Annotated in this window: 52 protein-coding genes (1 of these 52 only partly in view); 37 read left to right on the top strand and 15 right to left on the bottom strand. The window is 66.7% G+C overall.

Annotated features, from left to right (window positions below; translation table 11 throughout):
* The 7 genes from atpA to G6N77_RS20280 all read left to right on the top strand — a co-directional run.
* Positions 1-1,073 carry the 3' portion of a F0F1 ATP synthase subunit alpha gene (gene atpA / locus G6N77_RS04575; RefSeq protein WP_165180843.1) on the top strand. Its footprint begins 565 nt before the window's first position, so only the last 1,073 of its 1,638 coding nucleotides appear in the window; its start codon lies beyond the left edge, outside the window; its stop codon occupies positions 1,071-1,073.
* Positions 1,074-1,144: 71 nt separating this feature from the next.
* Positions 1,145-2,038 (top strand): F0F1 ATP synthase subunit gamma, encoded by an 894-nt coding sequence (locus tag G6N77_RS04570; RefSeq protein ID WP_165180842.1) that lies wholly within the window; start codon positions 1,145-1,147, stop codon positions 2,036-2,038.
* 94 nt (positions 2,039-2,132) lie between these two features.
* On the top strand, positions 2,133-3,587 hold the full coding sequence (gene atpD / locus G6N77_RS04565; RefSeq protein WP_165180841.1) for a F0F1 ATP synthase subunit beta: 1,455 nt from the start codon (positions 2,133-2,135) through the stop codon (positions 3,585-3,587).
* A gap of 2 nt (positions 3,588-3,589) precedes the next feature.
* Positions 3,590-3,880, top strand: coding sequence for a F0F1 ATP synthase subunit epsilon (locus G6N77_RS04560; RefSeq protein ID WP_165180840.1), 291 nt, complete (start codon positions 3,590-3,592; stop codon positions 3,878-3,880).
* Positions 3,881-3,890: 10 nt separating this feature from the next.
* Positions 3,891-4,322, top strand: coding sequence for a DUF2550 domain-containing protein (locus G6N77_RS04555; RefSeq protein WP_165180839.1), 432 nt, complete (start codon positions 3,891-3,893; stop codon positions 4,320-4,322).
* A 106-nt stretch (positions 4,323-4,428) separates the two neighbouring features.
* Positions 4,429-5,808 carry an alpha/beta hydrolase gene (locus G6N77_RS04550; RefSeq protein ID WP_165180838.1) on the top strand — a complete coding sequence of 460 codons (1,380 nt, stop codon included), beginning with the start codon at positions 4,429-4,431 and terminating at the stop codon, positions 5,806-5,808.
* On the top strand, positions 5,805-8,372 hold the full coding sequence (locus G6N77_RS20280; RefSeq protein ID WP_165180837.1) for a DUF2156 domain-containing protein: 2,568 nt from the start codon (positions 5,805-5,807) through the stop codon (positions 8,370-8,372). Before G6N77_RS04550 ends, G6N77_RS20280 begins: the two co-directional genes overlap by 4 nt.
* A gap of 92 nt (positions 8,373-8,464) precedes the next feature.
* Here G6N77_RS20280 and G6N77_RS04540 read toward each other — a convergent pair whose 3' ends face one another.
* The 3 genes from G6N77_RS04540 to nucS all read right to left on the bottom strand — a co-directional run bounded on the left by G6N77_RS04540 (position 8,465) and on the right by nucS (position 10,760).
* Positions 8,465-8,668 carry a cold-shock protein gene (locus G6N77_RS04540; RefSeq protein ID WP_165180836.1) on the bottom strand — a complete coding sequence of 68 codons (204 nt, stop codon included), beginning with the start codon at positions 8,666-8,668 and terminating at the stop codon, positions 8,465-8,467.
* Between the two features lie 116 nt (positions 8,669-8,784).
* Entirely contained in the window at positions 8,785-10,029 is a 1,245-nt protein-coding gene (locus G6N77_RS04535; protein WP_165180835.1) for an N-acetylglucosamine-6-phosphate deacetylase, read from the bottom strand.
* Positions 10,030-10,064: 35 nt separating this feature from the next.
* Positions 10,065-10,760, bottom strand: coding sequence for an endonuclease NucS (gene nucS / locus G6N77_RS04530; protein WP_165180834.1), 696 nt, complete (start codon positions 10,758-10,760; stop codon positions 10,065-10,067).
* Between the two features lie 74 nt (positions 10,761-10,834).
* Here nucS and G6N77_RS04525 point away from each other — a divergent pair, with 74 nt between their 5' ends.
* Entirely contained in the window at positions 10,835-11,191 is a 357-nt protein-coding gene (locus G6N77_RS04525; protein WP_165180833.1) for an ATP/GTP-binding protein, read from the top strand.
* 10 nt (positions 11,192-11,201) lie between these two features.
* Positions 11,202-11,993, top strand: coding sequence for an alpha/beta hydrolase (locus G6N77_RS04520; protein ID WP_165180832.1), 792 nt, complete (start codon positions 11,202-11,204; stop codon positions 11,991-11,993).
* A 15-nt stretch (positions 11,994-12,008) separates the two neighbouring features.
* Here the strand turns inward: G6N77_RS04520 and G6N77_RS04515 are convergent, their stop codons facing one another.
* The gene (locus G6N77_RS04515; RefSeq protein WP_370875205.1) at positions 12,009-13,394 is read right to left on the bottom strand and encodes an AI-2E family transporter; all 1,386 of its coding nucleotides are present in this window, start codon (positions 13,392-13,394) and stop codon (positions 12,009-12,011) included.
* A gap of 253 nt (positions 13,395-13,647) precedes the next feature.
* On the opposite strand from G6N77_RS04515, the gene G6N77_RS04510 reads away from it, so the two are divergent.
* The 7 genes from G6N77_RS04510 (at position 13,648) to G6N77_RS04480 (ending at position 22,568) form a co-directional block, all read left to right on the top strand.
* The gene (locus tag G6N77_RS04510; protein ID WP_165180831.1) at positions 13,648-15,921 is read left to right on the top strand and encodes a hypothetical protein; all 2,274 of its coding nucleotides are present in this window, start codon (positions 13,648-13,650) and stop codon (positions 15,919-15,921) included.
* Positions 15,922-16,001: 80 nt separating this feature from the next.
* A complete protein-coding gene (locus tag G6N77_RS04505) occupies positions 16,002-16,937 on the top strand; it encodes a tetratricopeptide repeat protein (RefSeq protein ID WP_165180830.1) in 936 nt (311 codons plus the stop codon).
* Positions 16,938-17,032: 95 nt separating this feature from the next.
* The gene (locus G6N77_RS04500) at positions 17,033-17,836 is read left to right on the top strand and encodes an ABC transporter ATP-binding protein (RefSeq protein ID WP_165180829.1); all 804 of its coding nucleotides are present in this window, start codon (positions 17,033-17,035) and stop codon (positions 17,834-17,836) included.
* A complete protein-coding gene (locus G6N77_RS04495; RefSeq protein WP_165180828.1) occupies positions 17,818-19,401 on the top strand; it encodes a transporter in 1,584 nt (527 codons plus the stop codon). Before G6N77_RS04500 ends, G6N77_RS04495 begins: the two co-directional genes overlap by 19 nt.
* A gap of 92 nt (positions 19,402-19,493) precedes the next feature.
* Positions 19,494-20,276, top strand: a complete 783-nt coding sequence (gene nagB / locus G6N77_RS04490; RefSeq protein WP_165180827.1) for a glucosamine-6-phosphate deaminase — start codon at positions 19,494-19,496, stop codon at positions 20,274-20,276.
* 88 nt (positions 20,277-20,364) lie between these two features.
* Positions 20,365-20,697: a DUF3039 domain-containing protein gene (locus G6N77_RS04485; protein WP_165180826.1), complete on the top strand. Its 333-nt coding sequence runs from the start codon at positions 20,365-20,367 to the stop codon at positions 20,695-20,697.
* A 95-nt stretch (positions 20,698-20,792) separates the two neighbouring features.
* Positions 20,793-22,568, top strand: coding sequence for a DEAD/DEAH box helicase (locus G6N77_RS04480; protein ID WP_165180825.1), 1,776 nt, complete (start codon positions 20,793-20,795; stop codon positions 22,566-22,568).
* A gap of 140 nt (positions 22,569-22,708) precedes the next feature.
* Here G6N77_RS04480 and G6N77_RS04475 read toward each other — a convergent pair whose 3' ends face one another.
* The 3 genes from G6N77_RS04475 to G6N77_RS04465 form a co-directional block, all read right to left on the bottom strand.
* A complete protein-coding gene (locus G6N77_RS04475; RefSeq protein WP_165180824.1) occupies positions 22,709-23,002 on the bottom strand; it encodes a GIY-YIG nuclease family protein in 294 nt (97 codons plus the stop codon).
* Between the two features lie 224 nt (positions 23,003-23,226).
* Complete coding sequence (locus G6N77_RS04470; protein ID WP_165180823.1) at positions 23,227-23,847, bottom strand: isochorismatase family protein; 621 nt, start codon at positions 23,845-23,847, stop codon at positions 23,227-23,229.
* Positions 23,848-23,896: 49 nt separating this feature from the next.
* A complete protein-coding gene (locus G6N77_RS04465; RefSeq protein ID WP_165180822.1) occupies positions 23,897-25,240 on the bottom strand; it encodes a nicotinate phosphoribosyltransferase in 1,344 nt (447 codons plus the stop codon).
* Between the two features lie 37 nt (positions 25,241-25,277).
* Here G6N77_RS04465 and clpS point away from each other — a divergent pair, with 37 nt between their 5' ends.
* The 8 genes from clpS (at position 25,278) to G6N77_RS04425 (ending at position 31,861) form a co-directional block, all read left to right on the top strand.
* Entirely contained in the window at positions 25,278-25,583 is a 306-nt protein-coding gene (gene clpS, locus G6N77_RS04460) for an ATP-dependent Clp protease adapter ClpS (protein WP_165180821.1), read from the top strand.
* The gene (locus G6N77_RS04455) at positions 25,576-26,142 is read left to right on the top strand and encodes a DUF2017 domain-containing protein (protein ID WP_165180820.1); all 567 of its coding nucleotides are present in this window, start codon (positions 25,576-25,578) and stop codon (positions 26,140-26,142) included. Before clpS ends, G6N77_RS04455 begins: the two co-directional genes overlap by 8 nt.
* Positions 26,143-26,236: 94 nt before the next feature.
* Positions 26,237-27,247 (top strand): glutamate racemase, encoded by a 1,011-nt coding sequence (gene murI / locus G6N77_RS04450; RefSeq protein ID WP_165180819.1) that lies wholly within the window; start codon positions 26,237-26,239, stop codon positions 27,245-27,247.
* The gene (locus tag G6N77_RS04445; protein ID WP_165180818.1) at positions 27,244-28,041 is read left to right on the top strand and encodes an MBL fold metallo-hydrolase; all 798 of its coding nucleotides are present in this window, start codon (positions 27,244-27,246) and stop codon (positions 28,039-28,041) included. The genes murI and G6N77_RS04445 overlap by 4 nt, the downstream gene beginning before the upstream one ends.
* 152 nt (positions 28,042-28,193) lie before the next feature.
* Positions 28,194-28,733 carry a hypothetical protein gene (locus G6N77_RS04440; protein WP_165180817.1) on the top strand — a complete coding sequence of 180 codons (540 nt, stop codon included), beginning with the start codon at positions 28,194-28,196 and terminating at the stop codon, positions 28,731-28,733.
* Positions 28,734-28,796: 63 nt separating this feature from the next.
* Positions 28,797-29,543: a ribonuclease PH gene (rph, locus tag G6N77_RS04435; protein ID WP_165180816.1), complete on the top strand. Its 747-nt coding sequence runs from the start codon at positions 28,797-28,799 to the stop codon at positions 29,541-29,543.
* A complete protein-coding gene (gene rdgB / locus G6N77_RS04430) occupies positions 29,543-30,166 on the top strand; it encodes an RdgB/HAM1 family non-canonical purine NTP pyrophosphatase (RefSeq protein ID WP_165180815.1) in 624 nt (207 codons plus the stop codon). The genes rph and rdgB overlap by 1 nt, the downstream gene beginning before the upstream one ends.
* A gap of 141 nt (positions 30,167-30,307) precedes the next feature.
* Entirely contained in the window at positions 30,308-31,861 is a 1,554-nt protein-coding gene (locus G6N77_RS04425) for an NCS1 family nucleobase:cation symporter-1 (protein ID WP_165180814.1), read from the top strand.
* Between the two features lie 69 nt (positions 31,862-31,930).
* Here G6N77_RS04425 and G6N77_RS04420 read toward each other — a convergent pair whose 3' ends face one another.
* Positions 31,931-32,626, bottom strand: coding sequence for a VTT domain-containing protein (locus G6N77_RS04420; RefSeq protein ID WP_370875257.1), 696 nt, complete (start codon positions 32,624-32,626; stop codon positions 31,931-31,933).
* 88 nt (positions 32,627-32,714) lie between these two features.
* On the opposite strand from G6N77_RS04420, the gene G6N77_RS04415 reads away from it, so the two are divergent.
* Together G6N77_RS04415 and G6N77_RS04410 are read left to right on the top strand one after the other, a co-directional pair.
* Positions 32,715-33,710 (top strand): 3'-5' exonuclease, encoded by a 996-nt coding sequence (locus G6N77_RS04415; RefSeq protein WP_165180813.1) that lies wholly within the window; start codon positions 32,715-32,717, stop codon positions 33,708-33,710.
* A 127-nt stretch (positions 33,711-33,837) separates the two neighbouring features.
* Positions 33,838-34,383, top strand: a complete 546-nt coding sequence (locus tag G6N77_RS04410) for a DUF4395 domain-containing protein (RefSeq protein ID WP_165180812.1) — start codon at positions 33,838-33,840, stop codon at positions 34,381-34,383.
* A gap of 24 nt (positions 34,384-34,407) precedes the next feature.
* Here G6N77_RS04410 and G6N77_RS04405 read toward each other — a convergent pair whose 3' ends face one another.
* Positions 34,408-35,505 (bottom strand): ADP-ribosylglycohydrolase family protein, encoded by a 1,098-nt coding sequence (locus G6N77_RS04405; RefSeq protein ID WP_370875256.1) that lies wholly within the window; start codon positions 35,503-35,505, stop codon positions 34,408-34,410.
* A gap of 200 nt (positions 35,506-35,705) precedes the next feature.
* Between G6N77_RS04405 and G6N77_RS04400 the strand changes: the two genes are divergently transcribed.
* From G6N77_RS04400 to G6N77_RS04380, 5 genes are all read left to right on the top strand, one after another.
* Positions 35,706-36,650, top strand: coding sequence for an aquaporin (locus G6N77_RS04400; protein ID WP_165180810.1), 945 nt, complete (start codon positions 35,706-35,708; stop codon positions 36,648-36,650).
* Positions 36,651-36,768: 118 nt separating this feature from the next.
* A complete protein-coding gene (locus G6N77_RS04395) occupies positions 36,769-37,599 on the top strand; it encodes a hypothetical protein (protein ID WP_165180809.1) in 831 nt (276 codons plus the stop codon).
* A gap of 57 nt (positions 37,600-37,656) precedes the next feature.
* Positions 37,657-38,826 carry an exonuclease SbcCD subunit D gene (locus tag G6N77_RS04390; RefSeq protein ID WP_165180808.1) on the top strand — a complete coding sequence of 390 codons (1,170 nt, stop codon included), beginning with the start codon at positions 37,657-37,659 and terminating at the stop codon, positions 38,824-38,826.
* Positions 38,823-41,927 carry an AAA family ATPase gene (locus G6N77_RS04385; RefSeq protein WP_165180807.1) on the top strand — a complete coding sequence of 1,035 codons (3,105 nt, stop codon included), beginning with the start codon at positions 38,823-38,825 and terminating at the stop codon, positions 41,925-41,927. Before G6N77_RS04390 ends, G6N77_RS04385 begins: the two co-directional genes overlap by 4 nt.
* Positions 41,928-42,039: 112 nt before the next feature.
* On the top strand, positions 42,040-43,344 hold the full coding sequence (locus tag G6N77_RS04380; RefSeq protein ID WP_165180806.1) for an MFS transporter: 1,305 nt from the start codon (positions 42,040-42,042) through the stop codon (positions 43,342-43,344).
* Here G6N77_RS04380 and G6N77_RS04375 read toward each other — a convergent pair.
* The 4 genes from G6N77_RS04375 to G6N77_RS04360 form a co-directional block, all read right to left on the bottom strand.
* A complete protein-coding gene (locus G6N77_RS04375) occupies positions 43,341-43,955 on the bottom strand; it encodes a phosphoribosylanthranilate isomerase (RefSeq protein WP_165180805.1) in 615 nt (204 codons plus the stop codon). The two genes, G6N77_RS04380 and G6N77_RS04375, sit on opposite strands and share 4 nt — an antisense overlap.
* A gap of 58 nt (positions 43,956-44,013) precedes the next feature.
* Positions 44,014-44,811, bottom strand: coding sequence for a phosphoribosyltransferase (locus G6N77_RS04370; RefSeq protein WP_165180804.1), 798 nt, complete (start codon positions 44,809-44,811; stop codon positions 44,014-44,016).
* 9 nt (positions 44,812-44,820) lie between these two features.
* On the bottom strand, positions 44,821-45,639 hold the full coding sequence (locus G6N77_RS04365; RefSeq protein ID WP_165180803.1) for an alpha/beta fold hydrolase: 819 nt from the start codon (positions 45,637-45,639) through the stop codon (positions 44,821-44,823).
* Between the two features lie 150 nt (positions 45,640-45,789).
* Positions 45,790-47,181 (bottom strand): amino acid permease, encoded by a 1,392-nt coding sequence (locus G6N77_RS04360; protein ID WP_165180802.1) that lies wholly within the window; start codon positions 47,179-47,181, stop codon positions 45,790-45,792.
* A gap of 276 nt (positions 47,182-47,457) precedes the next feature.
* Here G6N77_RS04360 and G6N77_RS04355 point away from each other — a divergent pair, with 276 nt between their 5' ends.
* From G6N77_RS04355 to G6N77_RS04335, 5 genes are all read left to right on the top strand, one after another.
* Positions 47,458-48,171: an NUDIX hydrolase gene (locus G6N77_RS04355; RefSeq protein ID WP_165180801.1), complete on the top strand. Its 714-nt coding sequence runs from the start codon at positions 47,458-47,460 to the stop codon at positions 48,169-48,171.
* A gap of 115 nt (positions 48,172-48,286) precedes the next feature.
* Positions 48,287-49,666: a quinolinate synthase NadA gene (gene nadA / locus G6N77_RS04350; RefSeq protein WP_165180800.1), complete on the top strand. Its 1,380-nt coding sequence runs from the start codon at positions 48,287-48,289 to the stop codon at positions 49,664-49,666.
* Positions 49,663-51,396: an L-aspartate oxidase gene (nadB, locus tag G6N77_RS04345; RefSeq protein WP_165180799.1), complete on the top strand. Its 1,734-nt coding sequence runs from the start codon at positions 49,663-49,665 to the stop codon at positions 51,394-51,396. Before nadA ends, nadB begins: the two co-directional genes overlap by 4 nt.
* The gene (gene nadC / locus G6N77_RS04340; RefSeq protein ID WP_165180798.1) at positions 51,393-52,319 is read left to right on the top strand and encodes a carboxylating nicotinate-nucleotide diphosphorylase; all 927 of its coding nucleotides are present in this window, start codon (positions 51,393-51,395) and stop codon (positions 52,317-52,319) included. The genes nadB and nadC overlap by 4 nt, the downstream gene beginning before the upstream one ends.
* A gap of 2 nt (positions 52,320-52,321) precedes the next feature.
* A complete protein-coding gene (locus G6N77_RS04335; protein ID WP_165180797.1) occupies positions 52,322-53,605 on the top strand; it encodes a cysteine desulfurase family protein in 1,284 nt (427 codons plus the stop codon).
* Here G6N77_RS04335 and G6N77_RS04330 read toward each other — a convergent pair.
* Positions 53,602-54,114: a GtrA family protein gene (locus tag G6N77_RS04330; protein ID WP_165180796.1), complete on the bottom strand. Its 513-nt coding sequence runs from the start codon at positions 54,112-54,114 to the stop codon at positions 53,602-53,604. The genes G6N77_RS04335 and G6N77_RS04330 overlap by 4 nt on opposite strands.
* A 95-nt stretch (positions 54,115-54,209) precedes the next feature.
* Positions 54,210-55,043: a fumarylacetoacetate hydrolase family protein gene (locus G6N77_RS04325; RefSeq protein WP_165180795.1), complete on the bottom strand. Its 834-nt coding sequence runs from the start codon at positions 55,041-55,043 to the stop codon at positions 54,210-54,212.
* Between the two features lie 129 nt (positions 55,044-55,172).
* Here G6N77_RS04325 and G6N77_RS04320 point away from each other — a divergent pair, with 129 nt between their 5' ends.
* A complete protein-coding gene (locus G6N77_RS04320; RefSeq protein WP_240901681.1) occupies positions 55,173-56,672 on the top strand; it encodes a M20/M25/M40 family metallo-hydrolase in 1,500 nt (499 codons plus the stop codon).
* The last annotated feature ends 238 nt before the right edge of the window (positions 56,673-56,910 follow it).

Raw genomic sequence — 56,910 nt, 5'->3', positions numbered from 1 at the left:
ACCAGAAGGCCAACTGGGCCTCCAAGGACGAGACCAAGCAGGTCCGCTGCGTCTACGTCGCCATCGGCCAGAAGGCGTCCACCATCGCCGCCGTCCGCCAGACCCTGGAAGACCACGGCGCGCTGGAGTACACCACCATCGTGGCGTCCCCGGCCTCCGACCCCGCAGGCTTCAAGTACCTGGCACCGTACGCCGGTTCCGCCATTGGCCAGCACTGGATGTACCAGGGCAAGCACGTCCTGGTGGTCTTCGACGACCTGTCCAAGCAGGCCGAGGCCTACCGTGCAGTGTCCCTGCTGCTGCGCCGCCCGCCGGGCCGCGAGGCATACCCGGGCGACGTGTTCTACCTGCACTCCCGCCTGCTGGAGCGTTGTGCCAAGCTCTCCGATGAGCTCGGTGCCGGCTCGATGACCGGCCTGCCGATTATCGAAACGAAGGCAAACGACGTTTCCGCCTACATTCCGACGAACGTGATCTCCATTACCGATGGCCAGATCTTCCTCCAGTCGGACCTCTTCAACGCCAACCAGCGTCCCGCTGTCGACGTCGGCGTTTCCGTCTCCCGTGTCGGCGGTGCCGCGCAGGTGAAGTCGATGAAGAAGGTTTCCGGTACGTTGAAGCTGGAATTGGCCCAGTACCGCGACATGCAGGCGTTTGCCATGTTTGCCTCGGACCTGGACGCCGCTTCCAAGCAGCAGCTGACCCGCGGTGCCCGCCTCATGGAACTCCTCAAGCAGGGCCAGTACGCACCGTTCCCGGTGGAAGACCAGGTTGTCTCCATCTGGGCCGGCACCAACGGCTACCTTGATGATGTCCCGGTCCAGGATGTCTCGCGCTTTGAGAAGGAATTCCTGGAACACCTGCGCCACGGCACGTCCATCCTGACCACTCTCGCCCAGACCAACGTCATGGCCGATGAAACCGTTGATGCGCTCAAGACCGCCATCACGGGCTTCAAGGCAGGCTTCTTCGGTGTCGGCGGCAGCAAGCTGGTGGATGCCGGGCACGAAGAGCATGACGCCCTGGCCGGCTCTGACGTCGACCAAGAGAAGATCGTCAAGCAGAAGCGCTGACCTGCGTCGGTTGGTCCTGCCGGGCACGCCCCGGCAGGACCGGCCACCGTCGAATTTAGGAAAGGAAAAGTATGGGAGCCCAGATCCGGGTCTACCGCCAGAAGATCGCATCGACCACCTCGATGCGCAAAATCTTCAAGGCGATGGAACTGATCGCCACCTCGCGCATCGGTAAGGCGCGCACCCGTGTGGCGGCATCCTTGCCCTACTCGAACGCCATTACCCGTGCCGTTTCTGCTGTGGCATCGCAGAGTGTCATCGACCACCCGTTGGTGACAACACCGGAGCAGGTCCGCCGGGCCGCCGTGGTCATTGTTGCCTCCGACCGAGGCCTTGCGGGTTCCTATTCCGCCAGTGTCCTCAAGCAGGCCGAGCAGCTTGCCGAGCTCCTGGGCTCGGAAGGCAAGGAAGTTTCCTACTTCCTGGTCGGCCGCAAGGCACAGGCGTACTTCGACTTCCGTGACCGCAGCTATGCGCGAGTCTGGACCGGTGGCACGGATGCCCCCGAGTTTGGCACCGCCAAGGACATTGCCAAGGCAGTCCTTGAAGCATTCGCCACGGAATACGAAAAGGGCGGCGTGGATGAAATCCACATCGTGTCCACACGCTTCCAGTCGATGGTCGTGCAGGTTCCGCAGGTTGTCCGCCTTCTGCCGCTTGAAGTGGTGGAGGAGCAGGCAACAAGTGAGTCTGACCTTCTTCCGTTGTACGAATTCGAGCCCGAGCCGGCGCAGGTGCTGGACACGCTGCTGCCGCGGTACATCGAATCCCGCATTTTCAACGCGCTCCTCCAGGCTGCCGCAAGTGAACTTGCAGCACGCCAGCGGGCCATGAAGTCCGCAGGCGACAACGCTTCGGACTTGATCAAGAAGTACACACGACTGCGCAATACGGCCCGTCAGGCCGAAATCACCCAGGAACTGTCCGAGATTGTGGCAGGTGCAGACGCGCTGAGCGCGTCCTAGCCCACGCCACGTTCCGGTGCCGGCCCCCCGCCGGCACGGTTCCTGATCCCCGTTAGACTTATCACCACGCCATCTACTGATTGAAGTGAGAGAGATGACTGCCACTACTACAGAGCAGGTAGCCGCCAAGGCTGGCGCCGTTGGACGCATTGCCCGCGTCATTGGCCCCGTCGTTGACGTCGAATTCCCCGCGGGATCCATCCCCGGCATCTACAACGCACTCGAAGCCGAGCTCACGCTCGCCGGCGAGACGCGCACCATCACGTTCGAGACCGCGTTGCACCTCGGTGACAACCTGGTTCGCGCCATCTCCCTGCAGGCCACTGACGGACTTGTCCGCGGCACGTCTGTGACGGACACCGGCGCCCCGATCTCGGTCCCCGTTGGCGACGGCGTCAAGGGCCACATCTTCAACGTCCTGGGCAAGCCCCTGGACATTGCGGAGTCGGAACTGACCACCACCGAGCGCTGGCCCATCCACCGCAAGGCCCCCGCCTTTGCCACCCTCGAGGGCTCCACGCAGATGCTCGAGACCGGCATCAAGGTCATCGACCTCCTGACCCCCTACATCCAGGGTGGAAAGATCGGCCTGTTCGGCGGCGCCGGCGTTGGCAAGACCGTGCTGATCCAGGAAATGATCACCCGTGTTGCCCGCAACTTCGGTGGCACCTCGGTGTTCGCCGGCGTTGGCGAGCGCACCCGTGAGGGCAACGACCTCTGGGTTGAAATGGAAGAGGCCGGTGTTCTCAAGGACACCGCACTGGTATTTGGCCAGATGGATGAGCCGCCGGGAACGCGCCTTCGCGTGGCGCTCTCCGCGCTGACCATGGCGGAATACTTCCGCGATGTGCAGAACCAGGACGTGCTGCTCTTCATCGACAACATCTTCCGCTTCACGCAGGCCGGTTCGGAAGTTTCCACGCTGCTGGGCCGCATGCCCTCCGCCGTGGGCTACCAGCCCAACCTTGCCGACGAAATGGGCCTCCTGCAGGAGCGCATCACTTCGACCAAGGGCCACTCGATCACGTCCATGCAGGCCATTTATGTCCCTGCTGACGACTACACCGACCCGGCCCCGGCAACGACGTTCGCCCACCTGGACGCCACCACCGAGCTCTCCCGTGAGATTGCTTCACGTGGCCTGTACCCGGCCGTTGATCCGCTGACGTCCACCTCGCGCATCCTTGATCCGCAGTACATCGGCCAGGCGCACTACGACACCGCAGTGCGCGTGAAGCAGATCCTGCAGAAGAACAAGGAACTCCAGGACATCATCGCCATCCTTGGTGTCGACGAGCTCTCCGAAGAGGACAAGATCGTTGTGGCCCGTGCCCGCCGCATCCAGCAGTTCCTCTCGCAGAACACCTACACCGCCAAGCAGTTCACCGGCGTCGAGGGTTCCACGGTTTCCATCAAGGACACCATCGAAGGCTTCACGGCGATCTGCGACGGCGACGTCGACCACATCGCCGAGCAGGCGTTCTTCAATGTCGGTGACATGACCGACGTCGAACGCCAGTGGGCCAAGATCCAGGAATCGACCAAGTAACCATGGCGGAACTGGAAGTTGAAATCGTAGCGGCGGACCACCACGTGTGGGCCGGTGCGGCGAAGATGGTCAAGGCGCGCACCTCCGACGGCGAGATCGGCATCCTCCCGGGACACTCGCCCCTGTTGGCGATCCTGGCCGAGGGCGAACTGGCCATTGAGCCCGTCAACGGCAGCCGCATGGCAGTCACCGTGGACGGCGGCTTCTTCTCGGTTGACAAGGACCGGGTGGTCATCGTTGCCGACAATGCGCAGTTGCAAGACGGCGCAGCGTCAAACGCAGGGACCCGCTAGCTAGCAATTGATGAACGAACCCGGCATCCCGTTCATCGTCCTGGCAGCCTTATTCCTGCTGGTCGTCATTGCACTGTGCCTGCTCGGGGTGCGCCGCTTTCAACTGCGGCGTGCCCTGGGCACGGTGGACGCCTCCATTTGCTCGGCATCACACCGCTGGCAGATGGGGGTTTGCCGTTATCAGGAGTCGGAGCTTGAATGGTTCCGGCTTCTTTCGTTAAGCCCCCTCCCGCACCTTCGGATGACGCGCAGCTCCATTGTCCTGGTGGGACGCCGCCAACCCACCGAGGCGGAAGTAACCAGGGTGCCGCCCGATGTGGTGATTGTGACCTTGGAATACCATGGCGAGCAGGTGCTGCTCGCCATGAAGTTTGGCGCCTATGCGGGGCTTTCCTCCTGGCTGGAAGCCGGACCCGTGGTGGGGATTGGGACGTGGCGCTAACGGCCTGCACATAACATTCTTTCAGTTTCCTCTCAGCGGCCATGGATAAAATTGCGTTGTTGCCCGTCGAAAACCGCGGGATTTGTTGATAAGGGCAAGTGATGACGTGTTGAAGTGGATTTACGCACAGAGCCTGGCGACCGGCGTTATTCCCGCAGTTGCCTTGGGTCTGGGTGTACTTGCCCTCGCGTTCCTGCTGATCCGCCGCTCGCGGCGCTGGTGGCTGTTCTGCGCCATCACTGGCGTGTTGAGCGCGGCTGCAGCCACGGCCCTGGGCTGGGCGGTCATTTATGCCTGGTACTGGTGGCCTGAGGACCTGCCGGCCACTGTCATCATCTGTGTGGGCTTCGCGTTGTGGGGCCTGGTGCTTGGGCTTGCCACGGCGCTTCTCGGGTTGCAAAGGCTGATTCGGGGGAATGGTGGAGCGCGCCTTGGCCAGCACGACGGCGGCGCACCCCGTGGGTCCACGGCCTCCACGCCACGCCGCCTGGTCGCCGTTGCGGCGACGCTGGCGATCGTGTTTGCCAGCGCGGTCGAGATCAATGCGTACTTTGGCGAGTTTCCAACCGTTGGAAGCCTGGTTCATGGTTCGCCTGCGTTGGCCACGGGCATTCCGCACTTCCTGCAAAAGAAGGACATAGTCCGCTATCGCACGGAACCAGCCGCGGAGTCATGGATCCCGCCCAAGGCCATGGTGACCGCTGGCCAGTTTCGTTCTGTGGCCATTCCCGGCAAGGTGTCCGGTTTTCACGCGCGCAACGGGATCGTCTACCTCCCCCCGGCCTACTTTACGAAGAACCCGCCCGTTCTCCCCGTCGTCGTGCTGGTGACCGGACAGCCGGGATCGCCGGGGGACTGGCTGCAGGCCGGCCATCTGGGCCAGGCGCTCGACAGCTTCGCCCGCGCCCACAAGGGGTTGGCGCCCGTGGTGGTCATACCCGATCCCAACGGGGCGCAGGAAGCCAACACGATGTGCATGAATTCGGCGCTCGGCAAGGTGGACACCTACATGTCGGTGGACGTGCCCAATTGGATCACGTCCACGCTGAACGTTGACACCAACCACAAGCATTGGGCCATTGCAGGCTTTTCCTATGGCGGCACCTGTGCCATGCAGATGGTGACGCGCCACCCCTTCGTTTACCCCACCTTCGCCGCCATCTCATCCGAGTTGGAACCTGCCCTGACAGCGAACAGGGCTGTCACCGTTGAGCGGGCCTTCCACGGCAACACGGCAGCATTCAACGCGGTGGTGCCCATGACCTTGTTGTCCGAGCGCAGCTACCCCGAAATCCACGGCTGGCTGGCCACCGGTGCCCAGGACGCCCGCTACACCAATTACGCCGTCGCGCTGGAAAGGGCGGGTGCCAGGGCGGGGATGAAGCTGGAACGCACCACCTTCCCCGGCGGGCACTCCTGGATCATGGTCACCGAGGCCATGCCTTCCGCATTGTCCTATCTGGGCACCCAGTTGGGCCTGCAGTGATCGCAGCGTTGGCGGGCTGGGTCCGGCGCACCCCCTTCGCGCTGGCAATGCTTGCAGGTTCAATTGTGGTCCTTGTGGCGTCGGAGACCGTGTGGCGCCACCAAATGGCAGCGGAAATTGCCTGGACCGGCTACCAGGCCGGTGACGTGTGGCACGGGGACTGGTGGACCGTCGCCACCACGGCCTTCCTTGCCGTGCACCCCGTTGCACTGCTGTTGTCCGCCGTCATACTGGTCGGCGTGCTGGGCCTGGCCGAAATCACACTGGGGACCTGGCGTACCGTAGTCATCTTCTGGGCAACCCAACTGGCCGCCGTCGTGCTCTTTACCCTGGTGGTGGAGGTGGGTGCGGCGCTCGACCTTGAATGGCTCGCCGACATGCGCCCGGCGACCCTCCTGGGACCCTACGCCGCCAGCGTGGGCGCCCTGATGGCAGCCAGCCGGATGATCAGCCTGCTGTGGCGGCGGCGGGTCAGGGCGCTGACCCTTGGGGCCGCGCTCATGCTGCTCCTCTATGTGGGCCACGCCCAGAACCTGTTCATGCTGCTGGGCGCCCTGGTGGGCCTGGTGATTGGCATGGCCGTGCTTCCGGCAAGGCACCCGATGCCGGTGGCACGCTCCACCAGCCGAGAGGTCCGCACCAACCTTGCCATCGTGGTGGCGGTCTTCGCCCTGGGCCCGCTTTTTTCCGCCCTGGCACACGTCCCTGTGGGGCCGCTGTCCAAGCTGCAGAACATCATCGTCAACCCGGTGCCGTCGGCCCTGCAGCTTGAAGGCAGCTGTAGCAGTGCCATCAAGGCCTGCAGCGACATCATGCACAGTGCCGGGATCCTCGGACCCGGAGGGCACCTCCTGGCGCTGGTGCCCATGCTGTTGCTGCTGGCGTGTGCGGAAGGCCTGCGCCGCGGAAACCGGATGGCGCTGTGGGTGGCCGTCTACCTGCACCTGGTCATTGGCGTCATGAGCGCCATCTACCTCCAGCTCTTTGCCGGCTTCGGCATGCCGCTGCTTCGCGGGCGCCGGGTGCTGAGCATCTCCTCCACTCTGTGGGAAGTGCTGCCCGTGGTGCTGGTGCCCTTCCTGATCGCGGCGCTGCTGCTCATTTTCCGGCGTCACTTCCACATCGACCCCAGCCCGGTCCTGCGCCGACGGACATTTGTGGTGATGCCGCTGCTGCTTGGCGGCTTCGTGGTGCTGTACGCCGCCGTGTGGTTCGTGGAGGGCAACGCATCCGGCCCGTATGGCTTCGTAGGGCTTCTGGCCGGGCTGCCTCGCATCCTGCTGCCGTATCCTTTCCCCTTTGGCTATGGTGCTTCCGTGTACCCCCATGGCCTGTTTTCAACGTTGCTGTTCAGCATGGGCGGCGCCGTGTTTTGGCTGGTGAGCGTGCTCAGTGTGTTTGGCCTGTTCCTGAGCCGCCGGGCCCGCGGCGCCGTCTCGGCGGACAGGGCTGCGGCCGCGGAGCTGGTGCGCCGCGGCGGGGACTCGCTGTCCTGGATGTCGCAGTGGCGCGGCAACAACTACTGGTTCAACGCCCGGGGCACGGCGGCCATCGCGTACCAGGCCCATGCCGGTGTGGCTGTCACGGTGGGCGGGCCGTTCGGGGACCCCGGCGAGTTTGACTCCGCCGCCGTGGAGTTCCTGGACTACTGTGCGGCGCAGTCGTTGGTGCCCTGCTTTTACTCCGTCACGGACGGCCAGTGGGACGTGCTTCAGGCGCGCGGCTTCAGGCGGGCACAGGTTGCCTCGGAAACGTTGCTGGACGTTGACAGCATGGAATTCAAGGGCAAAGAGTGGCAAAACGTCCGCACTGCACTGAACAAGGCCGCCAAGCTGGGCATCACCACCCTCTGGAGCCGGTACTCGGCCCTGACCACCGGCCAGCGGACCCAGATCCATGAAATTTCCGAGGAATGGGTCTCGGAAAAGCCGCTGCCCGAAATGGGCTTCACACTCGGTGGCGTCGAGGAACTCAAGGACGACGCCGTCCAGCTCTGCCTGGCGGTGGACGGCGATGGCCGCATCCACGGGATCACCAGCTGGCTGCCGGTTTACGAAGGCGGTGTGGAGAAGGGGTGGACCCTGGACTTCATGCGGCGCAACACTAATGCGTTCAACGGCGTCATGGAATTCCTGATTGCCCAGGCCGTGCTGCACTTCAAGGGCCAGGTGCCCACCATTTCCCTGTCGGGCACGCCGCTGTCCACCGAACCCGCACCGGAACACGCCGAAGTTTCGGAACAGGTGGCGCGGGGCGGGGAATCGGGTCCTGCCGGTCCCTCCGATTCGCGGCATTCCCCATCGGCTGTTGCGCAGCACCCCCTGGCCGCACTGGAGGGCACCTCGATGGCGCGCATCCTGGCCCTCGTCGGCCGCACCCTGGAACCCGTATACGGCTTTGCGTCGCTGGCGAACTTCAAGAAGCGCTTCCAGCCCAGGCACCGGACCCTTTACATGGTGTACCAGGACCCGCTTTCCCTGCCGTCCATTGGCCGTGCGGTGGGGGAGGCCTACATGCCCAACGTCTCCGTCAGGCAGCTGGCCAGACTGCTGCGAAAGGCCTAGGGCACCTCCCGGGCAGTGGCGCCAAGACAAAGGCACAAAGAAGACCCCCGGCATCGCTGCCGGGGGTCTTCTTTGTGCCGGAAGAGGGGAATCTAGAGCGTGGTCACGCCAGTGGCCTGGGGGCCCTTGGTTCCTTCGCCAATTTCAAATTCCACCCGGGCGTTTTCGTCGAGGGACTTGAAACCGTTGCCCTGGATTTCCGAGTAGTGGACGAACACATCACCGTCGGCATTGTCCGGGGTGATGAAGCCGAAGCCCTTTTCAGCATTGAACCACTTGACGGTTCCCTGTGCCATTGTTTCTCCTCAATCAACGTGCTGCTTTGCAAGAACAGCACTCAGCATGGCATGCATCACAAAGGAGGTCAACGAGGCACCGGCCGTTTCGCAATAATTATGGGCACAGCTGCCTGCTAGTTGAGCCAGGTGCCGGCCCGGAGCACGCGCTTGAGGCCCAATTCGGAGTCCACCACCAGGGCGTCGGCCCGCAGCCCGCGGCGCAGGGCACCCACCTCGTCCGTGAGCCCCAGCACTGCGGCTGGAACGGCACTGGCCGACAGGACGGCGTCGTGCAGCTTCACCCCGGCCTGCACGGTGCGGCGCACCACGTCCAGCAAGGTGGCGGTGCCTCCGGCAATGGAGCCCGTGGCGTCCAGCGTGGCCACGCCCTTCGTGACGGTTACGGGGGATGGCCCCAGCATGTACTGGCCGTCGGCCAGTCCCGCCGCGGCCATGGAATCGGTGACCAGCAGGATGTTGCCGGCACCCACCAGCGAAAACACCATTTTGACGGTCTCCGGGTCCAGGTGGGTGTTGTCCGCGACGAGTTCGACGGCGGCATGCCCGGCCGCCGCAGCCCGGAGGCAGGCCGCGACGGGGCCGGGGGAGCGGTGGTGCAGCGGCGGCATGCCGTTGAACAGGTGGGTGACGGTGGGGCGGCCCGAGGTACCGTCGAAGCCGGTGGAGTCCAGGCCCTCTCGGGCCTGTTCCAGGGAGTCCCAGGCCGTGCGGGTGTCGCACGCGGTGTGGCCCACGGAAGGGGTGATGCCGTGAGAGGTGAGAAGATCCACCAGTTCGTCGGCGCCCGGCAGTTCCGGGGCATATGTCATGGTGGCGATGTGTCCCTGCCCCGCCTCGATCAGCCGAGCCGCGAGTTCCACGTCGGGGTCAAGCAGGAAGGCCGGGTTTTGGGCCCCGCAGCGGGCATGGGAAAGGAACGGCCCCTCCAGGTGGATGCCGGCCAGCAGTCCCTCGCCGGTTAGTTTGGCGTGGACGCCGATCCCGGCCAACAGGTCCTCCGGGGACGCCGTCACCATGCTGGCCAGCAGGGTGGTGGTGCCGGCACGGTGCAGGAAGTCAATGGCCTTGCGGGCGGAGGATTCGTCGCCACTGGGGAAGTCCCCGCCGTTGCCGCCGTGGTTGTGGACATCCACCAGCCCGGGGAGAACATGGTGGCCCGCAGGCAGGGAAATCACGTTGGCGGCGTCAACGTCCTCGAACCCCGGTTCGTCAAAGTGGTCGGCGCGTCCGGCATACACAATTCTGTCCCCGGAGACGGCCAACAGCCCGTCCTGGACGATGCCGCGGTCCGTCGCGATGGATCCGTGGATGAGTTTCTTGGCGGGAGCCGGAGCGGCCGCGTCGTGGGGGGAAGTCATGCCCTTTAGTCTAGCGAGGACGGCGCGGCAGCGGCCTAGAAGAGTCGCGAGGCGCTGTCATCGACTCCGCGCATTGCGTCATAGTCGAGGGTCCTGCATTCAATCCCCCGGTCCTCGGCAAGCACCCTCGCCTGGGGCTTGATCTGCTGGGCGGCGAAGACGCCCCGCACGGGAGCGAGCAGGGGGTCGCGGTTGAGGAGTTCCAGGTAGCGCGTCAGCTGCTCGACCCCGTCGATGTCCCCGCGGCGCTTGAGCTCAATGGCCACGGTGGCGCCCTTGGCATCGCGGGCCAGGATGTCCACAGGGCCAATGGCCGTGAAGTACTCGCGCCGGATCAGCGTATAGCCGGTGCCCAGCAGTTCGATTTGGGCTGCCAGCAGGCGCTGCAGGTCCGCTTCCACTCCATCCTTGATAAGCCCAGGGTCCGTGCCCAGATCATGCGTGGACTCATGGATGTGCTCATAGATGTTGATGATGAGCTTGTCATCCTGCTTGGTGGACTGGACCACCCACTGTTCCAGCACGCCTTCTTCCAGCTCGCTGTCGGAGGCGGCCACGGTACGCAGGGTGGCCGGGGGGCTCATCCAGTTCAGCGGCTTGTAGGAGCCGCCGTCGGAATGGACCAGCACGGAACCGTCGGCCTTGACCAACAGGAGCCGGACGGCCAGGGGAAGATGGGCTTTGAGGCGGCCGACATAGTCGACGGAGCACTTGGCAATGACTAAACGCACGCCTTCCACAATAGCCGGTGCGGCGGTCCGCCCCGATTTGGCCCCGGGCCCGGCACCTGCGGCACAATGGTTGCATGCCCCGTTCAAACCATCCCCGCCGCCGAACGCCAGCCAACGGCGGAAGGACGGGTGGGAAGGCGGCCGGCGGGCCCGGGGCAGCAGGCGAAGAAGACCTGGACCTTGACCGCGCCCGCCTGGGCATTCCGCAGCGCGAATCGGCTCCGGACGGGGAATGGGCCGTGCGCACCATTACCGCCCGCAACGCCCAAAAGGTGTACACCTGCCCGGGCTGCCACCGCCCGGTCCAGCCCGGCACGCCCCACCTGGTGGTCTGGCGGGAGGACGATATGTTCGGTGCCGAGGCAGGGCTGCGGGACCGCCGGCACTGGCACAACAACTGCTGGCGCGGGCGCAGCTACTGGTACAGATAGGCTGGACACCATGGTTTTTGACCCAGCCCTGCTAGATTTTGCCGACCCCGGTGCCCCCGTGCCCGTCCGCGCGGCCACCATTCTCCCGGCCGTGAGGGAAAACATTGAGTTTACGACGGCGGACGGCCTCACCCTGCTCGGCGAGCTGGCACTGCCGGCCGACGGCGACATCCGCGGGACGCTGATCACCCTGCACCCCCTGCCCACCCACGGCGGATTCATGGACTCCCATGTGTTCAAGAAGGCTTCCTACCGGCTGCCTGCGCTCGCCGGGATTGCCGTGCTGCGCTTCAACACACGCGGCACGTCCTCCCCCCGGGGGACGAGTGACGGCGCCTTCAGCGATGGCGTGGGCGAGCGGGCCGATGTGGCCGCCGCCGTGCAGTTTGCGGTGGACCGCGGGCTGCCGAACCGATGGCTGGTGGGCTGGTCCTTTGGCACGGAGCTGGCCCTGAAATACGGTGCACTTGACCCGGTGGGCCGCCAGGTGGAAGGTGCCGTGCTGCTTTCGCCGCCGCTGCACCGCGCAGGCGACGCGGACCTCGCCTTGTGGGCCGCTGCCGGGAAGCCGCTGGCCGTGCTGGTGCCGGAGCTGGACGACTACCTGCGACCGGACGCGGCACGCGAGCGCTTCATGGCGGTTCCCCAGGCACGCCTGGTGCCCGTGGAGGGCGCCCGGCACTTGTGGGTGGGGGAGAAGTATGCCGCACGGGCCCTCAATGAGATTGCGTCCACTGTGCTGGGGCGCCCGGTGGAGCTGCCCACGGAATGGAATGGCCCCGTGGCGGCGCCCCCGGCCTGACACCCGCAGGACGTGTCAGTGCTTGTCCTGGCGCAGGATGAACACTTCCTTGACCAGCAGCATGACGGCGGCCGCCGTCGGAATGGCAATGAGGGCCCCCAACACGCCCAGGAGGCTGCCGCCGGCGATGACGGAGATGACGGCCACGGCCCCCGGCACGGCCACGGCCTTTTCCATGATCCGCGGGGAGATGAAATACGCCTCAAACTGCAGGTAGGCGAAGTAGCAGATGGCGTAAATGAGGGCCATCTGCCAGCCGCCCGTCAGGCTGACCGCAATGACCACCACGGCGGCAAGCATGCCCCCCACCAGCGGGATGAACGCCAGCAGGGCCACCACAAACGCCAGCAGGACGCTGAACGGGACGTGCAGGATGCTCATGACAATGAAGGCGAAGGTGGCGTTGAGCACTGCCACGCAGACCTGCCCGATCACGTAGTTGCCCACGCCCCGGGTGATCTCCTCACTCAGTTCCTCCACGCGGGCCCGCCTGGAGCGCGGTGCCAGGCGGTAGCCCCACTTCTTCATGGAGGGCAGCGACGCCAGGAAGTACAGGCTGAGGACTAGCACAATCAGGGTGCCGAACAGGCCGTTGGCGATGGAGGTGCCGACGCCCACCACGCCGCCAAAGATTCCGCCCACGGCCTGCGCGTTCTGGAAGAACTTGGCAACCTGCTGGTTGATGGTGTCGATGACGTGGTACTGGACGTCAAGTGTGCGGAACAGATCCGAGTTCAGGAAGTCGGTGATCCACCCCGGGGCCTTGTTCACCAATTGAGTGGTCTGCTCCACGATGGTGGGAATGAGGGTGGCGAAGAATATTGCCACCAGGCCCAGCAGCGCCGCCAGCACCAGCACTATGCCCAGCGGCCGCGGCACCCGGCGATTTTCCAGCCAGCGCACCACCGGGTCAAGGCCCAGGGCAATGAACATGGCAGTGACAATCCACAGCAGGAGCTGGGAGGTGTTGGCCATGATGTAGTTGAGGAACAAGGCAATGCCCACGCCCACGGTGCCCATGAAGCCGAAGTAAATGGGGTGCCGGAACATGCCTGCCGCGCTTGCCGCCCCCACAGCCGCTTCCTGGGCGCCGGCTTCCCCAAGCGCCGGCGGCTCCGATTCGGAAGGCAGGTCAAAGCGGACGCGCGGCTGGGCGCCTGGGAGCGGCTGGGTGAATTTCCTGACCACCCATGAGCGGACGCCCCCCGCAGCCTGGTGTGCGGCGGCCGCTTCGCCTGGGGCGCCGGCACCGTGTGCCTTGCCGGCCTTGTCGCTGCCCGCGGCAGCCGCCACGGGTTCCCCGCCAGTTGCGTCGGGCCGGGGCACCTGGGCCGAGGGTCCGGCGTCGTTATTCCCCGCTGCTGCGGGATCGGTGGCGTCTGGTGTTGGGGAGGGGCTCACGGAGGGCTGCCTTTGTGTCCGGGGGCGGGAGCGGGGCGTGGCCCCACCGGTAACTGGTGACTTGACATTATCAGCGCGGGCCGCGGCGGCAGCCCATTTGCCGCAGAAAGATGGGGCGCGCGGCCCGGTTCCAGGGGTGGCCGGCCATATCGCTGAGAGTGAGATTGGCCTCGCGGAAGCCCCTCTTAGATAACGGTTCGGTTACCCTTGAACAAACGATCAAAGTAGTTTTCCGCCGATGTTAGGTATGTACTTGCGTTCAAAGATTGCACTTGTCCTGGCCATTTTGGGCCTGGTCGTCCTCGGATTGGGGATTGGCCAGCGCACCGTATGGCTCCCGCCAGCCACCGTCACGGCCGGCGTGGAAGGGACTGTGGCGCCCGCTCCGCTGACCGTTATCGGGCCGGATGTGCTCGCAGCCAAGGGCGGCCAGTTCACGCTGACCATCAAGTCCACCGGCCCCATCCAGGTGGCCGTGGGGCAGCAGCGCGACGTCATGGGCTGGGTGGGCGATGCCGCCTACACCAACGTCACCGGCGTCAACGGCGATTTTTCCGCACTGACCACGGAAAGCAAGCAGGGCGCGCAAAAGGTTCCCAACCCCGCAGGCTCCGACATGTGGGTCAGCGAGGACAAGGCCAGCGGCGAGCTGTCCTACACCTGGCAGGCGCCGGGCCATGGCACCTGGGCGCTGCTGGTCTCCTCCGACGGGACCGCACCGGCGCCCACCAACATCACCATGACCACCGCCAATGACACCAGCACTCCCTGGGCCGTCCCGCTGATGATCCTTGGCTCGATCATGCTGGCCCTGGCCGCGCTGCTCTTTTGGATGTCTCCCCGAAAGCCGCGCAGCGCCGCCGTTGCGGCCGTGCCCGGACGGCGGGCAGCCGGCCGTGCGCCGACTGACTCGGCGACGGGCGCCGTCGAGGTGGAGAAGCTTGTGGCTGCCCGGCAGCAGGCGGCCAAGGCTGCGGCTGCGGCTGGGGCCGCGGCGAAGACGATCGCTGAGATCAACCGCGCCAACCCGCGTCCGGTGGAAGGTGCCGGCGGTACCTCTGACGACGGGGCTGCAGCCCCGGGGGAAGGACCCGCCGTCCCCGACGCCACAGTGGCGCTGCCGAAGACAGTATTTGAACCCCTTGCCGCGAAGGATGCCGACGGCGATTCGACCGGCGCTTCGGCCGCCGATGCTACCGACAGCTCGACCAGCGATGCGACCGGCGAGGCCACCGGCAAGGAGGCTGGCAAAAAGGCCGGCAAGGAGGCCGGCAAGGGTCGCGACGGGAACGACGACAATTTTGGCGACGGTACGGGCAAGCCTGGCGGCAAGCCTGGCGGCGCGGCTGACGGCGGCAAGCCCGGCGGCGCGGCTGATGGCGGCAAGTCTGGCAGCGCGGCTGACGGCGGCAAGTCCGGCGGCGGCGCAAAGGGCGATAATGGCGGCAAGTCCGGCGGCAAGAGGGGGTTCACCGCCCTTCGTTCCGCCAAGGCCCGGTGGGGTGCCGCCTTGGCCGCAGTCCTGGTGGCCGGCAGCATCGGCCCCGCCGTGGCAGCGGACCAGACCACCCCCGCACCCACCGGCGCGGCGACAGCCTCCACCAGCCCCACGGCGTCGGGATCTCCGACAACCAGCCCTGCCGCGACCCCGGGCCTTCCCGTGCTCCTGGACAGCCAGGTGCAGCGGATCGCCGCCGATCTTGCCACAGTGGTGTCCTCCGGGGACAGCGCCAAGAACGCCAAGGAGCTGGTCTCCAGGGTTGCCGGCACCGCGCTGCAGGTCCGCGAGGCCAACTACAAGATCCGCTCGAAGGTGTCCAGCCAGGCAGCCCTTGACGCCGTCAGTTCCACCAAGCTCCTTGCCAAGGTGGTCTCGACTGCGGATTCGTGGCCCCGTTCGGCCATGCTCGTCACCCAGGGCGACACCAACAAGCTGCCGCAGCTGTTGACCCTGGTGCAGGCCAGCGCCCGGGAGCAGTACAAGCTGGTCCAGGCAACACCCCTCCTGCCAGGGCAGACGTTCCCCGAGGTGGACAAGGAAGGCGCCGCCCCGGTTCCCGCTGCCGATGCCGCAGGCCTGCTAATGAGCCCCAAGGACGCCATTGCCGCCCTGACGGACCGGCTCACCAAGACGGACAGCAAATGGAAGGCGTCCTTCAAGGACAGCGTGTACATCTCGTCCGTGGACTCCTACCAAAAGAAGGCCCTGGCCGACGCCAAGGATTCCACCGTGGTATTCACCCACACGCCCGATCCCAAGGCGACCATCGCCTTCCGAACGGCCGACGGCGGCGCCATGGTGGTGGTGTCCTCAACGTTCGGAATTGACTACACCACCAAGTCCGACGCCACGAACAACCTCACCGACAAATCCGTCATAGCATTGGCTGGGGGCAGCGAGTCCAAGAAGGGCTTTGTGGTCAGCTACGCCGAGCCCGTGGTCATGTACATCCCGCCGGCCGGGGCAGGCACCCAGATTGACATCTTCTCGGCCAACAACTTCCTGGTCAGCGCCAAGATCAAGTAGCGCCGGGCCTTATCGGCGGCAATTTTCGTCCGCGGCGCGAGGCAACGCGCCGCGGGCACAGCACAAGTTGGAGTGAATCAATGAGCAACCCCAGTTCCACGCCCGCCAACCCCCTGCCGGGGATCAACCTGCGCGGCGCCGTCGACCTTTCCGCCCTGAAAAACCGGGCCACGGCACCTGCGCCCGGCCCGGGATCGCCCTACGCGGTGGACGTCAACGAACAAAGCTTCCAGGAATTCGTGGGGTTGTCCCAGACTGTGCCCGTGGTGGTCCTGCTGGGATCGGCGCGCTCCAATCAGTCAGCCATGCTGGCAGGCGTGCTGGAAAAGCTCATGAATGACTTTGGCGGCAGCCTTGCCCTGGGACGGGTCGACACGGACACCAGCCCCGGCATTGCCCAGGCGTTTGGAGTGACGGCGGTGCCCACCACGGTGGCCCTCATCAAGGGCCAGCCCGTCCCCTTGTTTGAGGGGGACATGCCGGAGGACCAGATCAAGTCGTTCCTGGATGAACTGCTCAAGGTGGCGGCCAGCAACGGCGTCACCGGCAATCTCGGCGGCGCACCGGATGCACAGGCCGCGGAGGAGCCGCCCCTTCCGCCGCTGCACCAGGCGGCCCATGACGCCATCGAATCGGGGGACTTGGCGGCTGCGCAGGCAGCCTACGAGAAGGCCCTGGCGGAGAAACCGAACGACGCCGACGCCAAGGTTGGGCTGGCACAGGTGCACCTCATGCGCCGCGCGGCAGACATTGACGTGGCTGCCGCCGAGGTGCTGAGGGCGCGGGCCGCGGGCGATGCCGACGACGTCGAGGCGCAGCTTGCCGTGGCGGACCTGGACGTGACGGGCGGGCACGTTGAAGATGCCTTTGCCCGCATTGTCTCCTTCATTTCCCTGCACTTTGGCCCCGAACGCGAAACGGCGCGCGTGCGGCTGCTGGAGCTTTACGAGGTGGTCGGCGTTGCGGACCCCCGCGTGAGCGCCTCCCGCCAGGCGTTGGCGCGCGCGTTGTTCTAGGCGGCGAAACGGGCACCCGTCCTGCCCGGGCCGCCCGCCCCAAGTCATCCTTTCGGATGGTGAATATGCTGTGGGCCGCTTGTTAGTGTGGCGTCATGACTGACTTTTCGGCACACGCCACCACCGTGCCGGCTGCCCCGCAACAGCCGGCCGCCCTGGCCATCCGCGGTCTGGCAAAGGCGTTTGGCTCCAAGGCTGCGGTGAACGGGATCAACTTGGATGTGCCTGCCGGCTCCTTTTACGGGCTGGTCGGCCCCAACGGCGCAGGCAAGACCACATCCCTCTCCATGGCCACGGGATTGTTGCGCCCGGACGCCGGACAGGTGTGGGTGCACGGCGTCGACGTTTGGGCCCACCAACTCGAAGCCAAGCGGCTCATGGGGCTGCTGCCTGACGGCGTGCGCCTCTTTGACAGGCTTTCCGGCGAACAGCTGGTGACCTATGCGGGCCTGCTGCGTGGCATGGACAGGGACACAGTGGCCCATCGCGTCCATGACCTATTGGCGGCGCTGGACCTGGCCAAGGATGCCGGGACCCTGGTGGTGGACTATTCCGCAGGCATGACCAAGAAGATCGCCTTGGCGGCTGCCCTGATACATGCACCCCGGCTCCTGGTGCTCGATGAGCCCTTCGAATCCGTGGACCCCGTCTCCGCGGCCAACATCCGCGACATTCTGCACGACTACGTGGCCTCCGGCGGAACCGTCATCGTCTCCAGCCACGTCATGGACCTGGTGCAGCGCATGTGCGACCACGTGGCAGTCATCGCCGCCGGCACCGTCCTGGCAGCAGGCACGGTGGACCAGGTGCGCGGGGACCTGAGCCTGGAGGACAGGTTCGTGGAACTCGTCGGCGGTCGGAACCAGACGGCGGGGCTGCAATGGTTGCGCACCTCCTAAGGCTAAAAATAGCGCTGCTGCGCAATTCGCTGCGGCGCAGCACCATGCAACTGGTGGGCCTGGCCATTGGTGCCCTTTACGGGCTGGGCATCCTGGGCACCGCGCTGGTGGGCCTGGCGGTGCTGGGCACGCAGGGCCCGGAAGTCGTGGGCACGGTCCTTGTGCTCGCGGGGTCAGCGCTGTTCCTGGGCTGGCTCATCATTCCCGTGGTGGCCTCCGGGCTGGACATGACACTGGACCCTGCCCGGTTCAGTACCTATTCCATCCCCATGCGCCAGCTCCTTGCCGGCCTGGCGCTGTCCGGCTTCATTGGCATCCCCGGAGCCATCACACTCCTGGCCTCAATGGGAACCGCAGCAGCGTGGTGGCAGCACCCGGGTGCCGCGGCAGTGGCACTGTTCTGTGGCGCCGTGGCGGCCCTGACGTGCGTGGTGGCCTCCCGGGCCATTACGGCGGCCAGCGCCAGCCTGGCCTCCTCCCGCAAGTTCAAGGACTTGAGCGGCGTGGTGCTGCTGGTCCCGCTGGTCCTCCTCGGACCGATCACCACCAGCCTTACGGCGGGTGTCCAGGGGGTCCGGGACTACCTGCCGGATTTGGCCAACACCCTTTCCTGGACGCCGCTCGGCGCGGTCTGGGCCGTACCCGCAGCTGTGGCAGCAGGCCAGTGGGCCGCGGCGGGCGGAAAGCTCGCCATTGCACTGGCGGCCCTGGCTGTCCTGACCTGGATCTGGAAGGCCTGCCTGGCCAAGGCGCTGGTCACCCCGCCCCATGCAGGAAACCTACGCCGCAGTGCCGGCAACTTGGGATTCTTCCGCTTGTTCGCTGCCAGCCCGGCCGGAGCCGTCGCCGCCCGCAGCCTGACGTACTGGTTCCGGGACCCGCGCTACAGCGCGGGCCTCATCATCGCACCGCTGCTGCCGCTGGTGTTTGTTTTTGCCAGCTCACAGGCAGCCGGCGGTGGGTCCACCGGCGTCGTCCTGGGGCTTGGCGGGGCGCTGGCGGCGTTTCTGGTGGTGTGGAGCATCTCCTCCGACATCTCCTATGACAACACAGCCTTCGCACTGCATCTGGGTGCCGGTGTCCCGGGGGCGGCGGACCGGGCCGGCCGTGCGGCCGCAGCGGGCATCTTGGCACTGGCGCTGGGCATCCTCTATGCGCTGGCAGGGGCGGTGATTTCCGGTTCGTGGGCGCTGCTTCCGGCCACGCTGGGACTGACTATCGGCGCCGTCGGAAGCGGGCTGGGGCTGGCGAGTGTCTTTTCAGCCCGCTTCACGATGAATGCCCCGCTGCCCGGCGACAGCCCCCTCAAGTCGAAGCCGGGCAACAACTTTTCCGCCATGGTGGTCCAGTTTTCCGGATTTGCCGGCGTGGGCGTGCTGGTGGTGCCGGAGCTGGTGCTGACCACCATTGCCCTGGCCGGCAACCGGCCGGCACTGGGGTGGATCTCGCTGGCCACCGGAGCAGTCCTCGGCGCCGTGTTCCTGGCAGCCGGCCTCCGCATTGGCGCCCGCCTTTATGACCGCCGTGCGCCCGAGCTGTTGCTGGCGGTTTCGGCGGACCGCTGACAATCGCTAAGGTTGAGAAGGCGCGCCGGTTTCACCGGCGGCCCGGCCCTGGCCGCCGCCCCTCACGTGCAATCCCGAAAGGAACGTGTTTCATGGAGGTCATCATCCTCCCCAGCAGCAAGGAAATCGGCGCTCTCGCCGCAGACGCCATTGAGGAACTGGTTCGCACCAAGCCGGCCGCCGTCCTGGGCCTGGCAACAGGCTCTTCCCCCTTGCCCATCTATGACGAGCTGGCCCGCCGCCACGACCAGGATGGCCTGAGTTTCACCCAAGCACACGGCTTTGCCCTGGACGAATACGTGGGACTCCCCGTGGGACACCCCGAGTCATACCGGGAAGTCATTCGCCGTGAATTCACCAACCGCGTGGATGTGGCCCCCGACAATGTCCACGGGCCCGACGGCTCGGCCGCCGACATCCAGGCTGCCTGCCTGGGTTATGAGGAGGCCATCAAGGCTGCTGGGGGTGTGGACCTGCAGATCCTTGGGGTGGGCACCAACGGCCACATCGGCTTCAATGAGCCCGGCTCCTCGCTGGCCTCGCGGACACGCATCAAGACGCTGGCGGACCAGACGCGCCAGGACAATGCACGGTTCTTCGACACCATTGACCAGGTGCCCCACCACGTGGTGACCCAGGGCCTGGGCACCATCATGGCTGCCAGGCACGTGGTGCTGGTGGCATTTGGGGCAGGCAAGGCCGCGGCAGTGCGTGACTTTGTCGAAGGCCCCGTCACGGCGAGCTGCCCGGCTTCGGTGCTGCAGTTCCACCCCCACGCCACCATCCTGGTTGACGAGGCTGCCGCAGCCCAGCTGGCCGGCGCCGCCACGTACCGCCACGCCTACGACAACAAGCCGGAGTGGCAGGGACTCTAAGCCGGGGACGGTGGCGGGCGGGCCGGGCACGAAACCCGCCCGCCGCCGTCGAGCCTTCACGGCGAGTCGAAAAACGAAACCGGCTAGAATGGACACCATGAGCTTGCCACCAGACCCCTTCGAAAACGATCCCCGTTTCAACCCCGGCAGCAGCGGCGGTTCCACGGCCGTCATCGAGCGCCAGGAACTGCGCCAGGAGGTGGAACCGGGGGACAGCGAGCGGTTCTCGCACTACGTCCGCAAGGAAAAGATCATGGAATCCGCCCTGACCGGCGAGCCCGTGGTGGCCCTGTGCGGAAAGGTGTGGACGCCCGGGCGTGACCCGCAAAAGTTCCCCGTGTGCCCCGAGTGCAAGGCCATTTACGAAGGCATGAACCCCACCGGCGGCAAGGGCAAGGGCCCGAAGAACCCCAAGAAGTAACAAACGGCAATGGCGCACGGCATCAGTGCCGGCAATTGGCGTGCCTGAAAACAAGGGGCGCACGGGAAAGAAGTGACAAGGATGGCAGCGATTTCGTGACGGAAACATTGTTTGGCGGACCGTCCCTGCCTCCGGCCTACCCTGAGCGGGCGGCATGGGGCACGGCCCAAAAGCTGCGGGCGTGGCAGACCGAGGCCATGGAAAAGTACTTTTCGGCCGGCCCCCGCGATTTTCTGGCCGTGGCCACGCCCGGTGCCGGCAAGACCACGTTTGCCCTGCATGTGGCGACCCAGCTGATAGCCCGGGGCACCATCAACCGGATCACCATCGTCACCCCCACGGACCACCTCAAGCGACAATGGGCGGACGCAGCGGCACGGGTTGGCATTTCCATCGACCCGAACTTCAAGAATGCCGACGGCCGCCACGGCAAGGGCTTCATCGGCGTGGCCGTCACGTACGCCCAGGTGGCCAGCAAGCCGCTCTTGCACCGGGCCAAGACCGAAGCCGCCCGCACGCTGGTCATCATGGACGAGATCCACCACGGCGGCGATGCGTTGTCCTGGGGCGACGGCATCCGTGAAGCATTCGACCCGGCAGCCCGGCGCCTGGCCCTGACCGGAACGCCCTTCCGTTCCGACACTGCCCCGATTCCCTTTGTGGACTACGTGGAGGATGGCGACGGCATCCGCCGCTCCAAGGCCGACTACACCTACGGCTACGGGGAGGCGCTCAAGGACCACGTGGTGCGCCCCGTCATGTTCATGGCCTACTCCGGCCAGATGCGCTGGCGCACCAGTGCCGGTGAGGAAATGGCGGCCACCCTGGGCGCCCCGGTCACCAAGGACATCACCTCCCAGGCCTGGCGCACCGCGCTGAACCCTGCGGGCGAGTGGATCCCCGCCGTGCTGGCCGCTGCCGACAAGCGCCTCACCGAGGTGCGCCGTGCCGTGCCTGACGCCGGCGGGCTGGTCATCGCCACCGACCATGACGACGCCCGCGCCTATGCCGGCCAGCTGAAGAAGATCACGGGGGAGTCGCCCACTGTGATTCTGTCCGACGATGCCAAGGCCTCGGACAAGATCGACACATTTTCCGCGGGGGAGAAGCGCTGGATGGTGGCGGTGCGGATGGTTTCCGAAGGCGTTGACGTGCCGCGGCTGGCAGTTGGCGTCTATGCGACGTCCACGGCAACGCCGCTGTTTTTCGCCCAGGCGATCGGCCGCTTTGTGCGCGCCCGGAAACGTGGCGAAACGGCGTCGGTTTTCCTGCCGTCGGTGCCAAACCTCATGGAACTGGCCAACCAGCTTGAACTCGAGCGCGACCACGCCCTGGACCGCCCGGACAAGGACCCAGACGGTTTTATTGACGATGCCGAGATGGAGGAGGCCAACCGCGAGGAAAAGGCGTCTGACACGCTGGAAAAGTTCAAGTTTGAGGCGCTGGAGTCCCAGGCCTCCTTTGACAAGGTATTGTTCGACGGCGGCGAATTCGGCACCGGCGGCGAGATCGGCAGCGATGACGAGCTCGACTTCCTGGGCATCCCGGGCCTGCTCGACGCCGACCAAGTGGGGGTCCTGCTGCGCCAGCGCCAGGCTGCCCAGCAAACCCGGCGGCGCGGCAAGGGGGCTAGTGCACCCGAACCGGAGCCGGAGGCCGCTGCCGTGGTGGACCACCGTATGCTGATGGACCTGCGCCACGAACTGGCCAAGAACGTCTCGGCGTGGAGCGCGCGCTCCGGCATGCCCCACGGCATGGTCCACAGCGAGCTGCGGCGCATCTGCGGCGGACCCGCCGTGGCACAGGCGAACGAACCCCAGCTCCACCAGCGGCTCAAGAAGCTCCAGGACTGGTTCCTCGGCCGCAAATAGCAGCCAGGTAGCAGAGCAGCGATACCGGTGGTCGAGCAGCGAGTTCTGCGAGCGCGTCGAGACCCTGGGACACACGCGCCGGTGGTCGAGCAGCGAGTTCTGCGAGCGCGTCGAGACCCTGGCTGTTTAGGTTGATACCGTCACGATCGTATTTGCCGAGACTTGGCCTCGGACAAGCCCGGCAGGTCCATCAGCCGTCCCTCTATGAGGGCCTCGCGCTTGGCGCGGCTCCAGCCTTGTATCTGCTGCTCCAGTGCGAATGCCGTGTCCACGCGGTCGTGTTCTTGAGCCCACACCAGTTCGACGGGTTTGCGCCTGCGCGTGTACGTCGCACCTTCTCCGGCGTTGTGCTGGGCTAACCTGCGTTCCAAATTCCACGTGCTTCCGACGTAGTAGGAGCAGTCATTGCATTTCAAGATATATACATGTGGCATGTTCACATTGTCGTTGCCGGACGACCTATTTTCCGGGCCAATTTCAGAATTGTGGATAACGGGCCCGGATTGCCACCAGAGGTAGTGCTTACCAGCTTTGGGGCGCGAAGGAATCCAGGGTCTCGGCGCGCTCGCGGGGTTCGCTGCCCGACCACCGGGTCTCGACGCGCTCGCTGGGCTCGCTGCCGGCCACCGGGTCTCGCCCGCTGCCCGACGGTCCGCGGCTACTTGACCTCCACGCCGGCGTCCTCGAGTTCGTCCAGGGCCGCTTCGCTGGCGTCTTCGTCCACGCCAGCCACGTAGTCGCGCAACACTGTTGTGTTGTAGCCGGCATTGACGGCGTCCAGGGCGGTGGCCCGGACGCAGAAGTCGGTGGCGATTCCCACCACCACCACGTCCTCGACGTCGTTCTCGCGCAGCCAGTCGTCCAGGCTGACGGGAGCCTCGCCGTCGTCCGGGTTGGCGGCCTCGTGGGCTTCCCTCTCACCCGGCATGACTTCATCCTCCGGTGCCAACAGCCCGTCAAAGCCCGAGTACGCAGCGTCGTACCGCCCCTTGCGGAAGTAGGCGTCGATGTCCTCGGTGTCCAGGTTTCGGTGCAGGGCCGCGCCCTTGGAGCCGGCAACACAGTGCACGGGCCAGCTATTGATGAAGTCGGGGGTGTCGGAGAAGTGGCTTCCCGGATCAATGTGCCAGTCCTGCGTCGCCACAATGAAGTCGTAGTCCGCCGTTTCGTTGATGTGCTCGGAAATCTCCGAGGCCAGCTCGGCTCCGCCGTCAACGGCCAGCGAGCCTCCTTCGCAGAAGTCGTTCTGGACGTCCACAATGATCAGTGCCTTGGCCATGGTGTGCTCCTTCGGTGATTGGCTGGATTGCTGTGTTGGTGGGGCTGGGCTAGTTCGGGGCAGCTGCGGCTTGAAAATATTCTGTGGGGATGACGGGCTCACCGCGCTGGAGGCGGCGGGCGGCTCCTGGCATTTCGGCCATGGACGCCGCATGGCGTTCCGTGGCGCGCTCCACGCCTTCGCGCCCCGTCCAACCGGGAGCCAGGACGCCGCCGGCCATGAACTCCTGAATCAGCGGCCTGTCGTTTCCGTCGCTTTCAGGCATGGTGCCAATGCCCACCAGCTCCGCAGTGGCGATTCCGCGGGCGTTCAGGCGGCGCAGGGCCTGCTTTTTCCCGCCAACGCTTGCCTTGTTCTTGGCGGACTTTGCCACGGAGACAAATTCGCCGTCGTCGCCCTCGCGGGAGACCAGCTTGTAGACCATCGACGCCGTTGGCGCCCCGGACCCGGTGACCAGGGACGTCCCCACGCCGTAGGAATCAACCGGGGCCGCCGCCAGGGCGGCAATGGCAAACTCGTCAAGGTCGGAGGTGACGGTGATGCGGGTGTTGACGTTGCCGAGGGAATCGAGCAGGGCCCGGACCTCATGCGCCTGGGCCAGCAGGTCGCCGGAATCCAGCCTGACGCCGCCCAGGGACGGACCCGCGATCTCGACGGCCTTCCGGACGGCCGCTTCGACGTCGTACGTGTCAACCAGCAGCGTGGTGCCGGATCCCATGGAGGCCACCTGGGCGCGGAAGGCGTCCTCCTCGGTGTTGTGCAGCAGCGTAAACGAGTGTGCCGCGGTGCCCTGGGTCAGCACGCCATACCGCAGGCCGCACTCAAGGTTGGAGGTGCTGTGGAAGCCGGCGATGACGGCGGCACGCGAGGCGGCCACGGCGGATTCCTCGTGGGTGCGCCGGGACCCCATCTCGATGCAGGGGCGTGAACCGGCAGCAGTGATCATGCGGGATGCGGCGGAGGCGATGGCGGAGTCGTGGTTGAGCACGGAGAGCACGTAGGTCTCCAGGATGCAGGCCTCGGCAAAGGTTGATTCGATGGAAAGGATGGGGGAATTGGGGAAATACAGTTCGCCCTCCGCATATCCGTACACGTTTCCTGAGAACTTGAAATCGGCTAGCCACGCCAGGGTTTCGTCATTCACCACCGCGTTTCGGGCCAAAAAATCCAGTTCCTGGGCGCCAAAACGAAACCGCTCCAGGCCCTCCAGCAGGCGGCCGGTTCCCCCCACAACCCCGTAACGGCGGCCGTCCGGCAGCCTCCGGGCGAAGGCCTCGAAGACGCTGCGGCGGTGCGCGGCGCCGGAATGAAGCGCGGCCTGGAGCATGGTCAGCTCATAGTGGTCCGTGAACAGGGAGGTGCGGGGCTGGCCCCAGCCGGATGCGGTAGTCACGGGATTTACTGTATCGGGGCCACACTAGAATGGACACATGAGTGTCAGCACAGCCCCGGAAACGGACCGGGCCCCTTCGTCGCATGAGCTCATCTCCGCGGACGTCCCCTGGGAACTGATTGTGTGGAACGATCCCGTGAACTTGATGAGCTATGTCAGTTACGTTTTTCAAAGCTACTTTGGATATTCGGAGGCCAAGGCGTCGAAGTTGATGATGCAGGTGCACCAGGAGGGAAAGTCGGCCGTGGCCAGCGGTGCCAAGGAGAAAATGGAAGCCCACGTGGTGGCCATGCATGGATTTGGCCTGTGGGCCACGGTGCAGAAGGGCGGCGGACGTGGCTAAGGCCTTCATTGCCGGGCGCCGGGGCATCACCGGCATTCTCGAAGGGGCGGAGCGTGACCTGCTGCGCAAGCTGTTCGCGGACATCATCACCATGCTCGAACCTGACACCCCGGCCCACGAGGACCCGCTTGCCGCGTTGATCGGCCTCGACATGGACGCCACCGTCCCCACGGACCCGGCCCTGTTGCGGCTGCTGCCGGACGCAGTCAAGAACGACGCCGGTGCCGCCCTTGAGTTTCGCCAGCTCACCGAGCGCTCGCTGCGAGAAAACAAGATTGGCGCCCTCCGGGCGGCCTCGCTGGACCTGGACCATGACAAGGTGGTGCTGGACGCGGACCGCGCCCGCCTGTGGTCCATGGCCCTCAACGACGTGCGGCTGGTGCTCGCCGAAAGGCTGGAGATCCGCGACGAACAGGACGCGGACAGGGTCCACCTGGTCCAGGACTGGGGCGACGCCGACGACGTCGAAAGTTACCTTTCCCTGGTCTACAACTTCGTCTCCTGGCTCCAGGAAAGCCTGGTCCAGGCCATGCTGGTGGGCCTGAAGAGCCGCAAGTAATGGCGGCGCCCACGCCCCGCCCGGGCGCCTGTGACAAAACAGACGGGGCCAAATGCACCCGCCCGTCCGCCCAGGCTTCTATTCTGGGACGATCATGAGCACAACTCCCGCGGACTCCAGCCCCGCCGCCCCGCAGGCCATGGCGGAACGGGCCATCGGCATCTTTGACTCAGGCGTGGGCGGACTGACGGTGGCCCGGGCGGTCATCGACCAGCTGCCCAACGAATCCATCCTGTACGTGGGCGACACCGCCAACAGCCCCTACGGCCCGCTGCCCATTGCCGAGGTGCGGGCCAACGCCCTCGGCGTCATGGACGAGCTGGTCGACGCCGGCGTGAAGCTCCTGGTCATCGCCTGCAATTCCGCCTCCGCCGCCGTGCTCCGCGACGCCCGTGAACGGTACACGGCCCGCTACGGCATTCCCGTCATTGAAGTCATCCTGCCGGCCGTGCGAAGGGCTGTGGCCGCCACCCGGACCGGCAGGGTGGGGGTGATCGGCACGGAGGCGACAGTGGGCTCCCGGGCCTATGAGGACACTTTCGCTGCGGCACCAAACCTGCACATCACCTCGGCCGCCTGCCCGGACTTTGTGCGCTTCGTGGAATCCGGCATCACGGCCGGCCCCGAGCTGCTTTCCACCGCCGAACGGTACCTGGCGCCCCTGAAGGCCGCCCACGTGGACACGCTGGTGCTGGGCTGCACCCACTATCCGCTGCTGACCGGCGTCATCTCCTACGTCATGGGCGATTCGGTCACCCTGGTCTCCAGCGCCGAGGAAACGGCCAAGGACGTGTACAAGGCCCTGGTCAGCCACGACCTGGAGCGCCTTTCTACCGACCCCCCCTCCCACAACTTCCTTTCCACCGGCGACGCCGGGCAGTTTGGCGTGCTGGCGCGCCGCTTCCTGGGGCCGGAGGTGCGCGGCGTGGAGCAGGTGACCCACGTTTCGGCACACTATCCCACCGGTTCCATTGCACGGATCACCCCAGAGATGATCGAGGCTGCCCGCTCCGGCGGCGGAGCCCGGCACATCTCCAATTTTGTTTTGCGCGAAAGTGTCGGCAAACTGGCTGTTTCGGGCAATGCAACGGGGGAACGCACATGAAGTTGACCATAGTGGGGTGCAGCGGGTCCTTTCCCGGGCCTGCATCGCCTGCGTCCTGCTACCTGCTCACGGCCCACGACGGCACCCGCCCCTGGCGGGTGCTTATCGACCTGGGCAGCGGGGCGCTGGGATCCGTGCAAAAGTACATGGACCTGGAAGACATCGACGCGATCTTCCTCAGCCACCTGCACCCGGACCATTGCATGGACCTGTGCGGCCTGCACGTGGCCGTGCGCTGGAACCCCCACGGCTGGCACCGCGGGCGAATCCCCGTGTGGGGACCGGCCGCAACGGCGGACAGGCTCGCCACCGCCTACGGCCTTGACCTGGACCCCGGAATGCGCGAGGAATTTGACTTCCAGCTTTGGCAGGAACGCGAACCCGTGACGGTGGGCCCCTTCAAGGTGACACCAATCTCCGTCAACCACCCCATCCCGGAGGCCTACGCCCTGCGGGTGGAAGTCACCGAATTTGACGGCACCGGCGTGGACCGCTCCATCACGCTTGCCTATTCGGGGGACACCGACGCCTGCCAGGGGCTGGAAGATGCAGCACGGGACGCCCACCTGTTCCTGTGCGAGGCTGCCTTCGAGGAAGGGCGGGACGACCACATCAAGGACGTGCACCTGACGGGCAAGCGGGCCGGCGAGGCCGCGAGCCGCGCCAACGTCCGGCGGCTGCTCCTGACCCACATCCCCGTGTGGACCGACACCAACACGGTGGTGGCGGAAGCCCGTGAAAGCTATGCGGGGGACGTGTCCGCCGCAGTGGCAGGCGTGCACTACACCATCTAAAGGCATTGCAGAATCATCCAAAATGATCATGTTGGATTGGCCCACGCTCCGATAGTGTCGGAACTGTCGATGCACGAGGATTGGGGGTGTTCGGCGGTGCCGCGCATGCAGTGGCGGCACCGCCGAGCGAATTCCCTCGAAGGATGAGGATCATGAGCAACTATCCAATGCCCAGCTACAACCCCCAGTGGTCGCAGCAGCCCGCGGTTCCCGCGCCCGTTAAACCCAAGCAGGTGGGCTGGGCCTTCCAGCTCATCCTGGCCGCCGCCGTGCTGCAGCTCATCTCCGTGGCCTTCGGGATAGTCAACTTTTCCTCAGGCACGTTCCGCCAGACCATGTCGGACACCATTGCCAAGCAGAAGCTGCCGGCAGGCACGAACGCCACGGACATGGTGTCGATCGGGATCGCCACCGCCATTGGTGTGGCCATAGCTGTCGCCGTCGTCGCCGTGGTCCTCTATGTGATCATCGGCCTGTTCATCAACAAGGGAGCCGGCTGGGCGCGGATCACCGGCCTGGTCCTGGCGGTGGTTTCACTCACGCAGCTGGCCAACATGAGCATGCCCGCGGGCATCTTCACCATCCTGCAGGTGCTGGCCGGCATTGCCGCGATCATCCTGTGCTTCATCCAGCCCGGTTCCCGGTACTTTGCAGACACGAAGGCATACAAGCTGGCCAACAAGGGCCGCTGACGCCCCGCCCGGCGGCTCCTCCCACCGCCGGGGCGGCACCTGTTTTGCGTCTACGCTTAGACCATGACTACTAGCGAGACTGCAATCCAGCGCGCCGACGGCCGCGCCACCGACCAACTGCGCGACATCTCCATCACCCGCGGCTGGTCCAAGCAGGCCGAGGGCTCGGCCTTGATCGAGTTCGGCAACACCCGTGTGCTGTGCACCGCCTCGCTGACCGCCGGTGTTCCGCGCTGGCTCAAGGGTGAGGGCACGGGCTGGGTCACCGCCGAGTACGCCATGCTGCCCCGGGCCACCAACACCCGCAACTCGCGCGAATCCGTCAAGGGCAAGATCGGCGGGCGCACCCACGAGATCTCCCGCCTGATCGGCCGCTCCCTTCGCTCCATCATCGACACCAAGGCGCTGGGCGAGAACACCATTGTGCTGGACTGCGATGTCCTCCAGGCCGACGGCGGCACCCGCACGGCCGCGATCACCGGAGCCTATGTGGCCCTGGCCGACGCCGTCCGCTATGCGAAGGAGCACAAGCTCATCGCCAAGAATGCCGAGCCCCTCATTGACACGGTCTCCGCCATCTCCGTGGGCATCATCGACGGCGTCCCCATGCTGGACCTGCCCTATGTGGAGGACGTGCGCGCCGAAACCGACATGAACGTGGTGGTCACCGGCTCCGGCAAGTTTGTGGAGGTCCAGGGCACGGCCGAAGGCGCCCCGTTTGACCGCGAGGAACTCAACAAGCTGCTGGACCTGGCCCTGATCGGCACGTCGCAGCTGGCGCAGATCCAGCGCGAAACGCTCGGGGCATAATGCCCGCGCCGAAACTGGTCCTGGCCACACACAACCAGGGCAAACTGCGGGAGCTGCGGGAACTGCTCCGCGGCCAGGTGCCGGGCCTGGACGTGGACACGGACGTGGTCGACGCCGGTGCACTCCAGGCGCCCGACGTCGCCGAAACAGGGGTCACCTTCGCCGAGAATGCGCGGCTGAAGGCGCACGAGGTGGCACGATTCACCGGGGTCCTGGCCATTGCGGACGACTCCGGCCTGGCCGTCGACGTCCTGGGAGGCGCTCCCGGCATCTTCTCCGCCCGCTGGGCCGGGAAACACGGCAACGACGCGGCGAACCTGGAACTGCTGCTGGCCCAGCTGTCCGACATCGGTCCCGCCCACCGCGGTGCACGGTTTGTCTGCGCCGCCGCGCTGGCCAGCCCGGACGGGAGCCACGACGCAGTGGAGGAGGGCTTCCTGGAGGGTACCCTGTTGGCGGAGCCGCGCGGCGCCGGCGGTTTCGGCTACGACCCCATTGTGCAGCCGCTGGGCATGGATGTCTCCTGCGCCGAACTGACGCCAGCGGAAAAGAACGCCATCAGCCACCGCGGCCATGCCTTCCGGGCGCTCCTGCCGCACATCGTCAAGGCACTCTCCGCCTGACGGTGTGGCGGCAGCGTCCGCGGAACAACTTATTTCGCGATATGAAAATGGAATATCTTATTGCGAAAAGTTAGTGATGCGTCTTACACTTTTGTGTAGCCTCAATGTCGAGGCCTCCCGCGAGTGATTGGTCCACCATCCATGAAAAACGAACCTGCCGCCCCCCTGCAGCAAAAGGACGACGGCCACGGCCACCACCACGTGGACCACATCCTCCACTATCCGCCCAGCGGCGAAGTTCCCGGACTGCCCCGGATCAGTGCCACCCTCTACAACCAGGACCTGGCGCCGACCAAGAGGGAAGGGCGGCACTGGACGTCCTACAGCATCTTTGCCCTCTGGGCCAACGACGTGCACAGCCTGGGGAACTACGGCTTCATCCTGGGCCTCTTTGCCCTTGGCCTCGGGGCGTGGCAGGTCCTGCTCGCACTGGCCATTGGCGCCACGCTGCTGTTCTTCCTGCTGACATATTCGGGCTTCATGGGGCACAAGACAGGGGTGCCGTTCCCCGTCATGAGCCGGATCGCCTTCGGCATCCGCGGCGCCCAGCTTCCGGCGGCCATCCGCGGAGCCGTCGCCGTCGTCTGGTTTGGCATCCAGACCTACCTGGCCACGCTGGTGCTGCGCGTCATGGTGATTGCCGTTGACCCGGGCCTGGGGCGGCTGGACCACAACTCGTTCCTGGGCCTGTCGACGCTTGGCTGGATCTCCTTCATCGTCCTGTGGATCATCCAGGTGGTGATTGTCCGCTACGGCATGGACATGATCCGCAAGTACGAAGTCTTTGCCGGGCCCGTGGTCCTGTTCACGCTGATTGCCCTGGCGGTGTGGATGTTCTTCCAGGCCGGGATGTCCATTTCCTTCTCCACGAACAAGCCCCTTGCCGGGGGAGCCATGTGGCGCAGCATCTTCGGCGGCGCGGCCCTTTGGGTGACCATCTACGGCACCTTCGTGCTCAACTTCTGTGACTTCACCCGCGCGTCCAAGTCACGCGGGTCCATCGTCCGGGGCAACCTCTGGGGGATACCTGTCAACACCATGCTCTTCGGCATCATCGCCGTGGTCATGGCCGGGGCCCAGTTCAAGATCAACGGCCACATCATCACCAGCCCGTCGGACGTGGTCGAGGCCATCCCCAACACGGTTCTGGTGCTGTTGGCCAGCCTCGCCCTGCTGGTGCTGACCATCGCGGTGAACATGATGGCCAACTTTGTGGCACCGGTGTATGCCCTGAACAACTTCTTCCCCAAGCACCTCAACTTTGCCCGGGCCAGCCTGATTTCCGCCGTCATCGGACTGGTGATCCTGCCCTGGAACCTGTACAACAACCCCGTGGTCATCCTGTATTTCCTGGGCGGGCTCGGTGCCCTGCTGGGGCCGCTGTTCGGCATCATCATGGTGGACTATTGGCTTATCCGCAAGGCCCAGGTCAATGTTCCGGCCCTCTACACGCTGCAGGATTCCAGCCCGTACTTCTACCAGCAGGGCGTCAATCCCCGGGCCATCGTCGCCTTCGTTCCCGCCGCCGTCATCTCCATTGTGTTCGGCCTGGTGCCGTTCTTCCACAACATCGCGGACTTCTCCTGGTTCTTCGGCGCCGGCATCGCAGCCGTGCTCTACTACTTCCTGGCCGGGCGGAACCGGCGGTTTGAGGATGTCTCCGGCGAGCCGATCGCCGTGGCCAGCACCCACTGATTCCCACAGGCCACGCACCGCGGCGGCCCCCGGCCTGTGTGCCGGGGACCGCCGTCGTGCGCGATGGGCTTAGGCCTTCCGGGCCCTGCGGTTGGCCAGGAACGCCTTGGTGAATTCGACAATGATCGGGATCACCGAGAGCAGGACGATCACGATGAAGATGATGTCCAGGTTCTTCTGCACCCAGGGGAAGCGGTCGCCGAGGATGAAGCCCAGAAGGGTGACGCCGCCAGCCCACAAGACGGCTCCGATGGCGTTGAAGATGACGAAGTGGCGCATGTTCATCCGCGCCACGCCAACAATGACGGGGACAAAAGTTCGCACAATGGGCACAAAGCGTGCCAGCACCAGGGCCTTGCCGCCGTGCTTTTCAAAGAAGGCGTGTGCGTGCTCCACGTGCTCCCTCTTGAACAGCCGCGAATCGGGCTTGTTGAAGATGGCCGGACCGGCCTTGGCGCCGATCACATAGCCCACCTGGTTGCCAATGAACGCGCAAACTATCAGCAGGATGAGCAGCACGCCAATGTTGACGGGCAATTTTCCGGTGCTGGTCAACAATCCGGCGGTGAACAGGAGGGAGTCGCCGGGGAGGAAGAATCCCACCAGCAGGCCGGTTTCGGCGAAAATGATGGAACAGGCTATGACCACCACCCAAAAGCCGAGTGCGGGGTTGTCGAGGATGTGGATGGGGTCCAGCCACGGCGGCAGAAAGCCCATCGGGGCCGAGCCGTGGCCCACCAGTGCGGGCGCGGCGAAGTCACTCAGAGCTGAAATTATCACTCCTCAAGGTTACGGTATGCGCCGCGCCAAGGATCCGTCGCCCTGCCGCCGCGGCGGGCGGTAGCCTTGAAGCGTGCCTGTGGACTTTACTGCAATTGATTTTGAAACCGCCAACGGATTTCGGGGATCGCCCTGTTCGGTGGGCCTGACGAAAGTCCGTGACGGAGTGGTGGTGAATGAGGGCTACTGGCTCATGCGCCCGCCGGAAGGCCACGACCACTTTGACTCGCGCAACATCACCATCCACGGCATCACCCCCGACGACGTTCTCACGGCCCCGCGCTTCAAGGACGTCTTCCCCGAAATTCATGCCTTCATTGGCGATGACCCGCTGGTGGCGCACAATGCAGCCTTCGACATTGGCGTGATCCGCTCCGCCTCCGAAGTGTCCGGGATGCCTTCGCCGGCCTTTGACTACGCCTGCACCGTGGTGCTTTCGCGAAAGAACTATTCCCTGCCGTCCTATTCGCTGCCGTTTGTTGCGGAGGCTGCGGGAGTGCCGCTGCTCAACCACCACGACGCCACCGAGGATGCCCGCGCCTGCGCCGGGATCATGGTGGACATTGCGCGCAGGCAAGGTTCCGATTCGCTCCGTGGCGTTTTCCGGTCGATGAAGCTGGCCATGCCGCACATTGACGCCTACGTACCGGGGCTTGACGAAATGTCGAAGGCCACCAGGTCGGCGCTGGGGAAGATGGGGGAGGCCCCGGAAGGCGCCGCCGGCACCCCGCGTGGCGGCCGCTCCAGCTGGTCGACGGAGGGGCCCAACCCCCTCCCCAACGCCTCTGCTGACCCAACGCATCCGCTGTACGGGCAGACACTGGTGTTCACGGGGGACATCTCGCTGGCCCGGCCGGAGGCAAAGCTGCGGGCGGCACAGTACGGGGCGCAATGTGCCAGCAGCGTGACCCGAAAAACCACAGTGCTGGTGGTGGGCAGCGGGTTCGCCGCCAGCGACCTCCGCCACGGCCGGCTGACGTCCAAGGCACAGCGGGTGTTGGAACTGCAGCGCCGCGGGCAGGGCATCGAGGTCCTCTCCGAGGGTGAATTCATGCAAATGATTGGCTGACCCTCCCCGACGCGGCATCATTTTCTGCTGTATTTTCCTCGACGCGGCATCACTTTCTGCGGCGTGATTTCGTCACGCTGCGCAACAATCCTTTAGTTCGGGCCGCCGCCGGTCCTACTCTGGGGGCATGAGCCAGCTAACCGACCGCATCCCCGCCGCCACCGAATTCATTCAGGCGCCGGGCCCCGGCGCCCTGCGGAGGTTCTTCGCCTTCCCCAACCCGGTCAATGAGTACGCCGCACGGTTTACGGCCGGCATTGTGGTGGTTCTCTCCCTGATTGCAGTGGTGAGCGGCCAGGCCTGGCTGGTGGGCTTGATTGCCGTGGGGTTTGTGCTGCGGCTGGCCTTTGGACCCCGTATTTCCCCTGCCGCGATCCTGTCGGTCAAGGTTCTGGCTCCCCGGCTGGGCCCAGCGAAGCTGGTGCCCGGGCCGCCAAAGCGCTTTGCCCAGGGGATTGGCGCTGTCCTTTCCCTTGCAGCCTTTGCCCTGCTGCTTTCCGGGCTGCCCCTGGCCGGCTGGACCTTGATTGTGCTGCTTATTGTTGCCGCGTCCCTTGAGTCCTTTATTGGGCTGTGCCTTGGCTGCCTCATTTTCGGTGTGCTGCAGCGCCGGGGCATCATTCCCGCCAGCGTGTGCGAGGAATGCGCCGCCTTCTCGCCCCGAAAGGGCTAGCGCCGCAACTGCCGGGCGGCGGGGTCAAGCACCTGTCGTCAGCTTGACGAATTCAGCCCCCAGGTGGCGGATCAGCTGCGGGGCCTCGCACAGGGCCAACCAGGCCGGGGGAAGCGCAGCTTCCCCGTAAAGGGCGCCCAGGATGTTGCCGGCGATGGCACCCGTGGAGTCGCTGTCGCCGTCGTGGTTGACGGCAAGGCGAACGGCGGCCAGGTAGTGCTCCACCGGAGACGCCGCAGCGGCAGTGGCCAGCACGGCGTAAAGCGCGACGGCGAGCGCCTCCTCGGCCACCCAACCCTGGCCCAGCGCGGCGGTGAGGGACGCGCCGTGGAGGGGAACGCCGTCGTCCTTGGACATGGCGGTTGGCGTGGAAAGCTCCATGGCCGCCTCCAGGCGGGCCAGCAGAGCAGGGTCGGCGGAAGGTTCGGCGGCAGCCCGTGCACGGGTGGATTCGGCGGCCGCCCGAAGGTCCAGCCCCTGCACTGCCAGGCAATGGATCAGCCAGCTGAAGGCGCCCGAGGACTGCCGCGCGGCTGGGTGGCCGTGGGTCAGAGACGCCGCGTCGGAACTCATCTTGTAGACGGTTTCGGCGGGAATGTTGGGCAGCAGGCCGTACGGGGCTGAGCGCATCACGGTTCCGCAGCCCTTGGAATTGGGGTTGACGGGGCGGAAAATGGTGCCCATTTCCCCGGTCGCCAGCCCGGAGACGCACGCGTTGCCCGGGTGGCGCTGGTGGTGAAGGACGCTTTGGGCATCAATCCAGCGCGGCGGCGGCTGGGGGGCGCCGGCTGCCGCAATGCCCTGGGTCTTGAGCCAGCGCAGGTAGGCCAGCCACTGGCACGCGTTGATGTCGGCGCCCACGCCATCATTGGCCCACTCCAGGACCTCGAGCAGTCCGTCCAGGGTGTAGAGACTCATTTGGGTGTCATCGGAAAAGTGGACGGGCCCGCGCGCCTGTGACAGGTCCAGCAGCCCGGCGGGGCCGTAAGTGGCATGGATGGCAGCCAGGGTGTCGAATTCCACGAGGTAGCCGAGGGAATCCCCCAACGCCCCGCCCATGAGCGTTCCCTGGACCCGGGAAGCAAAGTCGGCGGGGGGAGCATTGGTGGTGTCCGCAGGGATCGTCATGGCACCAATTTACCGGTCCGGCGCCCTGTCGGGAGCCAGGCCCTGCATCCCCGGCACTTACAATTCGTACAGCATCGGCCGCTATAGTGGCTCTGGCTGTTGCAGCCGCTGGCGCCGCCTCCCTGGGCAGGCAGGCGGCGGCACCTTGCCCAGCCTTGTGGCCACCAACAAACTAGCGAAGGACTCTCTTCACCATGACGACATCCGGCACGGCTCCGACACAGCCCTACCCGCTCAGCACCCGCATCGCGATTGAGGCACTGGGGAGTTTCTTCATTGTGTTCGCAGGCCTGGCGACGGCGTTGTTCAGCTCCTCCGCTTCGGCCGTGGCGTTTTCCTACGGGCTGGCCATGGTGGGCGCGCTTACGGCCTTTGGCCATGTCTCCCGCGGCTACTTCAACCCAGCGTTCACCGTGGCCCTGGCAGTGGCCGGGCGCATCAAGTGGTTGCCGGCCCTGTTCTACGTTGTGGCCCAGACTGTGGGCGCACTGCTGTCGGCCGTGGTGCTCTATGGCCTGGTCAAGGTGATGCCCAGCAGCGCCACCAGCGGTGTTTCCAAGATTTTCGCCACCCTGGCCAATGGCTACGACTCGCATTCGCCGTCCCAGGTGCCCATGATCGGGGTGCTGATTGTGGAAATCGCGGCCATGGCCATCCTCGCCGCCGTGGTCCTTGGCGCCACGTCCGCGCGCAACAACACCTCCATGGCGCCGCTGGCCATCGGCCTGTCCTTTGGCGTGGCCATGACCATCATGCTTCCCATGTCCAATGGTTCGCTGAACCCCGCCCGCGCCACCTCCGTGGTCTTCCTCTCCGATTCCTGGGCCATCGGCCAGCTGTGGCTGTTCTGGCTGGCGCCGCTGTTCGGTGCCGCCCTGGCCGCCGCCATCTACCGCACCTTCCAGCCTGTAGCACCGCTTCCCGCGGACGACGCCGCCGCCTCCCTGGGAGGGGACAGCGCCGATGCTTCTTCCGAGGAAGGTGACGAAGGGGTGGGCGCGGCTGCCGGGGAAGCCCTTCCGGCTCCCGTTCCTGCGTCGCCGGCCAATGACGCGCCACAAGCCGCGGCTGAACCCGCGGTTGCCACTTCGTCCGGGAAGAGCGACGCACAGGACTTCTTCGACTCGCCCAAGAACTAGCGCCCGGCCTGCACCTCCACAGGGGGCGCCGGTCTTCCCCTGCCCGGTCCCCGGGGTTTAGAGTCAACTCACTCCACCTGACGGGTGGCGAATGAGCGTCAATGACCGAGGGGGACACATGAGCGATCAAAGCCTGCCCGCACCACCTTCGTATCCTCCGCCGTCCATTCCGCCTCCGCCACGCAGGGGAAGGCCGCGCTGGCTGATTCCCGTCCTGGCCATGACGGTGGCCGTGGGCCTGGCCCTGGCAGGTTCCCTGCTGGTGCTGCCGGCCCTGTTGGACAAGGTCTTGTTTCCCGCAGCCGCCCGGCCAGTCGAGGCCGCCCGGCCAGTCGCGGCCGACGCCGGCCCGACACCGTCGGCCCCGGAGCCGGGCCCGGAGTCGGCAGGCGGCGCGACGCCGTCGTCGGCAGGGGCAGCGGAGCCGTACGCCACTCCCGCAGCGCCCCCGGCCGGCGTGCCGCGCTTCAGCTCGGCCTCGGCCGGCTTCAGCGCCCAGTTCCCCACCGCTGCAAAGAAGATGCCGGTGGCTGCTTCGCCCGGGCTGGTCCCGGGAACGGAGGCCTTTGCCGGTGGCGACGGCATCCAAAATTACACAGTCACGTCGGTGCCGCTGAACTGCCAGCTTGCCGACGCCCAGGTCCAATCCGCCCTGGAGGAAGCCACCAGCACGGGCATTGACGCCGGAGCCAAGTCCCTGAACGGGACTTCCAAGGTGCTCTCGACCACGGGCCGCGACGTGGACGGCCACCCCGGCATCCAATCCGACTTCACCATGACCGTCGGGTCAAGAACCATGAAGGGCCGATATGTCTCCGCCGTGGCCGGAACGCATTACTATGCCGTGGCCATCGTGGCGTTGGAGCCCGAACTGCCGGCCTGGGATGCCTTCATCAATTCCGTCAAGTTCCTCGCGCCCACCGAATCGCTGCCTGCCTGCGCCCCGTAATCCACAGGCCGGGCGGCAGCGGCGAAAAATGTCGGGCGTCTCCGATAGCTTTGAACCATGAAGCTGTTGCATACCTCGGATTGGCATTTGGGCAGGTCGTTCCACGGAGTGGGGACACTGGCGGCCCAGCGGCGCTTTGCCGACCAACTGCTGGCCACCGTCGAGGCCGAAGGAGTGGACGTGGTGCTGCTGGCAGGGGACGTCTATGACCGTGCGCTGCCCAATGTGGATGTGGTGAACCTCTTTGACGACATCCTGGCCCGCCTCAACGCCGCCGGGGTGCCCATTGTCATCACCAGCGGCAACCACGATTCGGCCACCAGGCTGGGCTTCGGCGGACGCATCATGGAACGCGCAGGCGTGCACCTGCGCACCCGGGTGGCGGACCTCGCCACCCCCGTGCTGTTTCCCCTTGACCCGGCCACGCCCGGCGGCGCCCAGCTGGCCGTTTACGGCATCCCCTACCTGGAGCCGCGGCTTGTCGCGGAGGAACTCTCAGCCGAACCCGCCTCCCATTTCGCCGTCACCGAGGCCGCCGTGGAGCTGATCCGCGCGGACCTGGCCGGTCGCGCGGACGGGACGGCCGCCGTCGTGCTGGCGCACACCTTCGCCAGCGGGGGCGTCACCTCCGCCAGTGAACGCGATCTCGCCGTTGGCGGGGTGGGCGCGGTGCCCCTGGACCTCTTTGACGGGTTCGCGTACACGGCATTGGGGCACCTGCACGGCCGGCAGATGCTCAGCGAATCCGTCAGGTACTCCGGCTCGCCGCTCCCGTACTCCTTTTCCGAAGCCGCCCACACCAAGGGTGCCTGGCTGGTGGAAATCACGCAGGACGGCCTCAAGGAAGCCAGCCGCATCGACTGGCCGGTGGAGCGCCCCCTGTCGGTGCTGCGCGGCGAGCTGGCGCAGCTGCTGGAGGACCCGCAATGGCAGCAGGCGGAGTCGCACTACTGCCAGGTGACCCTGACGGACGACGACCGCCCGGCGAACGCCATGGAGCGGCTGCGCACGCGTTTCCCCAACACGCTGGTGCTCCTGTTTGAGCCGGAAAATGCCCGTGACGCAGCGTCACGTTCGTATAGCCAGAGGGTCTCCGCCGCCGTGGACGAACTTGACCTGTGCTGCGGCTTCCTGGACCACGTGCGGCACCGGCCGGCGGACCGTGGCGAACAGGACGTGCTGCGCCAGGCGCTGGCCGCCGTCCATGCGCAGGAGGCGGCCCTGTGAGGATCCACCGTTTGGAAATGCAGGCGTTCGGCCCCTTCGCCGGGCATGAAATCGTTGACTTCGACACCTTGGGGGCGCAGGGCCTCTTTCTGCTCAACGGGCCCACGGGGGCGGGCAAGACCAGCGTGCTGGACGCCGTGGCGTACGCCCTGTACGGCAGGATCCCGGGGGCGCGCAACGACTCCATCAAGAGCCTGCGCAGCCACCACGCCACCGACGGGGTGGGTCCGGAAGTGGTGTGTGAATTCAGCGCCGGGGGCCGCCGGCTGGAGGTGCGCCGCAGCCCGGAATGGATGCGGCCGGCCAAACGCGGCGGGGGCACCACCCGGGAGCAGGCAAGCACTCAGTTGCGGGAAAGGATTGACGGCAGCTGGGTGCCGCTGTCCCAGCGCAACGACGAGGCCGCCAGCGAGATCCAACGGCTGCTGGGCATGAACATGGACCAGTTCACCAAGGTCATCCTCCTTGCCCAGGGCGAATTTGCCGCGTTCCTGCGCGCCAGCGCCAAGGACCGGGAGGAACTGCTGGAGAAGCTGTTTGGCACCGCAATTTACCAAGACCTGGAATCACGCCTCAACGCTGAAGCCAAGGAGGCCGCCAACCAGGTGGCCGCAGGCGTGGCGGAGCTGGCCGGGCTGGAACGGCTGGCCCGCAGCCAGGCGTCGGCCGTGCTCGAGGATTCGGCTGCGATCGAGAATACGACTCCGCTCGAAGATTCGGCTCCGCCGAACGGGGCGGAAGCCGGGGCAGTCGGAGCCGAATCTTCAGGCTCGGAGCTTTTTGCCTGGCTGGCAGCGGCGTTGGGCCAGGCCGTCGTGGACGCCTCCGCCGCTGACGCCGCTGCCGACCAGGCCGCCCGCGAGGCAGCCGAAGTTCTCGCCGAGGCCCAGCGACGCCGGGACCGGCACGTGCTGCGGGACGCGGCGCTGGCCGAACAGCAGCGCCTGGCTGAGCTCACGGGCGACGCCGGCCGGTGGCGCCGCTCGCTGCAGCGCCACCAAGAGGCGCAGGTGCTTGCAGCGGTGGTGGCTGCCGGGGCAGGCACTGCACGAACCCTCAAGGCAGCACAGGCAGCAACCGGGCTGGCCCGCACCACTTTTGCGTCCAACACCCTGGCGTCCGGTTTGGCGCCGGCTGCCCCGGCCGTGGACGGCGGCGGCACAAGCCCGGGCTTGCCACAGCTGGCAAGCGTGGAAAAAACCCTGGCCGGGCAACTGGCCGCGGTCACGGCCGCCATGCCGGGGGAACAGCGGCTGGCCCATGCCGCGGCTGAACTTGCCACTGGTGAAAAAGCCCTGGAGGCCGTGACGGCGCAGCTTGCGGAACGCGGCCGCGCCGAATCCGTTGGCAAGGCCAGGCTGGTGGAGCTCAAGGCCGAGTTTTCCGAACTTCGCGGAACTGCCGTGCCCGTGGAACAGGCCGCGGAACGCCACCGGGCCGCCGAACAGCTGGTGGCCGGCATTGCCCGGCATGCCGAACAGTCAGCCGGGGTGGAACTGCTCGCCGCCACCGACCTCGAGCGGCGCGAGGCTGCCGTCGCCGCGAAGCAGGCGTGGCTGGACGCAGTGGAACGCCGCCACTCCCTGGCAGCGGGCGAGCTCGCCGCCCTTTTGGTGGACGGGGAACCGTGCCAAGTGTGCGGCAGCACGGTCCACCCGGCCCCGTCGGAACTGGCCGGCTCCGGCACCGACGCCGCCCGGGTGGAGAAGGCTGCCAAGGCTGCCAGCGACACGGCGGACAAGCTTGCGGCCCAGTCGCATTCCGAGCTGTCCCTTGGCCGGCAGGCACTGGCCGTCCTGGCCGGGCGCGGTGGCGACGGCGAGGCAGGGCAGGCGGCAGCCGCCGTCGTGCAGGCAGGGGAGTCGCTGGAAGCCGCTATCGCGGCAGCGGCACGGCTGGCTGCACTCTCGGCGGAGACAGACTCACTGGAGGCTGCCGTGGCCCGGGCGCAGGCGGCGTTGCTGGAAGGCACACAGCAGCTTGCCTCGCTGGCGGCGGGGAATGCTGCGCTGGCCCACGAAGCCGCGCGGCTCGAGGACGGCTTGGCCGAGGCCCGGGCGGGTCACAGATCACTGGAGGAGCGGCGACAGGCCATCGAGGCCGCCCAGCAGGCCACGACGGGCCTGTTGGAGGCGCTGCGCCGCGAGGAATCGGCGGCCGGGGCTGCCGCGGAGGCAGCCTCCGCCCTGGCCGAGGCGATCTCGGAAAGCACTTTTGCCGATGCCAAGGAGGTACGCGAGGCGCTGCTGGAAGACTCGGAGGTGACGGTGCGGCGGGAGCGGCTGGCCGCCTTTGACCGCGACTGCACGCTGAACGGCGCCCAGCTGGAACGCGAGGAGGTGGCGCTGGCAGGGTTGGAGGCATCCCAGGGTTTCGCCGCCCCCTCGGCAGGGGACCTGGAAGGCCTCCGGCAGGAGGCCCAGAGCCGGGGCACTGCCGCCCGTGACGCTGCCCTGCGGCTGGGCCTGGCACGGCAGGCGGCGGAGAAGGTGGCCGGAGCCGCGCTTGAATTCGAGGCCCGCGAGGAACTCGTGACACCGCTGCGGGACAGGGCGGTGCTGGTGGCGGGCCTGGCCGAGGCTGTCCGGGGCGGAGGGGACAACCGGCTGAAAATGACCCTCACCAGCTACGTTCTCGCGGCGCGCCTGGAGCAGGTGGCTGCCGCTGCATCGCTGCGCCTGGCCACCATGAGCGGTGGGCGGTATACGCTCAGCCACACGGACGCCAAGGCCGGCGGAAACCGGAAATCGGGCCTTGGGCTTGAAGTGGTGGATGAATGGACCCAGCAGAGCCGGGACACCTCCACACTGTCCGGCGGGGAATCCTTCATGGCCTCATTGTCGCTGGCCTTGGGGCTGGCGGACGTGGTGCAGCAGGAATCAGGCGGCCTGGACATCGAAACGCTGTTCGTGGACGAGGGCTTCGGCAGCCTTGATGAAGAGTCCCTGGACCAGGTCATGGATGCGCTCGAGGGATTGCGCGACGGCGGCCGGGTGGTGGGGCTGGTCAGCCATGTCGCGGAGATGAAGACGCGCATTCCCGTCCACCTGCAGGTCACCAAGGGCCGCAACGGCTCAACGCTGGCCCTGGGGGAGCGGTGAGGGGCTTCCGGCAGGCGCAACGTTGGCCTTCCCGGTAGACTGGGAGTCGTATTTGGGTTGGGTGCACCGGGTGGCAGGGACGGTGCACACCACTTTGTTGACCGGATAAATAATGACCACCCGCAATTCCACCTCGACGGACACCGCGAACGCGCCCGGGGCCGGCGCCGCACCCGCCAAACAAGTGGGCCGCTACGGCATGCTGCCCCGCCTGGCCGGCAATTCGTACATCCCCTTGGGGCTCTTCGCCCGCGTCCCGCTCGCGATGCTGACCATTGGGGTCCTCACCCTGGTGACAGCCGTCAGCACCTCGTACGCCATCGGCGGCTTTGCTGCCGGTTCAGTGGGTGTCGGGGCCGCGATAGGCTCCCCCCTGCTCGGCTACCTGGCCGACCGGCTGGGCCAAAAGCCGGTGCTGATCGTCGCAGCCGTGGCCAATGCGCTGATCGTGGGGGCTGCCGTGGTGCTGGTGTACGCCACGGAGCAGTTCACCCCCGCCGCCACCTGGGCCGTCCTCGGCACCACCTTCCTGGCAGGTCTCACGTCGCCGCAGGTGGGCCCGCTGTCACGCGTGCGCTGGATGGCCCTGAGCCGGAAGCTGCCCAGGGAACAGCGCGGCGCCGTGGTCGACACGGCCCTGTCCCTGGAAGGCACGGCAGACGAGGTCACCTTCGTCCTGGGGCCGGCGCTGGTTGGGTTGCTGGCATCGCTGGTGGCGCCGTGGCTTCCCCTGGTGCTTGCGGCCGGAATGACGCTGGTGCTGGTTACGCTGTTTGCCATCCACCCCACGCAGGCCGCTGTGGGAACCCGCAGGGCGGCCTCCTCCGGCAATGCCGGCTATGTCCCGGAGGAGTCGGTCAACTGGTTCAAGGTGGCCGTCCCCGTCGCGGGCATGCTGTGCATGGGAACGTTCTTTGGGTCATCCCAGACGGCGCTGACGGCGTTCACGGGTGTCCATGGCTCGGTGGACCAGGCGGGCCTCATGTACGCCGCCATGGGTGCCAGTTCCGCAATCGCCGCACTCTCCGTGGCCTACTGGCCGGCATCTTTCACCCACGCCTGGCGCTGGGTGCTGACAGCGGCTCTCATGGCGGCAGCCTCGGCCGCGTTCTTCCTCCCCGGGAACCTGGGTGCCATGATCGTGGTGCTGCTGGTGGTCGGCGTGCCTGTGGGTCCCACCATGGTCACGATTTTCAGCGTGGGCAGCGTCATTGCCCCGCCGCAATGGATGGGCACGGTCATGACGGCGCTGGCCAGCGGCATCGTCGCCGGAACGGCGTTGGGTTCCTCGATTGCCGGCTCCCTTGCCCAGTCCGCCGGCTACCAGGTGGCGTTCATAGTCCCCGCGGCCTCCGCCGGGGCCCTCCTGCTCCTGGGCATCGTGACCGCGGTGGTGCTGCGGCGGGCCCGGGCCTAGGCCGCCAGCCGGGCTGCCGCGATGAAGTCGCGGATGAGCCCGGCATCCTTGACGCCGCGGCTGGATTCCACGCCGCTGGAAACGTCCACTCCGCTTGGGTGCAGGGCGGCGGCCAGCCTGGCCACGTTGCCCGGATTGAGGCCGCCGGCCAGGAGCCAGAAGCCCGGCGGTGTCCCGCCTTGCAGGGTTGCGGCGTCGAAGGCCACGCCCGCGCCTGGTTCGACGGCGTCGAGCAGGATCCGTTCCGGCTCCCAGGCACGTTTCTCGCCAGCGTCCAGGGCGGCATAGTCCGCGGCTGAAAAGGCCCGCAGGGCATGGAAGCCTTCCCCGCGAAGGCGCACCATGTCCGACAGGGGCTCTCTGCCGTGCAGCTGGACCGTGGTCAGGCCTGCCCGCCGGGCGGTGCCCAGGACCTCGTCGAGGGGCTGGTTCCGGAATACGCCCACGGTCTCCACGCCGTCCGGAACTCCGGCCACCAGCGTGGCCGCGAGCTCCACGTCCACTGTCCGCGAGCTGCCCGGGGCGAAGACAAAACCCACGGCACTGGCCCCGGCGGCCACGGCTGCCGCAACGGTTTCCGCCGTCCGCAGGCCGCAAATCTTGACGTACATTTCTGGCATCGTTCCCAACTCGATCGTGGCGCCGGCCCGCTTCAGGCCGCCCGTTGGTTTACTGCCATGGTAGCGGCCCGGGCCCTCCGGCTGCTGAGTCGGGTGGCCCTGCGCCGCCGAGCAGGGCCAGGACTTCCCCGTCACCGACCTGGTGAAAATTCAGGTAGGCCTCGCTGACGGCGTGGAAAGTTGTCCACGGCTGCAGGCACACCACGCGGTCGGCAACGGCTGCCAGCTCGAGGCACGCATGTGCCGGACCGGCCGGCACGCATGCCACCACGGTGGCAGCCCCCGCGCCCCGCATGGCGGCGACGGCGGCGCGCAGGGTGGCCCCCGTGGCCAGGCCGTCGTCGCACAACAGCACCGTGCTGCCGGCCACCGGCGGCTGGGCCCCACCGGCATACAGCCCCTGGCGCCGCACCAGTTCGGCGCGCTCATCGCGCTCCACCTGCTCCAGCGCGCCACTGTCGTAACCGTGGCGCCGGAGTGCGCGCACCGTGCGTTCAAGATGGACGGCGGCCGTGGACCCTGCGTACGTGGCCAGGGCCCCAAAGGCCACTTCGGGCGAACCGGGCACGCCCAGCTTCCGCACCACCAGCAGGCCCAGGGGAAGTCCCAATTCCCGTGCCACCGCGGCGGCAACGGGCACGCCGCCCCTGGCCAGCCCCAGCACCACGGCATCCCCACGGCCGGCGCTGAGCCGCCCGCCGCCGCCAGGGGCGGCAGCGCCCGGCGCGTCTTGTCCCGGCCGGGCTGGGGCTGAAAGGGCCCACCCGAGCCGGGTGCCGGCGTCGTGCCTGTCCAGAAACGGCAGCCATGGGAGTGGTTCGGCGCTGAATTCGCTGGAGCGGACCATGCCTTGCCCCTACGCCAGGAAGGCGATGGCCGCTTCCTTGAACTCGCGGCTGGTCACGGCGCTTTCATGCGTTCGGCCGGGGAGCACATGGCTTTGTGCGCGGCCGCTGAGCTCCGCCAGCAGCGTCATGGACTTGGCGCGCTCGTCCTGGTCGCCGGCCACCAGCAGAATGGGCATCTTGGGCACGGCGTCGGTGGGGTCGAACGGTTCCAGCTTGACGGCCTGGATCAGGGCCAGCAGCGCAAATATGTCATTGGAGGGGACCACCTGCGCCATGTTCAGGAGCCAGGCCGTGGACGCGTCGGCGATGGGCGTGCCGTCATTGAGGAAGTCCTGCGCGGCGGCCAGGTCAAAGTCCGCCAGCGGGTCGCGGGGATTGGGCCCGCCCAGCACCATCCGCCGGACCAGCTCCGGCTGCGTGGCGCCAAACTCCCAGGCCAGGCGCGACCCCAGCGAGTAGCCGATCAGGTCCACGCCGGAGGTGGGATCGCCGGCGGCCAGCGGCCGCACGCCCTGGTCGATGATGATCTGCAGCAGGTCTGCGCGGATTTTGCCCGGCGTATACGAATCCAGGTCGTAGGGGGAGGAGCTCCTGCCATGGCCGGGCAGGTCGACAGAGAGCACGCGCCGGCCGGCCCGCGTCAACGCCGCGACCCAGCCCGTCTTGACCCAGTTGAGTTCCACGGAGGAGCCAAAGCCGTGGATGAGGAAGACGGGAGGCAGGGCTGCCGGGGAATCGGGGTCGAACACGGCTACACTGAGTCCGGGCGTTTCGCCCTCAATCGAGTGCGTGGGCTGGGGTGCGCTGTGCCTGCCAAGCGGAGTCATAACCGGACCTTTCCCGCGGTGGCGCGTGCCGCCGTCGTACGTCAACACTAGCGAAAGCCGGGCCCCAATGGGGAACGGCATGCGCGTCGTTGGGCACACCGTCCGCATGAGACGCTAGTCACCTTTTGCGGAAGAAGCAATTCCGGGAGGTCAGTCCCGGGCGGGGCTGCGCTGGCGCCGCCGGGACAGGGCGCAGACTGCCGCGATGCCCGCCACCAGCGCGAACGTCCCGAACAGCTGGTCCCGGCTTTGCGCACCTGTGAAGCCCACCGCGAAAATGGCGGCAAGCAGCACCAGGCCCACGCAGCTCAGCACGGGGAAGCCCTTCATGCGCAGGGGCAGGGGAGTTCCCTCCCGGTCCGCCCGCCGGCGCAGGACCAGCTGTGAAACGAGGGTGGTGCCCCACACCACGAGGCAGGTGGAGCCCACCAGGTTCAACAGCATGTCCAGGATCCGGCCGGGAAAGAGGACCTCAAGGACCACCGTGGCAAAACCAAAGAGCACGGAAACGCCGACGGCGGCAACCGGCACGCGGGAGCCGCTGGTTCGGGAAAAGATCCGTGGTGCCTCGCCCCGGCCGGCCAGCGAGTAGATCATGCGGGAGGCGCCGTACAGGTTTGCATTGAGTGCAGAGAGAAGGGCGGCCACTGCGACGAGGGTGATGGCGGTCCCGGCCCAGCTGATGCCGGCGGAATTGAGCACGCCGGCGAACGGGGAGTCGAGGGCGGGGGAATTCCACGGCAGCACGGCGGCAATGACGAAGATGGAGCCAATGTAAAACACCAGGATTCGCCACACCACTGTGCGGATGGCGATGGCCACGCTCCGTTCCGGGTTGTCGGTCTCGGCGGCGGCCACGGCCACAATTTCCGTTCCGCCAAAGGCAAAGACCACCACGAAGAGTGCCGTGGCAATGCCGCCCATGCCGTTCGGGGCAAAGCCGCCGTTGCCGGTGAAGTTGGCCAACCCGGGGGATGCGGCGCCCGGTATCCAGCCCAGCAGGAGGGCGGCACCGAAGGCCAGGAACAGCACGATCGCTGCCACCTTCAGCAGGGCGAACCAAAACTCAAATTCGCCGTAGTTCTTGACGGTGGTCAGGTTGACGGCTGTGAACGCGACCATGAAGATCAACGTCAGTGCCCACACCGGCAGCACGGGCCAAATGGTGACCAGCAGCCCGGCGGCACCCAGTGCCTCCGCCGCGATGACCACCACCAGCTGCAGCCACCACAGCCAGCCGACAGTGGACCCGGCCACGGGGCCAAGCGCCTTTTGCGCATACACGGAAAAGGCCCCGGAATTGGGGTTGGCGGCGGCCATCTCGCCGAGGGCCCACATGACGAGGATGATCAGCGTGCCGGCAGCCAGGTAGGAGATGAGGACGGCCGGTCCGGCAGCCTCGATGCCCTTGCCTGAGCCGAGGAACAGTCCGGCTCCGATGGCGCTGCCGAGCCCCATCATGGTCAGCTGGCGCTGCTTGAGGGAATGGCCCAGCCCGGCTGCGTCGGGCGTGGTGGTGGCAGCGGACTGCTGGGTGCTCATGGAGGAGGTGGCCTTCTGGGGGTGCGGGCTTTGGTGGACATGTTGGCAGGGACAAAGCGTGAGTTCCCCCGCCAAATTATCCCCCATGGCGATCCATACCCAGAAGTAGGCGGGCTCCGGGGTTGGGGGCTCTTGGTGCGTGGGCTGGAATGTGTGACACGGCGGCGGGACGGCTTCCGGGGGATTTTCGCGTAAAAGATTTGTAACGGGGGACGGGGAGTCGTAGAATTAGTTGTAGTCAAATTGACTTTAACTCGGGAAGCGGGGTGAAAGTGCATGGAACGGCAGCCATTTGCCAGTGCGGCCAATGTCAGCGAACGCCTGGCGCAGCCCCCTGCACTCGCCATCTCCACCGTCATTTTCGCCCTGCGTCCCAGCGCAGCCAGCGGCCGGCCCACCCTCTGGCTGCCACTGGTGCGCCGCATCCGTGAGCCGTTCAGGGGCATGTGGGCGCTGCCGGGAGGGCCGCTGACCCAGGCGGATTCGCTCCTGGATGCGGCGGCGCGCAACCTGCGCGACACCACGGGGCTGGCTCCCAGCTACCTGGAACAGCTATACGCCTTTGGCGGCCTGCACCGCTCGCCGAGCCAGCGGGTGGTCTCAATTGTGTATTGGGCCATGGTCCAGCCCACGGAGGCGGAGATGGCGCAGGAGTCGGAAAACGTGAAGTGGTTCCGGGCGGACGGCCTGGAAACGCTCGCCTTCGACCACAACCACATCGTTGACTACGCATTGTGGAGGCTGCGGAACAAGATGGCCTACGGTTCCATTGCGTACCACCTGCTGGGCGAGAAATTCACGCTGGCCCAGGTTCGGGAGGTTTATGAGGCAGTGCTGGACCGCACGGTGGATCCTGCCAACTTCCGGCGCCAGCTCAAGCAGACTCCCCACATCGAGGCGACCGAGGAATACCTGCAGGGCGGCAAGCACCGCCCGCCCCGCCTCTACCGCTACACCGGGACCATGGCAGAGGATTCCCCCGTGCCATAGACCCTCCCTCAGCTTATGGGCCATCCTTGCTGACCCTCCCTCAGATTATGGGCGATTAGCTCAAACCCTCCCTCACTTTTCTTCAACTTTTCAGTCCCACCCCTTGGAGCACACCATGCCTTCCGTGAACAACACCATCCAGCTCATCACCCGGGAACAGGCCGAACAACAGGGCACGCACCTCATCGGCAAGCCCGGCCGCGCCCAGGAAAGCTGCGACGACGACCTGGCCAAGGGACCGTGGGAATTTGACCTGGCCGAGGCCCTTGCCGGCACGCCCGGCTACGGCCCCGGCGCCTCCAACGAGGACGCGGCCCCTGCCGCCACCCCCCGGCAGGGCCAGCTGCCGCAGGAGTACAAGGACGCGTCCGACGAGGAACTCACGTCCCGCATCCTCGCCGCCAAGGCGGAACTTGGCGATCGCGTGGTGGTCATGGGCCACTTTTACCAGCGGGATGAGGTGGTGCGGTTTGCCGATTTCCTGGGTGACTCCTTCCAACTGGCTAACGCCGCCAAGGCCCGCAGCGAGGCGGAGGCCATTGTGTTTTGCGGTGTCCACTTCATGGCTGAAACGGCAGACATGCTCTCCGGAGCCCACCAGTCCGTGATCCTGCCCAACCTGGCTGCCGGCTGCTCCATGGCCGACATGGCCGACGTGCCCTCCGTGGAGGCGTGCTGGGCCGAGCTCGAGGCCTTTTACGGAACGGAGCCCGACGCCGACGGCCGTGTCCCCGTCATCCCCGTCACCTACATGAACTCCTCCGCCGCGCTTAAGGCCTTCTGTGGGGAACGCGGTGGCATTGTCTGCACCTCCTCCAACGCGGCCACGGTGCTGGAATGGGCCTATGAGCGTGGCCAGCGGGTACTGTTCTTTCCCGACCAGCACCTGGGTCGCAACACCGCTAAGGCCATGGGCATCCCCCTGGAGGAAATGCCGCTGTGGAATCCGCGCCAGCCTCTGGGCGGCAACAGCGAGGACGTCATGCGGAACGCCAAGGTGGTCCTGTGGCAGGGCTTCTGTTCCGTGCACAAGCGGTTCACCACGGCCCAGATCGACCAGGCCCGCGCCGACTTCCCGGGCGTGCGCGTCATCGTCCACCCGGAATGCCCCATGGAAGTGGTGGACGCCGCGGACGAGTCAGGGTCCACCGACTACATCCTCAAGGCCGTCGCGGCCGCCCCCGATGGCACCACCTTTGCCATCGGCACCGAGATCAACATGGTCAACCGGCTGGCCGCGCAGTACCCCCAGCACACCATCTTCTGTTTGGACCCGGTGATTTGCCCCTGCTCAACCATGTACCGGATTCACCCCGGCTACCTGGCCTGGGTGCTGGAAGGACTGGTCCGCGGCGAGGTGCTCAACCAGATTACGGTCCCCGAGGCCACCGCCGTCCACGCCCGCGTGGCGCTCGAGCGGATGCTTGCAGCCAAGCCGCGGTCAGCGAAGGAGCGCCCGGAGCGGCAGGCGGCCGCAGGGGCCCCGGGCGCATGAGCACGCGCAACTCGCACCTGGCGGTGGTGGGCAGCGGCATCGCCGGGCTGTTCAGCACCCTGCTGGCGGCAGAGGCAGGCCTGCGGGTCACCCTGGTGACCAAGGGGGCGCTGGCACAGAGCAACACCCATTTCGCCCAGGGCGGCATTTGCGCCGTGCTGGGCCCGGAAGACGCCGCCCCCGGGGACACCGTCGAGGCCCACATCGCCGACACCCTCAAGGCCGGCGCCGGCCAGTGCAACCCCGACGCCGTGCGCATCCTGTGCGAGGAGGCCTGCGCTGACATCGGCGCCCTGGAACGCTTCGGCGTCGTCTTCGACCGCGACGCCGACACCGGCCGGCGCGCCCTTGGCCTGGAGGGCGCCCATTCGGCGGCGCGGATCCTGCACGCCGGAGGGGATGCGACAGGCGCAGCAATTGCCGACGGGCTGATCCGGGCCGTCCGCGATGCCGCCGCCCTCGGGACGGTGACGATCCTGGAGAATACTTTCGTCCGGGACCTGGTGCTCGACGCCGGCCAGGTCACGGGGGTGGCCCTGCTCGCCCCCGATGGCCGGCCCTGGACACTGGAAGCCGGCGCCGTGCTGCTGGCCAGCGGGGGAGCCGGGCAGCTGTTTGACTTCACCACCAACCCTTCCGTGGCAACCGCCGACGGCCTGGCTGCCGCCTGGCGGGCCGGCGCCGCAGTGGCAGATCTGGAATACTTCCAGTTCCATCCCACCGCCCTGGCAGTCGGCGGCAACTTCCTGATATCCGAGGCCGTGCGGGGAGCCGGCGCCGTGCTGCGCGACAGCCACGGCACGGCGTTCATGGCGCGCTATCACCCGGAAGGCGACCTCGCGCCACGGGACGTGGTCTCCCGCAGCATCGCCGCCCACCTTCGCAGCCTCCACGCCGAACCCGGGGCCACCGTGTTCCTGGACGCCACCGGCGTGGAGGCGTCACACGGCGCCGGCTACCTGGCCCGGAGATTCCCCACTATTGATGCCCGAACCCGTGAACTGGGCTTCGACTGGACCCGCGAATATCTGCCCGTCACCCCGGCCGCGCACTACTGGATGGGCGGCATCGCGAGCAACCTCCACGGCCAAACCTCGCTTCCGGGCCTCTATGCCGCAGGTGAGGCGGCCTGCACGGGCGTCCACGGTGCCAACCGGCTGGCCTCCAACTCGCTGCTGGAAGGCCTTGTCTTTGGCCGCCGCGCCGTGGAGTCATTCACCGCGGGCAGCTTCGGATTGTGGCCCGGGACCGGGGCGAAAACCCGCACCCCGTGGCCGGAAGCGGCCACCCTGGATGATGGAGCCGTCGTTCCCGCCGTTTCCAGCGCAGCGCCCGGCGATTCCCTGCTTGGGTTCGACCGCGAATCACTGCGCCGCCTCATGGGGGCCCGGGCCGGAGTGGTTCGCAACGCCGCCGGACTAGGCGAGGCAGCAGCCCAGTTGGCCTCATGGCGTCGACAGGCGGAGGCGGCCTCCAAAGAATTTGCGGAGGCCGGCGGCCCACGTCCCGCGACACAGGCTGAAGCTGAGCTGGACAACCTACTATTAGTGGCTGAGCTCTTGGTGCACGCGGCCCTGACCCGCGAAAACTCGGTGGGCGGCCACTTCCGCAGTGACTTCCCCGAACCGCCGGGGACCGGGCGGAGCCCGCACCTCTGGGTGCGTGACACCAGTGCAGGGTCCGCCCACTTGCCCACCAGCCTTCCCGTCCTTGAAAGCGAAACAGTATGAACGCCGTCGGCCATGTCCGCCCCGTCCCGCTCCATCCAGTCCACCCTGCGCAGGCCCCGCTGCCAACGCTCCCGGGCGCAATTGTGGAGAACATCCTGCGGGCGGCCTTTGTGGAGGACGCACCGTACGGCGACATCACCTCCGCCACGCTCCTGCCTGCGGGTGCGCACGCCACCGCGTGGCTCGTGGCGCGGGAACCGGGCATCTTTTCCGGCGGCGACGTGTTCACCGCGGCCATGAAAATGCAGGACCCGGCGGCCGAGGTGGAACAGCTGGTCGCGGACGGCCGGCCCTTCACCGCGGGGGAGCGGATCATGCGGGTCAGCGGTCTGGCCCGCGGCGTGCTGACGGCTGAAAGGATTGCGCTGAACCTCACGCAGCGGATGAGCGCCATTGCCACCCAGACCGCCGAATATGCGAGGCTGATCGAGGGCACCAACGCGCGCGTCACGGACACCCGCAAGACCACTCCCGGACTGCGCGCCCTGGAACGCTACGCAGTGCGCTGTGGCGGCGGGCACAACCACCGATTCTCCCTTTCAGACGCCGTGCTGGCCAAGGACAACCACCTCGCCGTGCTCACCGGCGGCGACCCGGCCAGGCTGACCCAGGCGCTCGCCGGCGTCAGGGCCCAGCTGCCGCACACCGTCCACTTTGAAGTGGAAGTGGACAGCATTGAGCAGATCGAGCCGGTGCTCGCAGCCGGGGTGGACACCATCATGCTGGACAATTTCAGCAACGACCAGCTCGTCGAAGGTGTGGCGCTGGTCAACGGACGGGCGTTGGTGGAGGCCAGCGGCAACGTCAGCCTTTCCACGATTGCCGGCATCGCGCGCACAGGCGTGGACATCATTTCCGTGGGAGCCCTGACCCACAGCGTGCGCGCCCTGGACCTGGGCCTGGACATCGCCATCGAAGCCTGACCGTGATTTTCCTCGACGCCGCCGCCACCACCCCGGTCCGCCGCGAGGTGATCGAGGCCATGTTCCCCTACCTGACCAACCAGTTCGGCAACCCGTCCAGCCACCACGAGCTGGGCGAAAGGGCGGCGTTGGCCATCGAAAACGCCCGCGAAGATGCTGCGGCCGTGTTGGGCTGCCATGCCGCGGAGCTCACCTTCACCTCCGGTGGCACGGAGGCGGACAACCTGGCCCTTAAGGGCATCGCACTGGCCCGCCGCGCCGAGGATCCCCGCCGCAACCGCGTGGTCATCAGTGCCATCGAACATCCCGCCGTTGCCGAGTCAGCCGACTATCTCCGCCGCGTCCACGGCTTCACGGTGGACGTGGTGCCGGTGGGCCCGGACGCCTTGGTGGACCCGTCAGTGTTTGCCAGGACACTGGCCGGCGGTGCTGACGCGCCGCTGCAGCCGGCCCTGGAGGACACGGACGACGGCGGCCCGCACCATGACCTGCCGGCCGCCGCTTGGGTGCCGGGTTCCGACGTGGCAGTGGCCTCCGTCATGTATGCCAACAACGAGGTCGGGACGGTCCAGGACATCCCGGTGCTGGCCGCCGCAGCGCGCGGCATGGGCGTCCCGTTCCACACGGACGCTGTCCAGGCGGCCGGCTGGCTGCGGCTCAACGTGGAAGAGCTGGGTGTGGACGCCCTGAGCATTTCCGGGCACAAAGTGGGGGCGCCCAAGGGTGTTGGCCTGCTGTACCTGCGGGGTGGAGTGCCGTGCGAGCCGCTGGTGCACGGCGGCGGCCAGGAACGCGGCCTCCGGTCCGGGACGGAAAACGTGGCCTTCGCCGTGGCCCTGGCCACGGCGCTCGGGCTCTCTGAATCCTCCCGTGCGGCAACCGCGGACCGCGTTATCGCGGTGCGCGACGGCTTCATTGACAAGGTTCTCCAGCTGGTGCCCGGTGCCGTCCTGACGGGCCACCGGACCCGCCGGCTGCCGTCCGTCGCGTCCTTCTGCCTGCCGGGGACCAGCGGAGAGTCAGTGCTGCTCGACCTGGAGCGCCGCGACATTCTCTGTTCGTCCGGCTCGGCCTGCGCGGCGGGCTCGGACGAGCCCTCCGAGGTGCTGACCGCCATGGGGGTGGAACGCACGGTGGCCCAAACAGCGCTCCGGTTCAGCTTTGGCCAGGACGTCTCGGCCGCAGATCTGGCGACGGCGGCGGGCCAGCTGGCGGCCGCCGTCGAGGGTGTCCAGCGCCTTGGCACCCAGCAGCCGCGGGCTGCGCAGGAACAGCTGCCGGGCTAATACTTGGCGTGGCCGGCGCGCAGGCGGCGGAAGATCCAATACCGCAGCAGCAGGAAGCGGGCCACCGCGGAGGCGACATTGCCGAGCACGATGACCGCCAGTTCCAGTTTGATGGACGCATGCGGGTTCACCAGCCCCAGCACCCACAGGCTTCCGCTGGTCATGGCCAGCGCCAGCAGCATGATCCACAGTCCGCGGCGCTGGTCCACCAGCCACAGGCGGCGTTCATGGACGTCGAAGCTGATCCTGCGGTTGAGGTCGGTGTTCAGGACGGAACACAGGATCAGCGAAATGGCGTTGGCCCACTGGGTGCCGGCAAGGGGGCGCAGGCCCGCGTACATCAGCATGGACGTGGCGGTGCAAATCACGGCGACCACGCAAAATCCGCGCAGCTGCTTCAGCAAAACTGCATGGCGCTGCAGCGCGGGCGGCTTGACCGCCAGTGCCAGTCCGTCTGTGCCGGGGTCGGGAACCGGGGACGCGGGTTCGGCCGGAGTCGCTGTTGCCATAGGTAACCAATACTGCCACCCGAGGGTGGGACAACCCAAAACAAAGGGTGGGGGCAGGCTGTGAATTTGCTGGGGCTTTACTGCCCGGCCGGCCGCTACTGCCCGGCCCGGACCGGGTTGCGCAATTCGCCGATCCTGCCAATGCGGCAGGCCACCTCATCACCGGGCCTGATCCGGCGGCATTCGGCCGGGAACCCGGTAAGAATCACGTCACCGGGCTGAAGAGTCATGAATCCGCTCAGGTAGACCATGATCTCCTCCACGCCCCACCCGAGGTCGTCCGTGGAGCCTCCCTGCAGCTCGGTGCCGTTGTGCACAATGTTGATGGGCGCGCCACGGTCCTCCATGCCCACCACAATCCATGGACCGAGCGGGGTGAAGGTGTCGGGGCTCTTGGCGCTGATCCACAGTTCGTCGCTCTTTTGGGCGTCTCGGGCCGACACGTCGTTGCCGATGGTAAAACCCAGTATGGCCTCGCGGGCATTGCCAACCGTCAGGTTCCGTGCCGCCCGGCCGACGACGACGGTCAGCTCGGCTTCCGGGTCCACGTACCCCACGCCGGGGCTGAGCACGATGTCATCGCCGGGTCCCACCACCGAGCTGGCGGCCTTGTGGAATGCCTGCGGCGGCAGGGCGCGGCCCGGGGCTCCGGTGTTGTGTGCCATGCCAAAGACATTGGCCGGGGCGCACGGGGCCAGGAAAGTGAACTGTTCCTCCGTGACAGCCCCGCCCAGGGTCCAGCCTGCGCGCTCCGGGCTGTTTTGGTTGGCTGGAGACGCAGGGAAGGGTGTTTTGACGAGCACCCAATGCCGGCCCTGTGCACTGTCGAAGTCCAGGGCGTCGTTGCGGACAAAGAATTGTTCGGGCAACGGCCCCTGGACGGCGTCATTGGGGCGGACACGGGCAAGGCGGTACGGGGCTGCTGTCATGAGGACATCCTACCTCCTGCGGCGGCTTGCTGTGTCGCTTCTCACCCGGATTGGTGCTGATGACCAGCACGCCGTCTTCCGGCTCCAGCCGCCGGGCCCGCCCCCATAACCGTGTCCTAGACTTTGGGCATGGAAGCAGGAAGCTCAAGAACCCTCAACCGTGCAGTCGCTGCAGCGCTCGCAGTCGGGGCTGCCGGAACCGCTGCGGTCATGGGCGTTCGTGCCCACCGCGCGGGAAGCTCTGCGGTACCCGAGGGCCCAAGGCCGTCACAAGAGGCCATCGGTGCCGAATTTGCCCAGCCGGCGGCGGACCGGTTGAGCGAATTGATCCGCTTCCGCACTGTCTTTTCGCGCAGCCGCGATGAAATTGACCTGGATGAATTCACCGGGCTCATCAATGCCCTGGAACGCCTGTATCCGCAGGTCCATGCCCACCTGGAAAGGGAGCTGGTAAACGGCCACGCGCTGCTTTTCACGTGGCCGGGGACGGGAAACAATGCTGGAACTGGTGCCGGGCCGGTGGTGCTCATGGCCCACTATGACGTGGTTCCCGTGGACGAGCGCGACAACTGGACTCATCCGGGATTTTCCGGTGTACAGGATGGCGGCTATGTGTGGGGGCGCGGTGCGCTGGATGACAAGGGGGCCTTGGTGGCCATTCTCGGAGCTGTCGAGTCCCTGCTGCAGGATGGTTTCACGCCGTCACACGACATTTACCTGTCGTTCGGCAACAACGAAGAAACGGCCGGTGACAGCGCCGTTGCGGCTGCCGCACTGCTCTACGACCGCGGGGTGGCGCCGTGGATGGTCCTCGATGAGGGCGGCGCCGTTGCCCAGGACGCGTTTCCGGGCCTGAAGCCGCCGGCCGCCGTCGTCGGGGTTGCGGAAAAGGGCATCCTGGACGTGGAACTGGTGACGCGCAGCGCCGGAGGGCACGCGTCCACGCCGCCGAAAATGGGGGCCACAGCGCGTCTGGCCCGGGCCATCGTGGCGCTGGAAACAAAGCCGTTCCCGCAGGCCATGCCGGAACCCATCGTGGAAATGCTCCGGCGCATCGGCGCCCACAGCGGTCTGGGGCTGCGCCTTGTCACGTCCAACATGTGGGCCTTCAAGGCCCCGATGACCAAGCTTTTTGACAAGTTGGGCGATGAGACACGCGCCATGACTCGGACCACCGTAACCATCACAGAGCTGGAAGGCAGCCGCGGGGCCAATGTATTGGCCTCAACGGCCCGGGCCAATGCCAACATCCGCATCGCAGTGGGGGAGAACGTGCAGGGGACCTTGGAACGGATTGGGCGGATCATCAACGACCCTTCCGTTGAACTGCGGGTGCGCGGCGGCCATGAACCGTCGCCCGTGTCAGCTTCGGGCAATGAACAGTTTGCCCTCATCACCCGCAGCGTCGCCGCCGCCTACCCGCAGGCGGTGGTCACCCCGTATGTGCAGACCGGCGCTACGGACGCGCGCAATTTCACAGCCATCTGCCCGGCCGTCTACCGCTTTTCCCCGCTCTGGATGGACGTGGACGACCGCGCCAGCCTCCACGCCGTGAATGAGAAGGTGCGGATCTCCTCGCTGGGAGCCGGCGTGGTCTTTTACCGCGAGCTGGTCAAGAGCCTGGGCTAAACACCGCCCGCGGGTGGCCCCGGTCGAGGTTGGAGATCACCACGTCCCGGTCGTTGAGGTTGGAGATCACCACGTGCCCGGTCGTTGAGGTTGGAGATCACGACGTGGTTGTCCCGGTTGTTGGTGCGTGCGTGGTTAGCAGCCGGTGCCGGTGGGGTTTTGGTTGCAGTTGTCGGCGTAGTTGCGGGTGATGGCGCGCCAGACGGTGAGGTGCAGGGGTGGGGAGGGGATGTTGCCC

Origin of the sequence: Arthrobacter silviterrae, from assembly GCF_011045165.1 — a bacterium.
Taxonomy (GTDB): domain Bacteria; phylum Actinomycetota; class Actinomycetes; order Actinomycetales; family Micrococcaceae; genus Specibacter; species Specibacter silviterrae.
The sequence above is the reverse complement of the archived record's forward strand: the minus strand, read 5'-3'. Positions and strand labels throughout refer to the sequence as shown.

Bases quoted from the DNA above. Each gene is read 5' to 3' on its own strand.
- nadC (WP_165180798.1), top strand. From the start codon at position 51,393: ATGAACGCCGTCGGCCATGTCCGCCCCGTCCCGCTCCATCCAGTCCAC.
- G6N77_RS04475 (WP_165180824.1), bottom strand. From the start codon at position 23,002: ATGCCACATGTATATATCTTGAAATGCAATGACTGCTCCTACTACGTC.
- G6N77_RS04360 (WP_165180802.1), bottom strand. From the start codon at position 47,181: ATGAGCACCCAGCAGTCCGCTGCCACCACCACGCCCGACGCAGCCGGG.
- nadB (WP_165180799.1), top strand. From the start codon at position 49,663: ATGAGCACGCGCAACTCGCACCTGGCGGTGGTGGGCAGCGGCATCGCC.
- G6N77_RS04540 (WP_165180836.1), bottom strand. From the start codon at position 8,668: ATGGCACAGGGAACCGTCAAGTGGTTCAATGCTGAAAAGGGCTTCGGC.
- G6N77_RS04535 (WP_165180835.1), bottom strand. From the start codon at position 10,029: ATGACTTCCCCCCACGACGCGGCCGCTCCGGCTCCCGCCAAGAAACTC.
- G6N77_RS04485 (WP_165180826.1), top strand. From the start codon at position 20,365: ATGGACACCATGAGCTTGCCACCAGACCCCTTCGAAAACGATCCCCGT.
- G6N77_RS04505 (WP_165180830.1), top strand. From the start codon at position 16,002: ATGAGCAACCCCAGTTCCACGCCCGCCAACCCCCTGCCGGGGATCAAC.
- G6N77_RS04370 (WP_165180804.1), bottom strand. From the start codon at position 44,811: ATGGTCCGCTCCAGCGAATTCAGCGCCGAACCACTCCCATGGCTGCCG.
- G6N77_RS04425 (WP_165180814.1), top strand. From the start codon at position 30,308: ATGAAAAACGAACCTGCCGCCCCCCTGCAGCAAAAGGACGACGGCCAC.
- G6N77_RS04520 (WP_165180832.1), top strand. From the start codon at position 11,202: ATGGTTTTTGACCCAGCCCTGCTAGATTTTGCCGACCCCGGTGCCCCC.
- G6N77_RS04395 (WP_165180809.1), top strand. From the start codon at position 36,769: ATGAGCGATCAAAGCCTGCCCGCACCACCTTCGTATCCTCCGCCGTCC.
- G6N77_RS04440 (WP_165180817.1), top strand. From the start codon at position 28,194: ATGAGCAACTATCCAATGCCCAGCTACAACCCCCAGTGGTCGCAGCAG.
- clpS (WP_165180821.1), top strand. From the start codon at position 25,278: ATGAGTGTCAGCACAGCCCCGGAAACGGACCGGGCCCCTTCGTCGCAT.
- G6N77_RS04355 (WP_165180801.1), top strand. From the start codon at position 47,458: ATGGAACGGCAGCCATTTGCCAGTGCGGCCAATGTCAGCGAACGCCTG.
- G6N77_RS04375 (WP_165180805.1), bottom strand. From the start codon at position 43,955: ATGTACGTCAAGATTTGCGGCCTGCGGACGGCGGAAACCGTTGCGGCA.
- G6N77_RS04570 (WP_165180842.1), top strand. From the start codon at position 1,145: ATGGGAGCCCAGATCCGGGTCTACCGCCAGAAGATCGCATCGACCACC.
- G6N77_RS04500 (WP_165180829.1), top strand. From the start codon at position 17,033: ATGACTGACTTTTCGGCACACGCCACCACCGTGCCGGCTGCCCCGCAA.
- rph (WP_165180816.1), top strand. From the start codon at position 28,797: ATGACTACTAGCGAGACTGCAATCCAGCGCGCCGACGGCCGCGCCACC.
- rdgB (WP_165180815.1), top strand. From the start codon at position 29,543: ATGCCCGCGCCGAAACTGGTCCTGGCCACACACAACCAGGGCAAACTG.
- G6N77_RS04330 (WP_165180796.1), bottom strand. From the start codon at position 54,114: ATGGCAACAGCGACTCCGGCCGAACCCGCGTCCCCGGTTCCCGACCCC.
- atpD (WP_165180841.1), top strand. From the start codon at position 2,133: ATGACTGCCACTACTACAGAGCAGGTAGCCGCCAAGGCTGGCGCCGTT.
- G6N77_RS04380 (WP_165180806.1), top strand. From the start codon at position 42,040: ATGACCACCCGCAATTCCACCTCGACGGACACCGCGAACGCGCCCGGG.
- G6N77_RS04325 (WP_165180795.1), bottom strand. From the start codon at position 55,043: ATGACAGCAGCCCCGTACCGCCTTGCCCGTGTCCGCCCCAATGACGCC.
- G6N77_RS04445 (WP_165180818.1), top strand. From the start codon at position 27,244: ATGAAGTTGACCATAGTGGGGTGCAGCGGGTCCTTTCCCGGGCCTGCA.
- nadA (WP_165180800.1), top strand. From the start codon at position 48,287: ATGCCTTCCGTGAACAACACCATCCAGCTCATCACCCGGGAACAGGCC.
- G6N77_RS04320 (WP_240901681.1), top strand. From the start codon at position 55,173: ATGGAAGCAGGAAGCTCAAGAACCCTCAACCGTGCAGTCGCTGCAGCG.
- G6N77_RS04525 (WP_165180833.1), top strand. From the start codon at position 10,835: ATGCCCCGTTCAAACCATCCCCGCCGCCGAACGCCAGCCAACGGCGGA.
- G6N77_RS04470 (WP_165180823.1), bottom strand. From the start codon at position 23,847: ATGGCCAAGGCACTGATCATTGTGGACGTCCAGAACGACTTCTGCGAA.
- nagB (WP_165180827.1), top strand. From the start codon at position 19,494: ATGGAGGTCATCATCCTCCCCAGCAGCAAGGAAATCGGCGCTCTCGCC.
- G6N77_RS04390 (WP_165180808.1), top strand. From the start codon at position 37,657: ATGAAGCTGTTGCATACCTCGGATTGGCATTTGGGCAGGTCGTTCCAC.
- G6N77_RS04410 (WP_165180812.1), top strand. From the start codon at position 33,838: ATGAGCCAGCTAACCGACCGCATCCCCGCCGCCACCGAATTCATTCAG.
- G6N77_RS04495 (WP_165180828.1), top strand. From the start codon at position 17,818: ATGGTTGCGCACCTCCTAAGGCTAAAAATAGCGCTGCTGCGCAATTCG.
- G6N77_RS04560 (WP_165180840.1), top strand. From the start codon at position 3,590: ATGGCGGAACTGGAAGTTGAAATCGTAGCGGCGGACCACCACGTGTGG.
- murI (WP_165180819.1), top strand. From the start codon at position 26,237: ATGAGCACAACTCCCGCGGACTCCAGCCCCGCCGCCCCGCAGGCCATG.
- G6N77_RS04400 (WP_165180810.1), top strand. From the start codon at position 35,706: ATGACGACATCCGGCACGGCTCCGACACAGCCCTACCCGCTCAGCACC.
- G6N77_RS04555 (WP_165180839.1), top strand. From the start codon at position 3,891: ATGAACGAACCCGGCATCCCGTTCATCGTCCTGGCAGCCTTATTCCTG.
- G6N77_RS04365 (WP_165180803.1), bottom strand. From the start codon at position 45,639: ATGACTCCGCTTGGCAGGCACAGCGCACCCCAGCCCACGCACTCGATT.